Below are 57671 nucleotides of genomic sequence, written 5' to 3'. Positions count from 1 at the left end.
CCAGCAGCGCACGGCCGTCGGTGGTCACCACGCCGGCGATCACGCCTCGCTCCACCAGCAGCTCGGCGGCTTCCGCGCGGACTATCTCGACCCCCGGTTCATGTTCGACGAGGGCCTTGGCTGCGGCCGCGTACCCGTCGCGCTCGTTCTGGACCCGCAGTGACTGCACGGCGGCGCCCTTGGACGCGTTCAGCGTGCGGGTGTGAATGGCGGTCCGGTCGGCCAGGCGGCCCATGACGCCACCGAGGGCGTGCAACTCGTAGACCAACTGCGACTTACCGGGGCCCCCGATGGCCGGATTGCAGGGCATGACCCCGATCTTGTCGGGATTGGGGAGAACCATGGCCGTGCGCGCACCGAGACGAGCGGCGGCTATGGTGGCCTCGATCCCCGCGTGGCCCCCACCGATGACTATCACGTCGAATTGCTGCTTCATCGGCACCTCCTCTGCCTGGGTGGTCGCAGTACTGCGGCCTCCGCGCCATGGCCGCCTCCTGAGCGGTGAACCCATGCGAGGCGAGCGCCCCAGAGTATAGCGGCAGCCACCCCGTGCTCCCGGTAGCTCAGCCGCATTGCGCGCTTACCGCCCCGGTGCCCGCGTGACTCAGGCGGCGTTGGCCCTGCTCCTGGGCTCGCGTCACTCAGGCGGCGTTGGCCCCGCCCCTGGGCCCGCGTCACTCAGGCGGCGTTGGCCCTGCCCCTGTGTCCGCGTGACTCAGGCGGCGTTGGCCCTGCTCCTGGGCTCGCGTGACTCAGGCGGGGTTGGCCCTGCTCCTGGGCTCGCGTCACTCAGGCGGCGTTGGCCCCGCACCTGACCGGCGCGCAACCGCCGCTCCCGCCCCGAGGGACTCCGCTTGCCGCCGCGACGCCCGGGTAGCAGCCGCCCCCATCTGTTAGACTGCCCCCGGCCGTAGCGAATGCCGTCGCCGTCGTCACCCGCGCGTAACCGGACCCAGTCCAAGACGCGGCGTCGCCCAACCAACTCGGAGCAACTACCGCCTCGGTGCAGCAACTCGGCAAGGAAGACCGGCCGGTTGTGGTTCAGCACCAGCGGCTGACGACACTGGTAATCTCCGCTAGCTCCAACGGAGCGAGTGGTGGCAGAATCGGCTTCTCGCGGAACCGCCTTCGGAGGCTGAGGGCGGACAAGGGCGCGCCTCGGCGCACCGAGCAAGGTGTCGGCTCTGCGTTGAGGTCGGTACGACGAGCGGCGAAGGAGGGGTCAGGCGATGGCGGGCAAGGCTCAGGGGATGTGGGACGACGTCATCTCGCGCGTGCGCGCCGAGATCCCTGAGGTCGAGTTCCGCACCTGGTTCGCGCAGGTAAGCCCGCAAGGCATCGTCGACGGCGCCTTCGTCCTTGGCGTGCCGCACGGTTTCGCTCGGGACTGGTTGCGCAGCAACTACACGGGGGTGCTCGAGGAGGCACTGCGCGACCTCGGGATGGACGCGCCCAGGGTGGCCTTCCAGGTGATCGGCACCCAGATAACCGAGCAGCAGGACATGTTCAGCACGCCCGCCGCCGAGTCGGCGCCGTCCGAGAGGCCGGTGGCGCGCAAGCCGACCCTGAACCCCAAGTACGTGTTCGAGAACTTCGTGGTCGGCCCCAACAACAACCTGGCGAACGCGGCCGCCCGCGCCGTGGTGGAGGCGCCGGGGCGCGCCTACAACCCGCTCTTCCTCTACGGCGAAGCGGGCCTGGGAAAGACGCACCTCATGCACGCCGTCGGGCACGCGGTGTTCGAACGACACCCGCAACTGCAGGTCGAGTACGTGACTACCGAGGCCTTCACGAACGACCTCATCACCGCCATCCGTGAGGACCGGATGACGCAGTTCCGCGACCGCTACCGCACCATCGACGTCCTGCTGATCGACGACATCCAGTTCATCGCCGGCAAGGAGCGCACGCAGGAGGAGTTCTTCCACACGTTCAACGCCCTCTACGAATCCGGGAAGCAACTGATCGTCTCCTCCGACCGGCCCCCGAAGGACATCCCCACCCTCGAGAAGCGCCTTCGCAGCCGCTTCGAGTGGGGGCTGATCACCGACATCCAGGCTCCCGACCTCGAGACCCGCATAGCCATCCTCGCGATGAACGCCGAGTACCGCGGCGTCAAGGTGCCGTCCGAGGTCATGGATTACATCGCCCGGCACGTGACCTCGAACATCCGCGAGCTCGAGGGCGCGCTCGTCAGGGCCATCGTCTACGCGTCGATGAACCAGTCGCCGCTGAACCGTCAGATCGTCGCCGAGGCGCTCTCCGACGTGTTCGCGCCCGGCAACATCAGCCTGACGATGCCCACCATCCTCGAGCGCACTGCCGACCATTTCGGCGTCGATTCTGACGAAGTGCGCGGCAAGAGCCGGCGCCAGGAACTCGTGATCCCGCGCCAGATAGCCATGTTCCTCATCCGCGAGTTGACCACGCACTCGTACCCGGAGATAGGCGCCTACTTCTCGGGGCGCGACCACTCGACGGTCATGTACGCCGTCCAGAAGATCGAGAACTCGAACAAGACGGAGGGCGAGCTCACGCGCGCCGTCCGCTCGATCCGCGAGTCTCTCGTCTGAACCCGTCCACAACTGACTCCTTGCAGGCGGCGCGTCGGAAACAAGCCTCGAAACGCCGGATTGTGGGAAACTCTGTGGACAACCTGTCAAGAACCTGTGGACTACCCTGTGGATTATTCTCGCCCAGAACGGCCTGTGGACAGGTGTGGAAGCTGAACCGGATTATCCACAGGGAAGGCCCATTTATCCACAATCAGTCGACAGGCCGCTTCCCGTGTCCGGCGGTCGAAAGACGGCTTTCCACACATTCCACACCCCCTACTACTAAGGGGTTTGGTTCTTCGAGATACAGAGATTCCAGTCAACCGCCCCGTCGCTCTGGGCAACTGCCTAGTAGGTCGAGGAGCCCGAGAACGAGAAACGTATCGTCGAGGCGGGATCGGAGCGCGGTCATCACCGGGTGGAAGGCCACCCAGAGCATGAACAGGGCGTTCCAGGCGAGGGTGTCGCCACGCAGAGCGCGCTCCTGACGATGTATGCTCTACCCCGGGCACCCGAAACGGGCCCCGCGGCGGCGCATAGCCGTGTACCTGTCGTGCCCAGGCAGCCGTGCTCGGGCCTTGGGTGCTTAACCGATGGACCCCAGGAGAGTCGCATGAAGGTGCTCGTCCCAAAGAAGAGCCTCGCCGAAACGCTCGCACGCGTCGAACGTATCGTTCCCAGCCGGTCCAGTAACCCTGGCCTGAGCTTGTTGCGCATAGACGTGAACGATTCCGGCATGGAACTCAGCGGGTCGAACATGGACGTCGACATTCGCGCGCGCTTTGCGGCGGACGCTCCCGGGCAGGGCAGCTACGCCGTGGTAGGGCACGTCTTCAGCCAGGTCGTAAGGGCACTGCCGGCCGAGGACGTCACCCTCGAGTTCGGCGAAGACGACCTGCAGATCAGCTCCGGCACTTACGCCACCAAGCTGCAGTTGATGTCGCCGGCGTCGGCCCCGGTGCTGAACTTCAGGGCCGAACACGAGGGCGCCCTCGGCGGCGCGGGGTTCGCCCGTGCCCTCACGGCGGTGAAGTACGCGGCCGCAGTGGCAGATTTCCAGGCCGTCTTCCGGGGCGTCAAGCTCGAGATGACCGACGAGCGCACGCGCGCCGTCGCCACCGACGGGTTCAGGCTCGCCTACTACGACCTCGAAGAGGCCTCGGGCATAGCGGCAGACATCATCGTTCCGGCGCGGAGCATCGACGAGCTGCTGCGCGTGCTTGGCGACGGCGAGGTAAAGCTCGCCCTCGAGCCCGGACAACTGAGCGTCGAGCACGGCAACTACGCACTCAACCTCAAACTCATGGAGGCCGCGTTCCCCGATTACGAGCGGGTCATCCCCAAGAACTTCCCCGTGAGCATCACGCTCGACGCCACTTATCTCTCCGAGGCGGTGGCGCGCGTGGCGCTGATGGCCGATAAGACAGCCAACAACCGCGTCGACCTGTTCATCAAGGACGGGGAATTGCAGATCACGGCCGAAGGAAGTTTCGGCCGCAGCCAGGAGGCCATCTCCGTCATGCAGGAGGGAACCGACTCCGAGATCGGCCTGGCCTACAACAGCAAGTACTTGGTCGATGCGCTGACCCCGGTCGGCGGAGACATGCGCCTGAGCTTCTCGGGTTCCAACTCCGCACCGAGCGTGGTCACCGACCTCGGTGACCCGAGTTACCTAGCCATGGTGGTACCGCTCAGGACTTCGTAGTCCTGAGCATCAGGAGGACCGATGACAACCATCGAAGACGTGCGCGCGCTCGAACTACTCGATTCGCGCGGCAACCCGACCGTCGGCGCAGTCGTCACGCTAGCCGGCGGCGCGAGGGGTATGGCCGCCGTGCCCTCGGGCGCAAGCACCGGGGCCCACGAGGCGGTCGAGTTGCGCGACGGGGGCGGCCGCTACCTGGGCAAGGGCGTTACGAAAGCCGTCCAGAACGTGAACGAGCGCATCGCTCCTGAGATGATCGGCCTGGACGCGCTCGAGCAGGCCAACGTCGACCGCACCATGTGCGAGCTCGACGGCACGCCCAACAAGGGCGAGCTCGGCGCCAACGCCATCCTCGCCGTGTCACTCGCGACGGCCAGGGCGGCCGCTTCCGCCCTCGAACTGCCGCTCTACCGCTACCTCGGTGGCCCCAACGGGCGCGTGCTGCCCGTGCCCATGCTGAACGTCATCAACGGCGGGGAGCACGCAGACAACGCCGTCGACATGCAGGAGTTCATGCTCGTGCCGCTGGGTCTCCCCACCTTCGGCAGCGCCCTTCGCGCCGGCGTCGAGACCTTCCATCACCTGAAGAAGGTGCTCGAAAAGCGCGGCTACAACACGAACGTAGGCGACGAGGGTGGTTTCGCCCCCGACCTGAAGAGCAACCGCGAGGCCATCGAGGTGATGCTCGAGGCCATCGAGAAGGCGGGTTACACACCCGGCGACGAGATCGGCATCGCGCTCGACCCGGCCTCCACGGAGTTCTACGAGGGTGGCCTCTACAAGCTCCGGGCCGAGGACAAGGAACTCGATTCCGACGGCATGATCGCCTACTGGCAGGACTGGGTCGACCGCTACCCGATCGTGTCCATCGAGGACGGCCTCGCGGAGGACGATTGGGTCGGCTGGGCCAAGCTCACCAAGGCCATCGGCCACCGAGTTCAGCTCGTTGGGGACGACCTTTTCGTCACCAACACCGCAAGGCTGCAGCGGGGCATCGACGAGCACGTCGGCAACTCGATCCTCATCAAGGTGAACCAGATCGGCACCCTCACCGAGTCGATGGACGCCATGGAGCTCGCCAAGACCTACGGCTACCGCAACGTCGTGAGCCACCGGTCCGGCGAGACCGAGGACACGTTCATCGCCGACCTGGCCGTCGCCGTCAACGCCGGGCAGATCAAGACCGGCTCCGCGAGCCGCTCCGACAGGGTGGCCAAGTACAACCGCCTACTGGCCATCGAACAAGAACTCGGGGACGCTGCGCGTTACCTTGGCAAGGCGGCATACAAGCGATGAGGCCCGTTCGCAGCACGAAGATCGTCGCCACCCTGGGGCCGGCAACCGACACACCCGAGATGATCGAGAAGCTCCTCCGGGCCGGCGTGAACGTGTTCCGCCTCAACTTCTCGCACGGCGAGCCGGAGGTGCACCGCGCCACTGTCGAGGCCATCCGCAGCACCGCGGACAAGCTGGAGATGGCGGTCTGCATCCTGCAGGACCTCCAGGGCCCCAAGATCCGCGTCACTCACTTCAAGAACGGCAAGGTCACCCTCGAGGCCGGCGAGCAGTTCACCCTTACGTGCGACGACGACAGCCCCGGTGACGCCACGCGCGTCGGCGTCACCTACACCAACCTGTGCGGCGACCTCAAGGTAGACGACACGTTGCTGCTCGATGATGGGCGGCTCGAGCTGCGCGTCACGTCCGTCGAGGGCCCGAACATCAACACGCTGGTGGTGGTCGGCGGCGAACTGAGCAACAACAAGGGCATAAACATCCCCGGGGCGCACTTGAGCCTTCCGGCGCTCACGGACAAGGACGTTCAGGACCTGCGCTTCGGGGTCGAGCTCGATGTCGACTGGGTCGCCATGAGCTTCGTGCGCACCCGCGACGACCTGCTGCTCGCCCGCCACTACCTGGCCAGGGCCGGCTCGCAGGCGAAGCTCATGGCCAAGATCGAGAAGCCCAGCGCCGTGGACCGCTTCACCGAGATCCTCGAGGAGGTGGACGGGGTGATGGTGGCCCGAGGCGACCTCGGGGTGGAGATGCCCGCCGAGCGCGTGCCCCTGATCCAGAAGCACCTCATCAGCGAGTGCATGCAGGCGGGCAAGCCCGTCATCACCGCCACGCAGATGCTCGAGTCGATGATCACCAACCCCAGCCCCACTCGGGCGGAGGCCTCCGACGTCGCGAACGCCATCTTCGACGGCACCGACGCCGTCATGCTCTCGGCCGAGACGGCAGTGGGCGCCTACCCGGTAGACGCCGTGCGCATGATGGACCGGATCGCGCGGGTCGTCGAGAGCTCGCCCGAATACCGAAACGCGATGCGCCAGCTCGTGCCCACCGCCGACACGTCCACGGCCGACGGTGTGGCGCTGGCAGCGGTCGAGATCGCCTACAACCTGGACGCGCAGCTGATCGTCACCTTCACCTCGAGCGGCAGCACCGCCATGCGCGTCTCGCGCAACCGGCCGCCAACGCCGGTCCTCGCCATCACGCCTAACCCGCGCGCCCTGCGTCAGATGATGGTCGCGTGGAGCGTCGTCCCTTACCTGAGCGAGGACATCCACAACACCGACGAGATGGTGACGGTGGCCAAGGCCGCCATTCAGGCCACGGGCCTCATGGAGCCAGAGTCGCGCTACGTGATAACGGCAGGGGTGCCGTTCGGCATGCGCGGGTCAACCAACCTCATCCGAGTGGAGCGCTACCGCTGAGCTGAGGTTTCGCCGGGCCGGGCGCTCCTCGGGCCAAGGGCCCGTGGAGGCACGGGATCGTTGAAGGGCAGGCTCCACCGGCGACCCAAACGGCTTCTAGGGCAAACAAGCCAAAAGTAACCGCGGCCGGTTGAAGCCGGCCGCGGTTAGCTTGGTTCCTGGCGGCGCGTGGCCGCTGCGGAAGCCCTGGTTCAGGCCTCACCCTCGGCGACGACCAACACCTTTAGGTCGATGGTGACCTCGGGGTGTGGGCGGTAGGGGACGACGAACTCGCCCGTCACCTTGATGGGCTCGTCGAGGACGACCTTGCGGCGGTCGATCTCCACGTCGTAGGCGGCCTTGAGGGCGTCCGCGATGTCGCGGTTGCCGACCGAGCCGTAGATGCGGCCTTCGCCGGCCTTCACGCGGATCTCGATGTGGGCGTCGCCCAGCATCTCGGAAAGGCGCTCCGCGTCGGACTTGCGCTCCGACAGTTGGCGGGCCCTTTGCGCCAGCCGCGCCTGCAACTCGGCCTGGTTCGACTTGGTGGCCGGCAGCGCGAGGCCCTGCGGCACGAGGTAGTTGCGGGCGTACCCGTCCTTCACCCTGACGATACTGCCCGCCTCGCCCAACTTCTCGACGGGCTCGAGGAGGATGACGTTCACTTCCGCACCAGCTTCTCGGTGATCGGGATGATCGCGAGCATGCGCGCACGCTTGATGGTGGTGGCGAGCCGACGCTGATGCCTGGCGCACACGCCGGTGCGGCGACGGGGCAGGATCTTGGCGGTATCGGAGATGAAGCGCCTCAGAACCCGGCCGTCGTGGTAATCCATGATCTCGTACTCACCCGCACAGAACGGGCATACGCGTGGCCTGCGGCCGCGACGGCCGCCCCCACGTCCGCGGCGGCGATCGCCGCCCTTGTCTCTTGCTTCTCTTGCCATCTAGAAGGGTAGGTCCTCTTCTGGTGGAAACTCTTCGTCGATGTCTAACGTCGACGGTCTCGCCTGGGCGCCCGTAGCGTCGCTGCGCTCCGTGCGGGTTCCGGCTCCACCGCTGCCGGGACCGCGAGTGAGGAACTCGACGCGTTGACCTTCTAGCCGCGTCGTGAACCGGCGGTTGCCTTCTTTGTCCGTCCAAGAATCGTTGACGAGCCTGCCGATCACGAACACGCCGTCACCCTTGCGCAGCGACTCGCAGCCTTCCGCGAGTTCGCGCCACACGGTGACTTCCACGAAATGGGTGCGTTCTTGATCGTCGCCGCCCTTGCCGCGGAAGCGCTCGTTGACCGCCACCCCGAAGCGCGTGACCGACGCCCCGGAGGGCGTGGAACGCATCTCGGCGTCGCGCGTGAGGTTGCCCACGATGAGCACCTGGTTGAGCGCGTCCTTCAGCCGGTGTTGGCCGCGAGCGTCGATGACGGTGGCCTCACCGGTGCGGATGCCCAGGGTAAGCAATTCGACGCGTTGCGCGTTGACGTCGAGGGCGGAGCGCTTCTGGCCGTCCTGGGCTTCCCAGGAGCGGTAGTTGAGGCGCCCTTCGACGAACACGGCGCTGCCTTCTTGCAACTGATCGGCCATCATCTCCGCTTGTGCACCGAAGAGGGTGACGCGGTGGTACCAGGCCAATTCGCGAAGGCGGTCGTCATCACCCATGACGTTGTCGTTGCCCGCCACGTTCATCTCCAGGATGGCCAACCCACCGGGGGTATAGCGCAGCTCCGGCTTCTGAACCAGCGTGCCGACCAGGTATACGTTGTTCAAACCACGTGCCATGAGGTGACTCTCCAACCACTCGTCACTAAGTTCTTGGGTTAGGCAGCGGCCTCGGCCTTTGCCTCGACCTTGGGCTCCTTCTTCGTCTTCCACTCCGGGCGTTCCCGGACGACCAGGACTCGCATGACGTTATCGCGCTGGCGTAACGCTGCTTCGATGGTCTTGGGGGTTTCGCCGGTCAAGTGTAGGCGATAGATGAGGTAGTAACCCTCGTTGCCCTTGCGGATCGGGTACGCCAGACGGCGCATGCCCCACTCGTCGACTTCGAGGATCTCACCCCCCGCGCGCTCCACCTGGAGCGTCACGGCGTCCTTCTCCGACTGGACCTGCTGCTCGCTCAGGCTCGGGTCGAGGATGACGTTGAGATCGTACTTGGTGTTGTTCGGCATGTGCACCTCCTTCCAGGCTGGTGGCCCCTGGCCCCTCGCGGGGACGCGGCGCGGCCGCATCGGTCGCGGCACGACGCGCCGGGCCGAGGTTCGGCCCGCGCTAGCCCTTCCCAGCATCAGCTCGCCACCACGCACTTCCGGGCGGGCCCGGAATGACGCGCGGCAAATGACAACTGTAGCACAGGGGCTTGCTAAACGCCCCGACTCAACGCCCCGACCAGCCCGCCATCAACTCGTCGCGCACGACCAGCCCGCCCGGCTCGAGAGCGTCCGTGACGTACTCGACGAGCGGGTAGAAGAGTTGCGGCAGTGCCGGGCGGGTCTCGTGGAAGGAGGCGGTCGTGACGGCGATGATGGCGTACTCGTTCGGGGCGACGTCGAGCGCGAGGTCGTGGGTGGGCCTCGGGAGCAGGTTGCGGGGGTCGTCCTCGGCCCTGTAGGCGGCGTCCCAGGGGGACAGGTGGTCAGTGGCGACCGCGGCCGGCGGGGCGGTGAGCGCTACGGCGCCCGTCGCCCCAGTGACTGGCGCTGCTGCCCCAGTCGCTCCGGTGCCTGCGGCTCGAGGGCCGGCTGCCACGGCGCCCGCCCCCGTCAGCGCGCCCGTGGCGATGCCGGCGCGCCACCGGGCCACGAGTTCCAAGCTGCCGGCACCGGCGAGGACCCTGCCCGAGGAGGCGGCCCTTGGCCCGATGTGGGCGGCCTCGAGGCGCACCGCGCCGGGCCCGGGGTTGAAGAGCACGAGCTCGGCCGGCAGGCCCGCGTGGCCTAGCGAACTGGCGGAGCGGAGCTCGAGCCCCGCCGGGTTGCCTGGCGCCTCGAGCACTTGGGCGGCGCCCAGCGCGTGCCGGGCCTCGCGGCCGGAGCGGCACCTCGCGGTGGCGGTGGGTGCGTAGTCGCCGGCCGGCAACGGGGCCTCGATCAGGGTTACGGGGAGAGTGTACCCCGCACCGTTTGCGACCTCGGTGAGGCTCAGGTGACGTAGGCCCACGGGCACCTCGCCTGCGCCAAGGTTCAACGTAAGCGCTACGAGCGGGTCTTCGGCAGTGCAGGGGTGGCCGTGAAGCGCCAGCCGGCCGTCATGGCCGTCGGTCCAGCCCTGGTAGCCGCCCGGGCTGAGACCGGTCAGGGCGCGGACCTGAAGCGCCGTCCAAGGCGGGAGGGCGACGGCCGGTCGTGGCCAGCGGGCCGATAGCCGCAGCCACTTCATGGGCAGCGTCTCGATACCGTCGCCGGGCAGCAGTGTGAGCGCCCGGCCCAACCAGTAGGGCGGGCTCGGCGCCCACGGCGGCAGGCTTCGCGCCCCGGTCCAGGCTTCCGCCCCCAAGGCCAGGCCGAGTGACGTAAGCGCCACCCCTCCGAGGGCGAGGAGCCACACCGCCGCTCGCCTGAGGCAACGCCTCACCTCAGAGCCCACCCGCGGCCTGACTGCCAAGGTCAGCGGCCCGACTGCCATGTCCAGCTGCAAGACCGCTGAGCCCCGCGGCCCAACTGCCGTCACCCGTGCCGCAGAGGACCTGCAGGTCGAGCGCCGTGCGTGCGAGAGCCAACTGCGCGAAGGCGACGTCGGCCCGGTGGGAAACGGCGTACAGGTCGACGACCGGGTCCGGGAACCGCGCCCAGGCCGCGGCTCGGGCCGAGGCCAGGCTGGAGCCGTCGGGATGGTGGTCACGCGCGAGCCACAGCAGCCGCGCTTCGGCCTCGTTCACGCCCGCGAGTGCCTCGTCGTGGGCGCGCAGCGAGGCGGCTACTTGCCCCTCGAGGTACTCGAGTGCGTCGGCCAGGTCGAGGTCCGCGCGTGCCGTTGCCGCGTCGGCGTTCGGGCCGGAGGGAGCGGGTGGCCACTCGACCCGTAGGCTCTGGTCTGCCCCGTCGAGGCCCATGCGGGCGCCGACGTCGGCCACGACGGGCCAGTCGTCCGGCAGGTAGATGCGCGCCTCGAGGCCCAGTTGGGCGCGCGTCGAGTTGGAGCCCGCCGGCGCGGCGAGGCCGAGCGTGTCGTCATAGGCGACGGACCCCACGAGGTTGACCTGAACGTCGAGGGTTCGGTCCACGGCAAGGTCGAGGAGCCGCTGCCGGTGCCGGCTGATGGCGGCGCGACCGTCTGGCGACGCCTCGACGCAGGACTGTCGTGGTGGTGGCTCCAAGTCGATGGCAGCGAGGAGCTCGTCGAAACCGGGCCAGGTCTCGCGGTCCACGGGGCCGCCGGTGGCCTGCGATAGGCGCTCCTTCAGCTCGGACACGTGCTGGCGGGAGAACGCATGGAGCCCTTGGACGCTGTGGAAGAGCTCGAGCAACTCCCGGTCCGGTGGCGCGAGGGCGAAGAGCTGGTCCGCGGAGGTGGGTGGGGACCAGACCTCGAGCCGGAAGCGCTCCAAGGCGCTGCCCGAGTCGGCCTCCAGGCGCAGCACGAGCGCCAGCGCGAGAGCATCGGCGAGGAACTCGGCGTGCGCCGCGGCCTTGTCGGCGGCGGCCCTCGCCGCGTGGTCTCGCTGGCGCTCGGCCTGGAGCTCGGCGATGGGCGCGGTTCTGGCGCGGAACAGCGGAACGCTCGCGTCGAGCCCGAGGTGGAGGTCGAACGCCTCGTAGCCGCGCCAGCGCAACGACTGCTCGAAGCCCACCCGAGGCAGAACCGCGTGCGCCTGGATGAGCGCGGCCGAGGCGAGGTCGGAGGCCTCCAGTTGCAGGTGGCGGGGCGGGGAGTAGTGGGCCTGCGCCGCGGCGAGCAGCGTTTCGAGGTCGGTGGACGCGGCCTGCGCGGCCGCCAAGCTCGCGAGGCCGAGGACGCCGAGCGCGCCGAGGGCAACCAGCGATCGCCGCCCTCGCCCGTTACCCCTTGCGGTCCCGGGTGGCGCCTGCGGTTCCGGACTGGTCACCGCACTGGTCACCTGCCTGGCGGCCCGAACTCGAAGGTGTAAACGGACTGCGGGGTCAGGCGGTAGCGTTGGCCGCCGATGTCGATCATCGGCAGCGTTCCGAGGGTCACGGCCACGTTGCCGGTCACGAGCCGTCCTCCGAGGTCGATGGGGATGCCGAAGGTCAGCGCTTCGCCTGGGGCGAGGGTGCCGAGGGCGTCGCCCGCGGGCACCTCCACGTACTCGACCAGGCCACTCTCGACCCGCGCCACGAAGGTGGGCCCCATGACCTGGTCGAGTAGCGGGTACGTGCTGAAGCCCAGGGCGGTGAGCGGCTCGCTGCCGGCGTTGGTCAGAGCCGCCTCGATGAGAGGCACTTCGGTGCCGAGCGGGGCCCCCACCATCGTGCCGGGGCCGGACCTGCCCGCGTAGCTCATGGAGGCGGTGCGGCCGTCGATCGAGGGGACGTCGGAATCCACCCACTGGACGCCGACCAGAATGGCGGCGGCCCACTTCTCCTCACCCTTGGCTACCGACAGCGTGACGGTTGCCTGGCAGGATTCCGAGTCGGCGACCTGGGCGGGTAGCCGCCACGACTCGCCGGCGTTCTCGAGCCTCGAAAGGTCCGGCGACAGGCAGGGGTCGTCCGACTGGACGGCGAGGCTGTCCCAGTGAGAGAGAGCGGGCTTGGGAACGGTGATGACGATCTCGGCGTCTTGCCCCGAGAGCAGTTCCTGATAGTGGAGGCCGACTACGGGCGGCGGGGTAGGTTGACCGGCGCCTTGGGCGAAGGCGGTGCCAAGGACCGCGAGCGAGAGCGCCGCGAGAACGCGGCCGGGGGCGCCGCGGCCTTGGGAGCTGCGGTCCGGGGAGCTGCGGTCCGGGGAGCCGCGCACCGTCTCTCGTTTCGTGGATGACGGCCGGTTGGCGGTTCGTTGATCGTTCACTGTTTCCCCTCCCAGATCAGGTCGTGTAGGTCGTGGCCGGCGGACCTTCGCGGGTCCGCCGGCCAGCGTTCTCTTACAGCGGGTTCTCGACTGGATGATAAATGCTGTAGCGGTTCTCTTCCTTGCCAGTGTCGGTGCGGCCGGTGGGCGTGGAACTGCCGTCGCTCCACGATTGCATCTCCCTGACCACGTAGGTCTTGTAGTAGCGCATGTCGCCCTTGTAGAGCTTCACGCGTTTACCCGGGGAGACCACGAAGCTGACCGTGAGGGTCCGCGCGCAGAAGTACGTGGTGCCGATGCTCACGTTCAGGCCCTTGGATATGCCTATGCCGCCGCTGGTCATGACGTGGCGGCACTCGTTGGAGTGCGACTCGCTGACCGGCATGGGCTTGCTGGTCGAGTTGCGGACCTCGTAGAGGAGCGTGTAACCGACCTGGGTGGCCGGTGTGCTGCTGACGCTCACGAGCTCCCAGGTCTTCCCCGTCTTCTTGGGCGGCGGGGGTGGCGTGTCGCCCGGGTCGGTGGCACAGGTGGTGCAGACGCCGGCGGTTATGCCGGCCAGTTCGGACGCGCCGAGGAGAGTGGCTCCTGCTTGTGCGCGGAGGCCGGGCCCGACGAGCAGCATCATGAGGAGCGTGCTCACGGACCAGAGGGTGAGGCGTTTCATGGTTCCTCCAGTTAGGTGGCGAGGGGCGTCAGGTGGGACGCGGTCGTCTGTATGCACCCCCCTCGAGCCCCGCGAAGCACGCCAAGCCCACACAGAGCAGGCAGGCGAGCGCCCCAGCCCAGTCCCCGAACCGCAGGTACGGGGTCGAGCCGGTCCCTAGCCTCGTCGTCGCGCTGATGACCGCTTGCTCTCCCGCTTGGGAGAGCGCGGCTATCCGCCCGGCAGGGTCGATCAGGGCGCTGGGTCCGCCGTTGGAGGCGAACACCAGCCACAGCCCCGTCTCGACCGCGCGCAGGAGCGCGACGCGTAGGTGTTGAAGTGGAACGTCGCTGCCGGCGGCGAAGGTGTCGTCCGTGAGCACGGCGAGCAGCTCCGCGCCGCCGCGCGCTGCCTCGCGCACGGTGGCCGGGAAGGCGACGTCGTAACAGATGAGCGGAGAGACCCTGAGGCCGCCGAGGAGGGCGACCACGGGCGCGTGGGAGCGCGCCAGGCCGTCCTCGGCGAGCGGGACGGGGTGCCGCTTGTCGAAGACGTGGGTGAGGCGGGTGCCGGTCCAGGCGAGCGCGGCGTTGCTCGTGGCACCCGTCGCGGTATCGATGCTGGCTGCTCCCAGCAGCAACGGGGGTTGGCCGATGAACGGAGGTTGGCTACCAAGTGATAGGTGCGCCGGGGGTAGAACTTCTGCGCCCGTGCGGTGGGCCCAACCGGGCCATGCGGCCTCAGGCCAGACCACCAGGTCGGCCGCTTGGGCCTCCGGCGCGCTCGTGAGCTGCAGCAACCGTTCGAGGAGCTCGGCCGCCACGAGTGGTTCGAGCTGAGCAGCGGCTCTTACGGAGGTGGGGAGGTTGGGTTGCACGACGGCAACCGTCGTGAGTGCGTCGCCGTGCCCGAGGGCCACGGCGGGCGGCGCCGAACGCCACGCGAGCCAGACGACCAAGGCGACCAGCGCCAGGCCCCCGGAGGCGGCTACTCGCGAAGCCGGGCCCCGGCCCGAGACGAGTTCAAGCAGGAGCCCGCTCGTTAGCAGCACGGCAAAGCTGACCGCGGTGACGGAACTGAAACGTGCGAGGTGGACGGCGGCGGCTTCGGCCTGCGTGTAGCCGATGGCCGACACCGGCAAGGTCCACCTGCCCAGCAGCCACTCCTGGCGCGCGACCACCTCGGCGCCGCACCAGAAGGCCGGAAGGGCGAGCCACGCAACGCGGCGCCCCAGCCGGCGGATCGTCCAAGCCGCCGCGGACGTAGCGAGCCCGTAAGGCAGGGCGGCAACGGGGGCGATGACGAGGTAGGCGATGAGCGAGAGGCCGAGGGTGGCCTCGTACGCCACCGAGGTGAAGCCGAGGGCCGCCAAGGAGCCGCAGAGGCCGGCTGCTAGGTAGCGCCCGCGCACGGCGAGGGCGGCGACCGCCAGGAATGCCGGGAGCAGCGCCGGCCAGGCCAGTGCCGCCGCGCCCCAAGGTCGAGTGGCGGCCGCGAGGAGCGCGGCGCTGAGGAGGGAGGCGGCGAGGTAGTGGCTCATGCCGACCAGGGAGGGGGCGAGGTAGCGGCTCACACTGAACCCTCGAGCGTGTAGACCCTGCCCGTGAAGCGGCGGGCAAGCTCGGGTAGCGGCACGGTGTAGGCGCCCACGGCCGGATCGGTAACGAGGGCCGCGCCGCGGCCGGCCGCCCAGACGACGACGAGGTGACCGAGGGCGGGGCCGGTGGGTGTGGCCGCCCTCACGTGAGCCACGAAAGGCCCGCCGAGGGTGTCCAGGTCGGACGCCTCGACGCGGTACCAGGCGCCCGTGAAGCCGAACGAGTGCGCCAGGCGCGCGAAATCGCCGAGACTCAGGCCGTCGGGGCCGAGCTGGGCCGCCGCCGATACCGTCGCCAGGTCCGTGGGCCGCCCGGCCCACTCGAGGAGGGTGGCCACGACGGCCGGGCCGCAGTCGTTGAACTGCTGCTGGAGCACGGCGGGCGCGGCCGCCTCGAGGGCGAACGGGGCGGCGTTCCACGCCTGGCCGGCGCGGGCGCCGAGGTAGGCGGGTGCGGCACCGAGGACGCCGACCAGCACCGTGGTGACGAGCAGGGGCAGGAGGCGACGGCGTGACCGCTTGCTGCTGGAACCGAACTCTGCGGGCGCTCTACGCATGCCTCTTCCCTCCTGGGAACGAGGTTATGCGTGAGGGGTTGCGGGAGGGTTACCGCGCTGGGCAGGCGCCTAGTGGGAGTGGGTCGGGGTCGGTGGAGGCGGCGAGGAGGTCAGAGGGCGAACGGTTCGCGCGGGTCGAGCCCCGGCGGCCGGGATGCCCGCGCCCGCTCTACCGGCGTGCTCGAGCCGACGCGGACCAACGTGCTCCAGCCCCCGGCGTCAAACGTGCGACCCCCGGCCGCCAACGCGGCCGCCACTCAAGCGTCCGACAACTGCGGTGCGGGGGCCCCGACCACCTGGGGCCGCGGCCGACGCGGCGAGTAGCCCAACAGCCGCAGGCCGTTGCTGACCACCAGGATGGTGCCACCCTCGTGTCCGAGCACGCCCAGCGGCAGGGGGAGGTTCCCGAAGAGCGTGATGCCCACCATGACGAGCATGATGCCGAGCGCGAAGATCAGGTTCTGCCTTATCACGCCGTTCGCCTTGCGGGCCAGGTCGTGCGCCTGGGGCAGCTTGGAGAGGTCGTCCGAGAGCAGGGCCACGTCGGCGGCCTCTAGTGCCACGTCGCTGCCGGCGACGCCCATCGCCACGCCCAGCGAGGCGCTCACCAGCGCGGCGGCGTCGTTGACGCCGTCGCCCACGAACGCCACCTTGCCGCTCTTGCTCATCTCCTCGACAAGGGCTACCTTCTCCTCCGGCATCAGGTCGGCGTAAACGTCGGCCTCGGCTATCCCAAGCTCGCGCGCCACGTTGCGCGCCACCTCCGGGTGGTCGCCCGTGAGCATGGCGATGCGCTTTACGCCGTGCGCGCGCAGCTCGGCGATGGCGTCGGCGGCGGTGGAACGGATCGTGTCGGCCACCGCCACCAGCCCCAGGACCTTGCGCTCGTCGCCGAGGATTATGGAGGTCTGGCCGCGGCTCTCTAGGAGCGCCAGGGCGCGTTCGGTGTCGGCGGTGAGTTGCACGCCCAGCTCGGCCGCCAGCTTGCGGTTGCCGGCCCAGTGCGGCTTGCCGTCCACGGTGGCGCGGATGCCCATGCCGGGCACGGCCGTCGCGTCTCTCACCGAGCGCTCCGGGGCCGGCTCGCCGCCGCCAGCCGCCGTGGCCGCCGCGCCACCCGCACCCGCCCCCGCGCCCTCCGCCTCCGCCGCAGCGGCCGCCACCACGATCGCCTCGGCAACGGGGTGCTCCGAGGAGGCCTCTATGGCGGCGGCCAGGCTGAGGACCTCGGCGGCGCTGGTGGCCAGCGGCACGACCTCGGTGACGCGCATGCGGCCCTCGGTGAGGGTGCCGGTCTTGTCGAACGCGACTATGTTTACGGCGCCGAACTCCTCCAGCGCGCCGCCGCCCTTGAAGAGCACACCCATGCGCGCCGCGCGCGCCAACGCCGCCAGGACGGCGGCGGGCACGCTGATCACGATGGCGCAGGGGCTCGCGACCACGAGCAGGGTGGCCGCCTTGTAGAAGGCCGCGTGCTGCTCCGTGCCGGTGAGGAGGAAGACCCCCAGGGCCACGGCCGTGCCGAGCAGCACGAGCACCGTGTAGCGCTCGCCGAACCAGTCGCTGAAGCGCTGGCTGGGCGAGCGGCCCGCTTGCGCCTCGGTGACGAGGTCGATCATGCGGGCCAGCGTCGACTCGGAGGCGGCCTTGGTGACGCGCAGCTCGATGGCGCCGTAGCCATTGACGCTGCCCGCGAAGAGCGTGTCGCCGGCCACCTTGTCCACCGGCACGGACTCGCCCGTGATGGGCGACTGGTCGAGGCTCGACGTGCCCTTCACGAGCACGCCGTCGAGCGGAACCCTCTCGCCGGGGCGGACCAGCACCAACGAACCGATCGCCACGCCGTCGGCGGGCACCTCGCGCAGGCCGTCCTCCTCCACCAGCGTGGCCGTGTCCGGCTTGAGCTCCATTAGGGCCGCCACGGCGCGCTTGGTGGTGGAGAAGGCGTAGTCCTCGAGGGTGTTGGCGAGGCTGAAGAGGAAGAGGAGGATGGCGCCGTCGCGCGCCTCGCCCACCAGGGCCGCTGCGACCGCGGCGAGGACCATCAGCAGGTCGATGTCGAGCTTGCGTTCCTCAACGAGGACGCTGACCGCCTTCATGGAGGCGGGGATGCCGCCCGCGAGGAAAGCCAGCAACAGGCCCCCGATGGCCAGTGCCCCCGCCGTTCCCCCGACGCCCACGTAGTCGGCGAGCCAGCCCGTGTCCACGCCGTTCGCGGAACGGCCGATGAGCACGGCCAGGATGCCCACGGCAAGACCCACCGCGGTGAGGCCGGTGAAGAGGGCGGCCCGCCTGATCTGGCGGCGCTCTTCGACCAGCTCGGCCTTCAACCGCTCGGCAGGTGTTGGGGCCCGGGCTGTAGTGGGGTCGCTCATTGGCCCATCCTAACTAAGAATCGTTCCGACTAGCAAGTACCAACGCCTCCCCCACCACCGCCTCACGGGGGCCGCGACAGGCGAGCACACCTCAAGTATGCCCCCTCGCCTCGGGGCGAAAGCCCCTAAGTGGAACCGGAACCACATTCGTGACCGGACAGGAAGCGATGACACACCGTGCATCACGCGGCCGCGCTACGCGCGAGCACCGGGACTTCCCGGGCGCGGACGCCGGCCCGTGCCCCACGCGGCCGCGCTACGCCCACCACCACCGGCGCCATTCCACTTTCGCGGCGCCCACACCCCGCCCCCACACGCCCGCGTTACGCTGCGGCGATGCCACGAAACATCGCCCGTAGCGTCGGGGGCGCCCTCTTCACGGGTCTGCTGGCGCTAGCCGCCATGGTGCCGACGGCGTGGTTCGCCCTCTACCTCGCCTTCGCGGACTGCTGGTGGTGGCTGTTCGTCGCCAACTCCCTGGCGCCCGTGCTGTTCATGCCGCTGCCCGTGGCCCTCGTCCTCGCCTGGTTCAGCCGCAAACGGCGCGTGTTCCTCGCCCTGCTGGTGCCAAGCGGCGTCGCCGCCTTCTTGTGGCTGGGCACCTTCCTGCCCGCGCGCGCGATGGGCCCCGCCATCCCCGACCGCGGCTCGACCATCACGGTCATGACCTTCAACGTCGAGGCCGGGAACCGCGACCTGGACGACCTAGAGGCCGCCATCCTGGGGTCGGGCGCGCAGCTCGTGGCGTTGCAGGAACTGAACGAGGACGTCGGCGTCGCCCTCGCCGAGAGGTTGAAGGCCACCCACCCGTACGCCGACCTCGCCCCCTGCCCCCCGTGCGGCGACTGGGGGAGCCTCGGGGTCCTCTCCGCCTTCCCGCTGGAGCCGCTGGCAGCCGACCTCGGCGGGCCGTCGGAGCGCAACCCGCAGCTCACCCTCGTGCACCACCCGAGGGGAGACGTGTTGCTGGTCAACGTCCACAACCTCTCCACGCCCCGCTTCCCGCAGATCTGGCCGGCGGAGATAACCAGGTCCATCGGCTCTCGAGAGGCCGTGGCCGAGGCGCTTGCCGAGCTGGCGCGCAACACCAGCACGCCCCTCCTTGCGGTGGGCGACTTCAACACCACCGAGCGCAGCGGCGCCTACCGCACCATCACGCGGGAGCTGGAGGACAGTTGGCGGGCCCTGGGCTTCGGCTTCGGCAGCACCTTCCACGGCGGGGCCCCCGAGGGTTCGCCGGCGCGCTTCTCCTTACCGAGCTGGCTGCTGCGGATCGACTACGTCTTCCACTCGCGCGACCTGACCACCCTGTCGGTGAAGGTGGCGCCCTGGCGTCACGCCTCGGACCACCGGCCGGTGACGGCCGTCGTCTCGTTCAGCGACTGATCGGTGCGCCAGTGGCGCGTGTCGCCCGAGCGCCAGAGCTTCGCAACCTCGGCGGCGGGCACGGGTTTCGAGAGCAGGAAGCCTTGGATGTAGTCGCAACCTACCTCCGCGACGGCGGCAGCCTGCTCCGGGCGCTCGATCCCCTCGGCCACGACGCGGGCGCCGAGCCCGTGGGCGAGTTGCACGGCGGCGCCGACGACCATCGCCGACCGGTTGTCCGTAAGGCCCATGTCGGCCACGAACGAGCGGTCGAGCTTGACGAAGTCGATGGGGAGGTCGTGCAGGCGGCCCAAGGAGGAGTAGCCGGCGCCGAAGTCGTCGATCGCCACGCGCACGCCCAGGCGCCGGATCCGCTCCATGCGCTCGGCGACCACGGGCTGATCGGCGCTCGTCTCGGTGATCTCGATGACCAGGTGGTGCGGGTCCAGGCCCGACTCCCTCAGGGCGCCTTCGATGGTGGGCAGGAGGCCCGGGTGGCCGAAGTGGTGCGGCGAGACGTTGACGCTCACGGCGAAGGGCCCTACGCCCTCGTCCTGCCAGGCGCGGGCCTGCCTGCACGCCTCGTGCAGCACCCACTCGCCTAGCGGCACGATCAGGCCGGTGCGCTCGGCCAGCGGGATGAACTCGAGCGGCGGAAGCAGCCCGAAGGTGGGGTGCCGCCAGCGCAGCAGGGCCTCGAAGCTCTTCACCTCCACGCCGACCACGTAGCCCAGGGCGCGCTCTTCGCTGCTTTGGGCCCTGACGGCGCCTATGGGCTGGTACTCGAGCTCCAACTCGCCGCGGCCCACGGCCTCCCGCAGGTCGCGGGCCAGGGCGAGCAGCTTCGCCTCGCGAGCGTCGGCCACCGCCAACCGGTGCGCCTCGCCCGTGCGTTTCGCGCTCGCGACGGCGGCCTCGGCCTGCGTTATCTGATCGGCGAGGGTGGCCGCGTCGGCCGGGAAGCGGCTGATGCCAGTGGTGCAGGTCACCTGGAGAGGACCGCCGCCGGCGGTGAACGGCGGCTTGCACGCCCGCCCGATCAGGGTGGCGGCGGCGGCCGCCTGCACCTCGTCGAGCTCCCCCTCGATGATGACGCCGAACTCGTCGGCCCCGAGACGGGCGACGATCCGGGCGTCGTGGCCCAGGGTGTTGTTGAGCCTCAGCGCCATCTCGCGGAGGACGTCGTCGCCGACGGCGGTTCCGAAGCGCTCGTTGATGCTCCTGAAGTCGTCTATGTCGATGAGGAACAGGGCGAACGGCTTGGCGTCGGGGTTGCGGACGTAAGTCTGGTGGAGTTGGTGGAACGCCGCGCGGTTCGCCGTGCCCGTGAGCGGGTCGAGCAGCATTATCTTGGCGGCCGTCTCCTCCGCCGCCAGTGCCGCGCTCCGGCGCTCCAGGGAGTGAGTGAGCAAGTAGAGCATCAGGAGGTAGCCCACGCCTATGAGGGCCAAGTCCACCGTGGCCTCGGTCTCGACCGCCCTGGTGGGCAGCGGGCCGATGGTCGCGACGTGCCACACCGACACCGCCGTGCCGGCAGCGAGCATGCCGGCGCTCACCGCCAGCGCGAGGCGGCTGCCCAGGGCGAGGAACGCCCACACGAAGAAGAGCGTCAGCCAGGTGCTGTACGTCCTGATGGCCTCGGCGTGGAACTCTATCTCGCCGTTGAGGGTGAGCCAGAGTAGGCCGATCGTCGCCAGCCCCCCGAGGCTGAACCCCGCCAACTCGACCACGCGGGCCAGGCGCGGCACGAACCAGATGAGCAGCGCGCCGAGGAGGGTGAGGCCGGCGACCCCGAGCCTGATCGTCTCGTTCGCGGTGTTGCCCGCGAACCACAACTGGCCCATGCTGTCGAAGGCGATGAGCACGAGGATGACCCCGTAAACGACCCGCTTGCGGCGCGCCAGTTGTTTCTGGATGGCACCCAAGGCGGTGCCGAGTGGTTCGATCACGTTCGTAACCCCTTGCACGCACGCGCCCCCAAGCTCGACAGCGTACGGCCTGCACTGGGCACTATCCCCCACCAGCGGAGCCATCCGGCCCTCTCGTAGAGGAAGTCTACTCATAAACGGGGCCCGAATCAGTGCACATTTCGGCAAGTGCCGATGTTGGGCGGGGCCCCCGCAACTTGATGCGCGTCAAGGAACGCTTCGGGGCCACGGCGTACCTTCGAGTCACAACCGCCCGGCGATTCATGCCGGGCGACAAGGAGGAACACCATGCAAGACGTCAAGACCCGCACTGTGCTCCGCGCCGAGGGCTTCTCATGCCCCTCCTGCGTGGCGAAGATCGAGAAGCAGCTCTCCCGCGTGGAAGGCGTGGAGACCGTAAAGGTGCACTTCGCCAGCTCCCGCGTGGAGGTCGTTCACGACGAGTCGAAGGTGAACCCCGAAGGCCTCGTCGACGCCCTGGCCAAGGCCGGTTACCGTTCCAAGCCGGCGGCTTTCTAGGAGCCTTGGTGCCCACTCGTAACCACTGGTTCGTACCGGTAGTCTCCGGCGCCCTGATCGTGGCGGCGTTCGCGGCCGGGCTGCTCGACGCCCCGGTAGTGGGCGCCGTCCTCATGGTGAGCGCCGCGGTGGTGGCCGGCGCCCCGATCCTCCGGAACGCCGTCAGCGCACTGGCCGTCCGCGTGGTCGGCATCGACCTGCTCGTCTCCGTGGCCGCCATCGGCGCCCTCTTCATCGGCGAGTACTGGGAGGCCGCGGCCGTCACGTTCCTCTTCGCCATCGGCCACGCCCTGGAGACCGCCACCCTCGCCAAGACGCGCTCCGCGCTAGCCGCCCTCGTAGAGGTGGCGCCGGACGTGGCCGTGGTGCTGCGAGACGGCGAGCAGGTCGAGATAAGCGCCATGCAGGTGAGGGTCGGCGAGACCGTGCTCGTCAAGAACGGCGCCAAGGTGCCCGTGGACGGCGTGGTGGTGGCCGGCACGGGGGCGCTGGACGAGGCCTCGATAACGGGCGAGTCGCTGCCGGTCGACAAGGCGGAGGGCAGCAAGGTGTTCGCGGGTACCGTCTCCAAGGGCGGCTTCCTGCAGGTGCGCGCCGAGGGCGTGGGCGAGGACACGACGCTGGCCCGCATCATCCACCGCGTGGAGGAGGCGCAAGACGCCAAGGCGGCCACGCAGAAGTTCATGGACCGCTTCTCGGCCTGGTACACGCCGGCCATCATCGTGCTGGCGCTGGCCGCCGGCCTCCTGACCCAGAACCTCGAGCTGGGCCTCACCCTCCTCGTCATCGGCTGCCCCGGCGCGCTCGTCATCTCGATCCCCGTGGCCATCGTGGCGGGCATCGGGCGCTCGGCCAGGGACGGCGTGCTCATCAAGGGCGGCGAGTTCCTCGAGACGGCCGCGCGCGTGAACGCCGTGGCGCTCGACAAGACGGGCACCCTCACGCAGGGCGCGCCGCGCCTGACGGACGTGATCGTCCTGGGCGAGGGGCACACGCGCGGCAGCGTCCTGGGCTGGGCCGCCATTGCCGAGGCCGGGTCGGAGCACCCGCTGGCGGCGCCCGTGTTGAAGGCCGCCACCGCGGAAGGGGTGTACTCGGGCGGCCTGCCGGAGAACGCCGAGTCGGTGCCGGGCAAGGGCATCACCGCCAGCGTTGGCGGGCGCCGCGTGCTGGTGGGCAACCTGGCGTTGCTCGAGGCCGAGGGCGTGCGGGGTCGAGAGGCCGCGGCCGCCCGCGCCCATGACGTGGCCGCCGCCGGTCGCACACCCATGCTGGTGGCGCTGGACGGCGAGGCCATCGGCCTGGTGGCCGTGGCAGACACGCTGCGGCCCGAGGCCAGGACACTGGTGGCGGACCTGCGGCGCGTGGGCGTGCGGCACGTGACCATGCTGACGGGCGACGCCCCGGCCGTGGCACACGCCGTCGCCGCCGAAACCGGCATCACCGACGTGCGCGCCGCGCTGCTCCCGGAGGACAAGCTGGAGGCCATCGCCAAGCTCCGCCGGAGCGGCTACGTGGTGGCCATGGTGGGCGACGGCGTCAACGACGCGCCCGCCCTCGCCACCGCCCACGTTGGCGTCGCCATGGGCGCGGCCGGCTCGGCCGTCGCCGTGGAGACCGCCGACATCGCCCTCATGGCCGACGACCTCAACAAGCTGCCCCACGCCATCGGCCTGGCCAAGCGCACGGTGGCCGTCATGCGCCAGAACATCTTCATCGCCCTCGTCACGGTGGCGCTGCTGTTGGCGGGCGTCCTCTGGGGCCGTGTGAACATGGCGCTGGGCATGCTCGTGCACGAGGGCTCGGTGCTGCTGGTGATAGCCAACGCCATGCGCCTGCTGCGGTCGCCGGGGGCGGCCCGGGAGCGTAAGCGCCGGACGGTCGTTCCCAGTGCCCGGGGCGCAGTGAACGTTCGTTGAGACTGGACGTCGCAGTGCGATGAACGTTCGTTGACGTCGGACCTCGCGGCGCCATGAAAGTTGCCTGAGGCCGAGCTTCGCGGCGCCATGAACGTTCGCTGAACCAGAGGTACCTGCGCGCCTCACCTGCGCTGGCTAGCCTGGAAGCATGTGGCCTTGGGCCCCGCGAGAACCGCGGGGCCCGTTGGCCCGTCAGGAGGCAACCATGCGCCATGCGCTTCGTACGTTGATCGTGCTAGCCCTCGCCCTCACGGGCCTGGCCGCGGCCCAGGGCGTGAACATCGTGCTCCCCGACGGCTCGACCTGCAAGGCCGTCGGCCCCGAAGTGAACGTCAGCGTGGCCGGCGGCAGGGTGAGCCACTTCTGCAACGAGGGCGTGGCCCTCGTGGGCGACCTGCTCCTCGAAGACGAGACCGGGCTAGTAACCCGAATCACCTACGATCCCGCCGACGCCCGGAACATCCTCGACGACTCGCTGGTGGCCCTCGAGGTCCGCGGCGTGACCCTGGCCGACGGCACCGAGTGCCTGCACGCGGGCTTCGGAGCCACGCTGGCCATTGACGGCGCCCGCGCCAACTACACGTGCGGTGAAGACACCGTGATCCTCGGCTACTTCGAGAACACCGACCAGGGCGTTTACGCCGAGAAGGCCACCATCGGCCACGGCCCGGGCGGCTTCACGCTCGCCGGCAAGGAGCGCGTCCTCGTGAGCACCCTCGACGCCAGCAGCCCCATCACGAACGTGGAATGGCACCTCGTGTCTTTCGGCACTAACGGCACGCCCGCACTGGCCGACTCACCCGCCACCCTCGAGATCGTCGACGGCCAGGCGGTGGGCACCACCGGCTGCAACCGCTACTTCGCCGCCGTGGAGTTCGGCCTCGACGGCCTGGTCGGCTTCGGCCCGGCCGGGTCGACCATGATGTACTGCGAGGGCGCCATGGACCAGGAACAGCGGTTCCTCGCCACCCTGGCCGGCGTCACCTCGTTCCACATGACGGCCGACGACCTGTTGGTGCTTAGCGGTAGCGACGGCGACCTGCTGTTCTCGCGCTGAGCGTGGCCTAGCGCAGCAACTCGGGCGTGGCATGATGGTGCCGACATGAGGCCCTTCCCCCAAGGCACCTCCAGCCCACAGGCCCGCAAAGAGGGTGGAAAACCGGACGCAGCGTCCAAACCCGGCGACAGCAACGGCCTCGACCCGCGCCACCGCGCCGCCACGCCCTCCGAGTTGGCCACGGCCATCCACGCCACGCCGCACAAGATGGTGATGGCGTTCGCCGGCGCCGGCGCGCAGGCCCTCGCGTGGCTGCACGGCGTTGGGGGGTCGAGCCGCACGGTGCTCAGCGCCGTGGACATCTACAACGAGGCGAGCATGCACGACTGGGTGGGCTTCATGCCCGCCCGCTTCACTTCGCGCCGCGTGGCGCGCGCGATGGCGAAGCGCGCGTACGACCAGGCCCGGCAGTACGCCGACGCCCCCGACGCCGTGTTCGGGCTGGGCAGCTCCGCCACCATCGCCACCGACCGCGCCAAGCGCGGCGACCACCGCGTGGCCGCCGCCGTGCACGACGCCTTCGGAATCACCACCTACTCCCTCACCATCGAGAAGGACGCGCGCGACCGTGCCGGTGAGGAGGAGATCGTCTCCTTGCTGCTCCTGCGCGCCGTGGCGGACGCCTGCGGGGTGCTGGCGCCGCCCGACCTTCCGCTCACCGGCGCCGAACAAGTGGAGATCGAGCTGTTCCCCAGCGAGCTGATAGCCGAGGTGGAACGCGGGGAGCGCCAGTTCGCCGTGGTGCGTTCCGACGGCGCCGTGGTGTCGTCGCCGGCACTGAACTCAGGCCAGCGCTGGGTGATCCTCTCGGGCGCCTACAACCCGGCGCACGAGGGCCACCTCGACCTGGCGCAGGCCGCCGCCGATCACATGGGCCTGCCGCCGCTCTTCGAGCTGCCGCTCATCAACGCCGAGAAGGCGCCCATCGGCCTCTTCGAGGCGCGCTTGCGGGCGCAGCAGTTCGCCGGCCGCGGCGCGCTGGCGCTCACCAGGGCGCCGCTGTTCATGGAGAAGGCCGCCCTGTTCCCGGGCAGCGTGTTCGTGGTCGGCCTCGATACCGCCGAGAGGATCTTGGAGCCGCGCTTCTACGGCGGTTCGGAGGAGCGGCTGAAGGCGGCCCTCAGGGAGTTCGGGGCGCACGGTTGCACGTTCTTGGTGGCCGGCAGGCTCGACAAGGCGGACGGCTACAAGACGCTTAAAGACCTGCCGGTGCCCGAGGGCTTCGGCGGGCTGTTCGAGGAACTGCCGGAGGGCAGCTTCCGGCGCGACGTGAGCAGCACCGAGATAAGGGCGGGGTGGGGTGAGAGACGGTGACGTCCAGTGCCTTCGATGGAGGACCGACCATGACCAAGAAAGAACGCGAGCAGATCAGGAAGCGTTTCCTGAAGCTCAATACCGCCATCGTCTGCGACGTTTACGACGAGCTCGAGTGGCCCGTGACGGCGCTGGACAACGACATCCGCCGGCGCACGTTTGAGCGGGTCCGCGTTGCCGGCTGGGCGTACCCGATCGAGGGTCAGCTCTCGGTGGCGAAGGGCGCCGACCGCCTCAAGCTGGAGGTGGTGGACGGCCTACCCGAGGACTCCGTGACGGTCTGGGGCGGCACCAACGCGCACGGCTTCTGCCTCTTCGGCGACCTGATCGCCGCCACCATGGCCAAGCGCGGCTGCCGCGGGGCGATAGTCGACGCCGGCTTCCGTGACGTGGAGGCCATCTCCGAGACGGGTTTCCCCGTCTTCGGTCGTTACGTGAGCCCCGTGCAGTCGGTGGGCCGCTGGCGCGTCACGCGGCATGGCGAGCCAATTCTGATACGCGGGGCTCTTGGCGAGTTAATCACCGTGTCGCTTGACGATTTCGTGCTTGGGGACGAGGACGGGGTGGTCGTCATCGCGCAAGAGCACGTGAGCCAGGTGCTCGAGCGTGCCGAGGCGATAGTCAGGCAGGAAGAGGAAGCGCGCAGGTTGAGCGAAGAGGGCATGAGCGCCAAGGAGATGCTCGAGAAGTACGGGCACGTTTGAGGGGCGCGGGCGGTCGGGTGCGTTAGCTGCAAGTAGCTGTTGCCGTGGTCGCGGCGACGATTCGTGCCAGCGGCGATCATCGATCAACTTTACGAGGCGCTTTCGTCCGCCGGGCACGCGTCTCGTCTCATTCCGCCTTATTCGTGGTCAATTCCGTCTTATTCCTGTCTAATTCCGTCTTATTCGGAGTCGGGAGTGCTCGCCGATAGCGGACCCTACTATCTGTGTAGCCCCGCGGCGTTGGCGCCTTAGCGCTCACCCCACCACCAACCGCCCCGCCGTGTATACGAGCAGTAGCGCGATGACCCCGTCCAGAACGCGCCACGAGCGTGGCGTGCGCAGCCACCTGCCCAGGTAGCGCGCCCCGAACCCGAGGCCCACGAACCAGAGCGCGCTGCCGGCCATGGCTCCCGCCGCGAACCACCACCTGGCGTCGCCGTGGCTGGTTGCCACCGAGCCGATCAGGAAGGCGGTGTCGAGGTACACCGACGGGTTGAGCCACGTCATGGCCAGCGCCATGAGCACCACGGGCCCCAGCGGTGCCGCTGCGCCGCTCATCACCCCGGAGGCCGCGGGCATGAGCCCTTCGCCCGTGGGCCCCAGGGCGCGCCAGGCTGCGAAGAGTGCGTAGGCAAGGAGGAACGCCGCTCCCAGCCAGCGCGTGGCGTCAGCCAGCCACGGCACCAGCTCGAGCACGTAGCCGAGGCCGACCACGCCAACGGCAATGAGGATGGCGTCGGAGAGTGTGCAGATGGCAACGACCCACCCGACGCGCTCGCGCCGCAGACCCTGGCGCAGCACAAAGGCGTTCTGCGCCCCCAGCGCCACGATCAACGACAGGCTGAGGCCGAACCCGGCTAGAGCTGCAGACACCAGGAGAGTCTAGGGCTTTCTTGCGGCAAGCTGCCGGACGCCCCCCTGGCGGGCCTCGAAGGCAGCGGGCCATGCTCGGGAGACGGTATGCACCGAGTTCGGATCGGATCACCAGTTGGACAAGTGCCCAGGGGTGCAGGGCGGGGGCACGCCCACTCTTGACGTGTTAGCTTTTGGTGGTTTAGGCTGCAAACGCACTGAAGCTCACAGGAGGCGCAATGTCCACCGGCCTGACGGTAGATCGCGAGCAACACTTGCTGGCGCTACTCCAAGACAACGGGAACGTCAGCACCAGCCAGGTCGCATCCGAACTCGGCGTCTCGGAGATGACCATCCGAAGGGATCTCACGCGCCTCGAGCACAAGGGGATGGTGCGGCGCGTGCATGGTGGCGCGGTCCTCGCCTCCGACAACGATCCTGGCTACTGGCTGCGCCACAAGCGCTACCGCGTCGAGAAGGAAGCGATAGGTCGGGCGGCGGCCGCAATGGTCGAATCGGGCCAAACGATCTTCCTCGATACGGGCACGACGGCCATGGAGGTGGCTCGCAACCTGATCCGCCGCTCGCTCCAAGGACCGTTCACGGCTCGGGTCGTCACTCACGCCGTGAACATCGCGGCAGAGATGGTCGCACACGCGAACCTCAACGTTTACCAGATCGGCGGACCAACCGACGCCACCATCTTCGGGGCAACCGGCCTGGCCGCCGTGAAGCAGATAGAGGAACTCAACTTCGACATCCTCTTCATGGGGGTGTCGGGGGTGGACCTGGAAGCGGGCCTCACGAACAGCAACCCGGTCGGTGTGGAGACGAAGAGAGCAGCACTCGGCCGAGCCCGCGAGGTCTTCGCGATCGCCGACAGCTCGAAGTGGGGCCACGTCAGCTTCACGACCATCGCTCCCCTCTCCGCCGTGGGCCACCTGATCACCGACGCTTCGATTCCAAGGAACGCCACCGAAATCGCTGCGAGAGCAGGGGTGGAGGTGATCGTCGCAGACTAGTGGATTCCCGGCGCCTCGCCGACTTCGTAGCGACGCAACTCGCCTCACGCTTGGAAAGGAACTCTAAGTGAGACTGCTCAAGTTCGTGCTTCTCTTGGTTCTACTCGGAACGACCGCGGCCTTCGCCGCCGATTACAACGTCCGCCTCGGCCTGATAGCGGAAGCCGGCCACCCGGTAACGAAAGCCGCGATGAAGTTCAAGGAACTCGTCGAGGAGCGCTCGAATGGCCGCATCAGCGTCCAGGTCTTTCCCGGCGGTCAACTCGGGGGCGAAGTCGAGCTGCAGGATCAGGTCGCCTTGGGAACGATCCAGATGGCGAACATCGGCACGCCCGTCATGGGGGCGAAGCTCCGCAAGCTGGACATCTTCAACATGTACTACCTGTGGAACAGTCGCCAGCACATGGTTGACGTCACTACCGGGCCCATAGGCCAGGAACTCTGGGAAGAGTACCGCAAGGCCACCGGCGCCAGCGTAATCGCCGCGAACTGGCAACAAGGCACCAGGCAGACCATCACCAAGAAGCCCGTCACGACTCCCGCGGAGTTCGCCGGCGTGAAGATCCGCGTGACGGCCGGCGTTCCGCTCTACATCGACCTGTGGCGTGCCATGGGCGCGAGCCCGGTGCCCCTCGGCTTTCCTGACGCCTACTCGGGCATGCAGACCGGCGTCGTCGACGCGGTGGAGCTGCCGCTCGACTGGATGATCAACGGCGGCTTCTACAAGCTGGGCAAGTACATCGACCTGACGCAGCACTACTTCTACACCAACGTGATGCTGGTGAACGATCGCTTCCTCCAGTCCCTTCCCGAGGACCTGCAACAGGTCGTGAGGGACGCGGCCATGGAGGCCGGCGAGTACAACACCGAGCTGGTACTGGGCGGCGAAAGCGAGCTGAGGAGCCAGCTGGAAGCCGAAGGCATCATCTTCGTCGATACCGACGTGGCGGCATTCCAGAAGTCGGTGGAACCGGTGTTCGAGAGCAGCATGGACGTGTGGGGACAAGACCTGTACGAACGAATCCGCGACGCCGGCCAGAACTGATCGTTTCTGAGGGGGAGAGGCTCCGTCCTCTTCCCCTTTGCCCCATGGAGCTGGAATGCAGAAGCCACGGAAGAACCCCCGCCAGCGGGCTGTCCAAGTATTCGAAGCCCTTGCGGGAGTTCTGTTCGCTGCAATCCTCGTGCTTGCCATCGGGCAAGTCTTCACGCGCTACGTGCTCAACAACCCCACCTCGTGGACGGAGGAGGTGGCCCGTTTGCTGCTCGTCTGGGCGACCTTCATCGCCATCGGCGCGGCCGCCCTGAAGGAGGAGTTCATGGCGGTAGACATCGTGCTCGAACGTCTCCCTTTCCGCATGCATGCGGCCGCGAAGGTGGTAATCAACGCTTTGCTGGCGGCCGTGGGCATCGTCTTGGTCGTTTACGGTTGGAAGCTGTTCCAGTTCACGGCGGGCGACACGTCCACGAGCCTCGGCTATCCGCGGAACCTCATCTATCTTCCCGTTCCCGTCGGAGGCCTGTTGTTGACCGTGTTCTCGCTCTTGAACGCCGTGACCCATGCTCGCACGGCCTTGCAGCCAAGGCCACGGGAATAGGGCGCTAACCATGCTTCTTCTAACCGTAGGCGCCGTCATCACGCTCATGCTGTTGGGCGTCCCCGTCGCAATAGCGTTGGCGGCAACCACCATCGGCTTCTTCGCCATCGAGCAGATCCCTATCGAAACGTTCATCCAGATGGTCGCGAAGGGCGTAGATTCGTTCACGCTCCTCGCGCTGCCGTTCTTTATCCTTACCGGCAAACTTATGAACTTAGGTGGAGCAACCGAGCGGATCTTCCGCCTCGGCAACGCATCGGTGGGCCACATCCGGGGAGGGATGGCGCACGCGAACGTCGCGGCGTCGTTCCTGTTCGCGGGCATCTCCGGATCCGCTGTCGCCGATGCAGGCGGGCTCGGCGCCGTGGAGATCGAGACGATGCGCAAGGCCGGTTACACGGAGGACTTCTCGGTCGGGGTGACCGCGGCATCGGCCACCATCGGCCCGATCATTCCCCCGAGCGTCATCATGATCGTGTACGGCATAGCGGCGGGCGTGCCCATCGGCGCCCTCTTCATCGGCGGCATCATCCCCGGGACGCTCATGGCGCTCGCGCTCATGGGCACCGTCGCGGTCATCTCGCGCGTTAGCCCAGTTCCGGAAAGCACCGCCTTCTCGGCCCGCGCCCTACTCCTTGCGATAGTTAGGGCCGGCTTCGCGCTGCTCACCCCGGCCATCATCGTGCTCGGCATCCTTTCCGGGGCGTTCACCGTCACCGAATCCGGGGCCGTGGCCGCCGCCTATAGCATCGTCCTGGGGCTGTTCATCTACCGCGAGCTCAACCTCCGGTCGTTGTGGCAGGCCATCACGGAGTCGATGGTCGAGTCGGCCGGCATCTTGCTCATCATCGGCGTTGCCTCGGGCTTCGCCTGGATGATGTCGTTCCAGCAAGCGCCCCAGGCAACCATCGAGGGTCTGCTGGGCCTTACCCAGAACCCCGTGGTGATCCTGCTTCTACTGGGGTTCTTGTACCTGGTGCTCGGCCTATTCATCGAGGCCATCGCGATCGTCACGATGACCATCCCCGTCGTGATGCCCGCTCTCAAGTTGGTCGGAATCGACCCGATCCATTTCGGCGTCATCCTGGCCGTGCTCATGTCGATCGGCACCATCACGCCGCCGCTGGGGATAGTGATGTTCACGCTGTGCCGCATCCGGAACATCTCCATCGCAAGATTTTCACGGATCATCTGGCCGTGGCTGGCCGTGCTCATCGGGGTGACGGTCCTGTTGATCCTGATTCCCGGGCTCGTGACCTGGCTTCCCCGCATCGCTGGCCTGTCCTAGGAGGACTCAATGCAAGGTGCAGTAGCAAGACTCCGGGCGACCGTACCCGACGTTCAAATCTCAACGGATCAGGCCGACCTCGTTGCGCATGCGAGAGACTCATGGCCGCTGACTGCCAAGTGGACGGCGGAAGAACTCGAGCGGCACGTGCCTGCATGCGTCGTTCGGCCGCAGTCGACCGACGCCGTGGTCAGGATCGTGCGCGCCGTCCAAGACCTCGACTGCTCCTTGGTTCCTTATGGCGCCGGGTCCGGGGTCACTGGCGCAGCGGTCCCCACCAACGAGGCCGTCGTAGTCGACCTCAAGGCCATGTCGAAGATCCTGCACTTCGACCCGGACAACGGGACGGTCAGAGTCGAGGCGGGCGTGAAGGCCGGCGACCTCGAGGCGTGGTTGGGCGAGCGTGGTCACACCCTCGGGCATTACCCTCAGTCGCTCTACCTGGCGTCGATGGGCGGACTGGTAGCCACCCGCTCGACGGGCACCTTCTCCAGCAAGTACGGCGGCATCGAAGACTTGCTCGTCGCCTTGAACGTGGTCCTCCCGACCGGAGACCTGGTCACGTTCCGGCCCCACCCGCGGACCGCGACCGGACCCAAACTCATCGACCTGTTCGTCGGGGCCGAGGGGACCCTCGGCGTAATCACGACGGTGACCGTCAAGGTCTTCGCGTGCCCGGAAACGCGCACGTTACTGGGGTACTCGGTTCCTTCGCTCGCTGCAGGGCTGGGGGCCGTACGAGACGCCTTCAAGAAGCAAGTAGTGCCGGCGGTACTGCGGCTCTATGACCCGGTCGAAGCGCAAGGGTTGTACGACAGGGTGAACGTGCAGAGCGCGCTGCCGCTCTTGATCGTGGGTCACGAAGGCACGACCGTCATGGCAGAGGCCGAGCAGCGGGTCTTCGCAGACCTCGTTGGCCACTGGGGCGGGGAGCTCCTCGGGACGGAGATCGGCGAAGCGTGGGAGCAACACCGCTTCAACGCCGAGTGGCTAGATGCCGGCAACGCCGACGACAACCGCATGGCCGATGCCATAGAGGTCGCTGCGCCGTGGACCGACCTCATCCCGCTCTTCGAGGGCGTCACCGAAGCGATGCAGCCGCTCACCGCGAAGGTGATGAGCCACTTCTCGCACTTCTACTCGACTGGGGGGTCCATCTACTTCATCTTCTTCATCGAGGGTGAAGATCCGGAAGCGACGCGGCTTGCATACTCCCGCGCCTGGGACACCGCCCTGCGCGAAACGCTAAGGCTCAACGGGACGATCAGCCACCACCACGGGGTAGGGCTCGTACGCAACGAGTTCATAAAGGAAGAGATGGGGAGCACCTTCCTCCTGTTCAATAGAATCAAGGAGGCACTCGATCCTATGAACAAGATGAACCCCGGGAAGCTAGGCACCTCGAAAGCGCACCGGCGTGGCTAAACCACGAGTCGTGATCACGCAAGGCGATCCTGCCGGGGTCGGTCCGGAGATCATCGCCAAGACCTTCATGGACGCGGAGGTGAGGGCAAGGGCGACGCCGATCGTCATCGGCGACGCCTCGACCATGCGCCGGGCCGTCGGTCTTCTGGGCCTAGCGGTCCAGGTCGTAGAGATCAGCGCCCCAGAGGAAGCCGACGCCTTGGCAGACTCGGCCTTGCCCGTGATCGACCTGGGGTTGGGGCTCGACGAGGCGGTGATGGACGCTGGAGCGCCAACGGCGGCCGCGGGGCAACTGAGCGCGCAGGCGATCCACCGCTCCATCGAGATCGTGATGGCCGGGCGGGCCGACGCCATCGCCTCCGCGCCCGTGAACAAGGTGGCCTTGCACGCGGCCGGCTATCTGTACCCGGGCCAAACGGAGATGTTCGCCGAGGGTGTCGGCACCCCGAAGGGCCAGTACCACACCATGCTCATCGGCGGAGACATGCGCGTTTCGCTCGTCACGAGCCACATGTCGCTTCGAAACGCCATCGACAACATCACCAAGGAACGCGTGAGACGCATCGCTCACCAGGCGGTGGCAACGCTCCACGACCGCTTCGGCATCGATGCTCCCTCCGTAGGCGTTGCGGGGCTCAATCCTCACGCCGGTGACGGCGGCCTGTTCGGCGACGAGGAGATCAGGGAGATACAACCGGCCATCGAAGAACTCCGCCAAACGGGCGTGAAGATCACGGACCCTCGCCCAGCGGACACGCTCTTCTGGGAGGCGGAGAAAGGGCAGTACGACGTGGTGCTCGGCATGTACCACGACCAGGGCGTGATTCCCCTGAAGAGGTACGGCTACGTCACACTCATCGCCGGCATCCCCATCATCCGCACGACTTGTGGGCACGGAACCGCTTACGACATAGCTTGGAAGGGCGCCGCAAACCACGACCTGTTCCGGCGGGCGTTCCTCCTGGCTGCCGAGCTCGCCGCAAAGGGTGGAAGTAGAAGCAAGGCGGAATGACGTATCGGGTAGGCATTCTCGCTGATGACCTGACCGGGGCCGCGATGATGGCGGGTGAGTTCGCGCGCTTCGGGGCGCCCGTTACGATCACCGATCTCGAGTCCAACCAACCTGACGCTGGCTGTGCCGTCTGGGCCCTGAACCTCGCCTCCCGCAACCTGGGTTCGGCTCTCAACGAGCAACGGGTCCGACAGGGCCTGCGCCGGTTGGCGCATTGGGCGCCGGATCACATCATCTTGAAGATCGACTCTCGCCTGAGGGGCTCTCCGGATGCGTTCCTGGCGCCAGCCCTAGAGACCCAGGGCGGCCTGCTCATCCTCCAAGGCTTCGCCGCCGACGAGTACCAGCGCTGGCCCGGAGTCCTCGGCGCGCCCGAGAACCACGTTTCACAACCGCAGGCCCTTGGGTCCGCGGATTGGAAGGCGTTGGTGGAAGCCAGAAGGCTAGTGACGACGGTCTCCGCTTTCCCAAGCCCCGGCGACCTCATCGTGCGAGATGCGGCGGAAGCGGGGATGCGGCTGTGGATCGGCAGCTATGGCTTGGCCGATGCGCTGGCCGGCTACCTCTCGAGCCTGGAGTCGGGGCCGGTCCTGGTGGTTGCGGGCTCCTATAACTCCGTGACCGTCGAACAGGTCCGCCATCTCAAGGACAACGGTGTGGCGCACTTGTTCGTCGACACCATGGGTGGCCGCAGCGCGAGGGAAAGCCGCTTCGATTACTACCGGGACCGGCTTGCCGATGCGTTGGCGCTGTCGCCGGCGGTCGTGATCTCGACCATCCCGACGCATGCCGACAGCGGTCTGGATGCCGCGCCGAAGTTCGTGGAGAGGCGCCCAGGGCGAAGGGCCTCAAAGAAGGTTGCGGAGTACGTCGCTGGGCTGGTAGTTGCAGCGGTTCCCCCGAACTTGGCGGGCCTGGTGTTGACGGGCGGAAGTACGGCAGAGGCGGTGCTGAGAGGGTTGGCCTGCGGGGCCTTGCGCACGTCTGGTAGTGAGGCGATCTCCGGCGTGCCGCTGCTCGAAACCGAGTGCCCCAAGTATCCGCGCCTTGTCGTCGCTACGAAGCCGGGCGGCCTTGGCGGCGCGCCCGATCTACTGCGCATTCTGCGTGTCGTGGCGGGGCATTCTTCATTCCGCAGTGACCCTGGCCGTGATGGTCATCCCGCTAACGCAGCGTCCTTCCGCTGACTGGGGCGCAAGGCGGCCCCGGTATCACCGCGAGAACTTGAACATCTTGGCCTCGCACCGCGCGGTCATATCCCGTCCACCCCACGCCGTCTAACCGCCGTCTCCTCGAGCGGACCCAGGATGAGGTCCTGGTAGATCTCACCCATCCTCTCCGGCGAGTAAGGCTGGTCGTTGTCCAGCCACCACGCCAGCAAGCGCATGAGCGACCCGACGAGGTGTTGCGCGGCCACCTCCAGGGACACACGGCTGCCGGGCTTGGCCTCGAACGTCTCGTACACGCCGCTCACTCCCACGCGCTCGGCTTCTTGCAGCAGGTTGCTCGAGTGGCCGCCGCGGAACAGCAGGCGGTAGAGGTTTGCGTGGCGCGCGGCGTGGTGGAACAGCTGGGTCCCGGCGTCGCGCGGGGCAACGCTGGCTGCTGGCCCGAGCAGGTCGAGGAGCTCGGCGAGCACGTCTTGCAGCATGCTCCTCAGCAGCTCGTCCTTGCTCTTGTAGTGGCGGAAGAAGGTGGCGTAACCGACGGCGGCGCGGTCGGTGAGCTCGCGGATGGTGATCTCCTCGAACGGGCGTTCGAGCGTCAAGGCTACGAGGGCGTCGGCGAGCAGGCGGCGCGTGCGCCTTACCCTCAGGTCCTCGCCCTCGTCAGGTGGTGGTGTCGGTTGTGTTCGCGTTACCACTCCGCGCCTCCCTGGAGGTTATGAGCCTCACAATCTCTTATGAGCCACACTGTATCATTAGGGCATAGCAGGTCTGCGCCTGGCGTCTCGTACCCGCGGCGCGGCGAGAGGAACACCATGATCGAGCACCCCACGTTAGGCACCGCGCCGGCCCGCGCGCCAAGGGCACCACAAGAGAACGGTCCAGCTGCCGGCCGTTGCCCCTACCCGCACGGCACCGACCACCGCAAGAGCGGCCGCGGCGAGGACCCGAACGCGCCGGCCATAGAACAAGACGGCGATGTCTGGCACGTCCGCTCCTACGGCGCCGTGCGCCAGGTGCTGCGCAACTCCGAGGCCACCCGCCAAGCCGGCTTCAACTCAGACATGGTGGCCAGCACCGGCCTCAGGCAGCCGGTGCTGTTCCAGGACGGCGCCGAGCACAAGGAGCAGCGCGTTGCCATCGCCCGCTTCTTCACGCCCACGATCGTCAGCGACGAGTACCGGGACCTGATGGAGGAGTACAGCGACGAGGTCATCGCCAAGCTAGTAGAAGATGGGCACGGCGACCTGGGTGAGTTGACGCTGCGGCTCGCCGTCAACGTGGCGGCGCGCGTAGTTGGCCTCACCGACTCCCGCCGACCCGGCATGGACCGCCGCCTCGAGGCGCTCCTGTCGATGGACCGCCTTGAAGGTGCGTCGCGGGTGCGGCGCATTGTGGCGGGGCTGAAGAGCCAGGCGAACCTGCTCAACTTCTATCTGAGCGACGTGCGCCCCGCCATCGCCGCTCGCCGCCGCGCGCCGCAGGGTGACGTCATCAGCCACCTGCTGGAGGGTGGCCGCAAGAACGTGGAGATCCTCATCGAGTGCGTTACCTACGGCGCCGCCGGCATGGTCACCACCCGCGAGTACATCTCGATGGCCGCTTGGCACCTGCTCGAGCGCGAGGAGCTGCGCAGCGAGTACCTGGCCGGGGATGAGAAGGAACGCTACGGCATACTCCACGAGATCCTCAGGCTCGAGCCGGTGGTGGGGCGGCTCTACCGCCGCGCCACTGCCGACATGGTGATCGAGGACGCCGGCGTTACCCACCACGTTCCCGCGGGCGCGCTGCTGAACCTGGACATCCGCGCCGCCAACGCCGACGCAGACGTGATGGGGGAGGCGCCGCTGGCGCTGTGCCCGCAGCGCGATCTGCCGCGCGGCGTGCAGGCGTCGGGGCTCAGCTTCGGCGACGGTGGTCACCGTTGCCCCGGGTCGTTCATCGCCATGCAGGAGAGCGACATCTTCTTGCAGAAGCTGTTGAGGTTGCCGCTCGAGGTGCGGAGTGCGCCGCGGTTGGGGTGGAATGATCTGGTGGAGGGGTATGAGTTGAGGGGGTTCGAAGTCGCCGTGGAACCCTCAGCGTCGACACCCGTCAGTTCGCGAGCTTAGAGAATTAGTTGAGTGGCCGGAGATTCAACGTGCTGCGAAGATGCTGCGGAGCTCAAGAGGACTCGGACACCTGGACGTTGGCAGCTCCTCGGTTCAGCAGGATGCTGTCGCTGCTTTGATATTAGGCTAACGCCGCCAAGCTCAGTGGAGGCCTTGGACTAGTCGTCGGCCGCTGCCCTGTTGGGGAGACGCCGGGTGCGCACCGGTTCGTTTCTATTAGCTTGCGGCACCTCGACGGGCCCATAGCCATAACCGTAGCCGTAGCCATAACCCCGGGTGCCGCCGAGTGAACGACTGGGTTCGACGTTGGTGAGGGCCATGCCGAGAATGCGCACGTTGATTCGCTCGAGGAGGTCGAGTGTAGCCTTAACCGCTCGCCTGTCAGCCGTTGGCAGGCTTACGGCAAGGACGACCCCAGTGGCGTGGGGAGCGATGGTCATGGCGTCGGCCACCGGCAGCGCAGGAGGAGAGTCGATGACGATCACGTCGTAGTCGTCCTTCAGCCTGTGCAGCACCGAAGCGAACGAGCGCGACAGTAACTCCGTGGGCGAGGGCGCCGGCTCGAAGGTGGGGATAACCTCGAGAAGCAGGCCGTCCACCACGGTACTGGTAGGCGTCTCGGCCAGGCTCGGTTTCTCCAGGTACGCCCTCAGGGTGGCGTTCGGGCTAGTGGTTATGCGTGTTAGCCCGAGCCGCTCAGATGCTGCCGGCCTGCGCATGTCGGCATCTATCAAGACGGTTCGGTAATCGTTCCGGGCGAAACTCTCCGCCAGGCCGATGGCCACGGAAGTCTTGCCCTCGGTGGGTTGGGCGCTCGTCACGAGGATCACCTTAGGAAGGTTCTGTGCGGTAGCGAACATGATGTTAGTTCGCAGGTAGCCGGTGGCCTCGTGCGGCAAGTGGACGGAGCCGGGTGGTAGACGAGGGAACTCGCCTAGGACGGGGAAGCCGGTGGAACTGAGCACGTCGTCCGCCCCACGGAACCGCATGTCGAGGGAGTCGCGCAGCAAGAGCAGCGCGTAAACGAGAAAGAGCCCGAGCGCGAAGGCAAGTGCGGCGTTACGCATCGGCCGCGGCCTCGACGGCTCTAGCGCTGGCCGAGCGGGTTCGAGTACTTCCAGCAGTCCGACCGCAGACGCACTCAGGGCGCGCACTGCGTTGAGTTGCATTGCTCGGTCAGCGCGCAAAGTCCGCAAGCCTTCCAACTGGCTGGTTGCGGCCGTACCACCGTCGGGCGCACTCTCGAGTCCGGCAATCTCCGTGTCGAACGCCTGTACTTGCGTTTCCAGAGTGTGCACGATCACCTGCAGATTCTGCTTGGCCCGCGTGGTGTCCCAATGTAATAGTCCAGCGGCAAGAGCGTTAGCAGCCCTTGCGGCCCACTGTGGGTCGGCGTCTCGCACGGTCAATCGGATCAGGCTTGACTGTTGAGCCGCCTCCAGCCTCACGCTTACTAGCTTCGCGAAAGCCGCAACTGTCTTGGCGTCGGGATCGTTCTCCCCCAGTACATTCAGGGCCTCGACAAGCACGGGGTAGCTCTTTGCCGCAGCCTGGTAGGCACTCGTGTCTACGACCGGGGCCGTGACCAGGGAAACTCCGAAGTTGGACTGAGCGTTGCTGCTGGGCCGGCTGGCAAGCAGCGTGGTAGTCGAGTTGTACTCGGGCGTCATGCGCTTACTCAGGAAGTAGGTGAGGAGGCCGGCTCCTGCGGCTACCGCTAGGGCGAAAACCAACCCACGACGCAGCAGCTGGAAAAGATCATTCAGATTGAGTTCTACCTGGTCATCCATCCCCGACAGGGCTCCGCATTCATTGCGCAGCCCACTCCCCTTCTCCTCCGCACGCTCCCGTAACCCTGAAGCATGTTGACTACTCGTAGACCATACCTCTTCCGGTCTAAGAGCGATTAGGAACTCGTGACGCTCCCGTTGGGCGGGCTCGTCTAGACGCCTCGGCACTTTACAACTTTGTTATAACATTATAATCTACTTCCCGGACAGCTAGTAACAGGAGGAGGACGCATCATGAGAAGCAAGCTCTCGTCCCTCGCACGCGTTGTGGTTAGCGCCGCGGTACTGGCGCTGGGCGCCGCCTACGCGCAGGTCACCATCAGCTACCTCACGCACTGGCCACCGGAGACCGTCGACCTCCTCAGCGCCGCCATCGACAAGTACGAGGCGGCCAACCCGGGCGTGAAGATCGAGGTTCGCGCCGTGCCGTTCGGCAACCTCCTGAGTACGTTGCGCTCGCAGGCCACCAGCCCCAACGGCCCGACCATCACGGGCATCTACGAACTGTGGCTGCCGGAACTCGTCAAGAGCGGGATTGCCGACGCCGCACCAGACGCCTACTCGGCGGACGTGCTCGCCAACTGGCCCGCCGGTCTCGTGGGGAGCGTCTCGTCGGACGGCACGGTGTACGGCTACCCGAACGAGGTGAACCTCTACGCGCTCAACTACAACAAGCGCCTCTTCGCCGAGGCGGGGATCGACGGGCCGCCCACCACCTGGGAAGAGCTGATCGCCGACGCCAAGAAGCTCACCAAGCGCCAGGGCAACACCATCGTGCAGCAGGGCTTCGGCCTCATCAACTCGTGGCCGGCCGGCGTCGTGCACCCGTGGCTGTCGTTCGTTTACTCCAACGGCGGCAAGTTCTTGGACGGCACCACCGCCACGCTCGACGCGCCCGCCACCGAGGCCGTCACCGAGCTGTACCACCAGCTGATCTTCGACGACAAGGTCACCGACCCCGCCATGGGCACCGCCAACGCCAGCACCACCGGCCCCTACCTGCAGAACTTCGCCAACGGCCAGACCGCCATGATCGTCATGGCCAACTGGTGGCAGAGCGCGCTGCGCGATTCGATGGGCGACGCCTTCGACGACATCGCCACCGCCCCCATCCCCGTCGGCCCCAACGGCACCGAGCCGCACCCCGTGTCTTACGCCTGGCTGACGATGGTCAACAGCCACGCCAGCGCCGAGCAGCGCGCCGCTGCCTGGGCGTTCCTCGAGTGGCTCGACGGCCCCACGAGCGGCGAGAACGGCTCCTCGGCAATGGGCGACATCCTCTCGAGCATGGGCATCATCCCCAGCCGCAACAGCGACGTCGTTGCCCATAGCGACGAGCTCAGCTCGCCGTTCCTCCAGGGTTACGTCTCGCAACTCGGCAACGCCATCCCGTTCCCCACCATCCTGGGCGGGGAAGAGATCTCCAACGCCCTCCAGCAGTGGCTCGAGCGCGTGGAGTTCGGCCAGTCGAGCGTGGCCGACATGACCAAGAACGCGAACAAGGAGATCGACGAGATCCTCGAACGCAACTACTGACCGCAGTTTCAGCGCCCAGCCAGGCCCCGCGCCCGGCTGGGCGCTCGACCTCTCGAGAGGCACACGTTGACCCGCCGCCGCACCACCCCATGGCCCCTCATCCTCCTCAGCCCGGGAGTGGGACTGTTGGTGCTGTTCGTGCTCTTACCTATCTTGCTCACGGCCTGGATCAGCCTGCACACCTGGTCAATGTACACGCCGCTATCTCAGATGGATTACGTCGGCCTCGCCAACTACCGCGGCCTCCTGGACGACCGCACCTTCATCCGCGGCCTGTGGAACACGCTCGCCTATTCCGGCCTTTCCATCGCCCTTATCTTGCCGCTGGCGTTCTTCGTCGGGCAGCTTCTCTACCGCGGGTTGATTAGGGGCAAGTCGACGCTCCGCGCCGTCGTGTTCCTGCCGTACATGATCCCCACCATCGCCGTGGCCATCATCTGGGGTTACCTCTACGCGCCCCTGTACGGCCCCCTCAACCAGGTCCTCGGCTGGTTCGGCATCCCGCCCAGGGCCTGGCTCGGCTCGGTGGACCAGGCCATGATCTCGCTCGTCATATTCAACGTCTGGCAGACCCTCGGCTACTACACGGTGCTCATGGTGGCCGGCCTCACGCAGATCCCGGCCGTCTACTTCGAGGCCGCCGTCATCGACGGCGCGAACGGCTGGCAGCAGACGTGGCGCATCACCCTGCCGCTGCTGCGGCGCACGCTGCTGTTCGTCGTGATCATCGCGATGATCAACAGCGTGCAGGTCTTCGACCCCGTCTACGTCCTCACCCAGGGCGGCCCCGCCAGCGCCACCACCGTCCTCTCGTACCAGGTGTACAAGAACGCCTTCGAGTTCGGCCTGGCCGGCAAGGCCAGCAGCATGGCCTTCGTCTTGTTCCTGGTCCTGGTCGTGGCCGTCGCGGCCGTCATGCGGCTGCTGCGCGACCCCACCGGGGAGTCCTGAGTGGCAGCCCGGCCGCTAGCCGCTGGTCGCCCGCGAGGACCCGGCCCGTCGCCGGCGAGCAGGCGCATGCAGCGCCGGCTGCTGATGGCGGTGCAGTACCTCGTGTACGCGCTGATAGTCGTCCTCATGCTCTTCCCGCTCTTCTGGATGGTGGCGTCGAGCTTCAAGACCCCGCAAGAACTCCAGGCGCTGCCGCCCGTGTGGTTGCCGAGCAGCATCGACTTCTCCGCTTACGCCCGCGCCTTCAGCACGGTCCCGTTCGCGCGCTCTTTCCTTAACTCGTTCGTGATCGCCGGAGGCTCCACCCTGGGCATCCTGATCACGAGCATCATGGCCGGCTACGTCTTCGCCAAGCTCCGCTTCCGCGGCCGCAACGAACTGTTCGCGCTCGTCCTCTCGACCATGTTCCTGCCGCCCATCGTCATGCTCGTGCCGCTCTACAAGATCGTGCAGTCGCTCGGGTTGGTCGATACCCTCGCCGGCGTCATGCTCCCCAACATCGCCAACGCCTTCGGGATCTTCCTCATGCGCCAGTTCATAGCCGGGATCCCGGACGAGCTGCTCGAGTCGGCGCGACTAGACGGCGCTTCTGAGTGGACGAACCTCTGGCGCATCGTGTTCCCGCTCCTTGGTCCGGCCATAGCCGCGCTGGTGGTGTTCGCGTTCACGTTCCACTGGAACTCGTTCCTCTGGCCCCTCACGGTGCTTCAGAGCCCCGACCAGCAGACGGTCGTGCTGGCCCTCAACCGGCTCGTGTCTTACACGTCCGCCATCAAGTTCCAGAACGTGGTCATGGCCGGTGCCGTCATCAGCGTGCTGCCCAACGTCTTGCTGTTCGTGTTCTTGCAGCGCTACTTCATAGCCGGCATCGCGCACACGGGGTCCAAGGGATGAACACCTACCTGGGGCTCGACGTCGGCGGCACCAACATACGTTTGGCCGTCTGGGACGAGGCCGAGCCCAAGGTCGTGGCCCGTGCCGACACCCCGCAGGGCTTCGCGAAGTTCGTCGAGACGATAGCGGGGCTCGTGGCCCCGTACACCGCCGTGGGGGTCGGCGTCGGCTTCCCGGGCGTGGCGTTCGACCAGCACGTCGGCTGGGTGCCCAAGCTGCCCTTCCTCACGGACGAGGACGTGGCGGCCGAACTCTCCGCCGTCTGCCGCGCCCCCGTCTTCTTCTCCAACGACGCCCACGCCGCACTCCTGGGCGAGGCGCGCTTCGGGGCGGCCAAGGAGGCCAAGGTCGCGCTCCTCGTCAGCCTCGGCACCGGGATCGGCGGGGGCCTGCTGATAGGCGGCCGCGTCTTCCGCGGCGCCAGCGGTTCGGCCGGGTCGTTCGGTTGGGTGAACATGTCGCTGGACGATCCCACGCACCCAGAGCACGGCCAGCTAGAGCTCCAAGCATCGGGCTCGGCGCTGGACGCGGCCGCCGGCGATTTGGGCCTGGACACGCGCGCGCTGGTTGCGGCAGCCCGCGAGGGCGACGAGCGGGCGCTGGGCGTCGTTCTTGGCATGGGTAGGCGCTTGGGCGTCGGGCTGGCCACCCTCGTTTCAGTGTTCGACCCCGAGGTCGTCTTGGTAAGCGGCGGGTTGAGCGCCGAGTTCGACCTCTTCGAGGGCGCAGTTAACGAGGCGTTGCAGCAGCGCGCCTCGCCCTCGGGCAGGCGCGTGCCCATCAGGCCGGCCGCGCTCGGGTGGCAGGCGGGCGCCGTGGGCGCCGCAGTCTTGGGGCGCGAGGGCAGGGGGGCGTTCGTATGACGCGAGCAGACAGTGAGGCGAGGGGCCCTCGAATGACGTGCATGGGCCGTGAGGCGGAGGCCTCCGGATGAGGCGCAACTTCCATGAGGCGAGGGGGGCGTTGGCATGACCCGCATCGACCGCGAGCGGCCGGAGCCGCTCTATCACCAGCTCGAGGTGCTGCTGAGGGCGAGGATCCTCTCCGGCGAGTGGCCGGCGGAGTCGCGCATCCCCACCGAGCAGGAGCTCTGCGACGCCTACCAGGTGAGCCGCGTGACCGCGCGGCAGGCCATCAGGAACCTGGTCGAGGGCGGCTACCTCGTGCGCCGCGCCGGGCTGGGCACGTTCGTGACGGCGCCGTTGCTCACCGCCGGGGAGAGGGGCCTGAAGTCTTTCAGCGAGGAGATGCGCGCGCTGAGTCTTCGTCCTGGCGCCACCCTGCTCGAGTTGAAGGTGGCCGAGGCCGACCAGACCGAGCGGGACCGCCTCGAGCTACCGGTAGGCTCGCGGGTCGTGCGCATCAAACGCCTCCGCACGGGCGACGGTCGCCCGATCGGCCTGCAGCACACGCGGCTGCCGGCCGCGCGGTTCCCCGACCTCGCCGCGGTCGACCTCGCCGACAGGTCGCTCTACGAACTCCTCGAGCAACGCTTCGGCGTGGTGGTGGCGGAGGCGCGCGAGACGTTCTGGGTGAGCAAGGTGCCCGCCGAGGACGCCGGCATCTTGCAGGTCGACAAGGGCGTCTGCGCCTTCCGCGTGGAGCGCGTCGCCATGGACACGGCCGGGGTCCCCATCGAGTTCACGACGTCGCTCATGCGCGGCGACAGGTACAAGATCCACTGGGTTCTGAAGGGCGGGACCGTCACGCGGTCTACGCAGGAAGGAAGAATCACATGAGCAGCAAGTTCCTGGCAGGACTCGTCAAGATGATCGAGCAGGTAGAGGCGTCGCAAGACGGCGCGCTCGACGCGGCCGCAGCGGCAATGGCCGACGCCCTCGAGAAGCGGCAGTTGGTCCACCTCTTCGGCAGCGGCCACTCCGTCATTCCGACGCTGGATGCCTTCCCGCGCTACGGCAGCTTCGTGGGCCTCCACCCCCTCAACGACCCGCGCTTGATGTGGCACAACGTCATGGGCCCTGGCGGCGTGCGCGAGCTCTTGTGGCTCGAGCGCGAGGAGGGCTACGTCCAGCAGTACCTCTCGCACGAGGCCCTGCGTAAGGGCGACGTGCTGGTCGTGTTCTCTCACGGTGGCCGCAACGCCGCCCCGGTGGAGGCAGCCCTCTACGCCAAGGAGCGTGGGCTCTTCGTGATTGCCGTGACCTCGAAGGTGAACCTGGACCGGCCCGCCAGCCACAGCAGCGGTCTGCGCATTGGCGAGATCGCGCACGTGACCGTGGACACCTGCTCGCCGGTGGAGGACGCCATCGTGAAGGTGGACGGCTGGGACCGCCCGGTGGGCGGCAGTTCGACCATCGTGGCCACCGCCGTCATGCAGGAGCTCATCGCCCGTACCGCGCAGAAGCTGGCTGACCGCGGGGTGAGCCTGCCCACGTTCGTGTCACCCACGGTGCCCGGTGCGTCTCTTGCCTCCAACGACGAGGTATTCACGGCGCACGAGGAGCTGCTCTCCGAGGCGCAGGACGGCTTCTTGAAGGCGAGGCGGGCGGCGAAGGGCTAGGTAGGGCCGGGCTGGTTGCGCGGCCCGGCGCCCCTCGCCCCCAGGCCGCCGGCCCCCGGAGGCTCTAACGCTATACTCACCAACACCGAACGCGCTCGGCCGCCTTCCGGGAGGAATGTGGTGCCGATCCTGGCGCCGCATGGTGCCGGTGCGTTGGTTTTCTCGAAGGGGAAGGGTGAGATGCAAAGGATAGTGCGTCTAGTCTCGTCGATAACTCTCGTCTTGCTGGTGCTGGCAGCGTGCACCACGCCGGACACCACGGCGCCGACGGTCACCATCGTGACGCCAACGGACGGCGCCACCGTCGCCGCCGGCACCAGCGTGGAAGTAAGCGGCAAGGCCACCGACGCGGGCGGCATCGCCAACGTCGCGGTGCTGGTGGACGGCACCGAAGTCGTCAAGGTGGTGCCTGGCGCAACCGGCACCTGGACGTTCCCATGGACCCCCACCACGGAGGGCACCTACGAGCTGAGCGCGAAGGCGACCGACAAGGCCGGCAACAGCGCTACCAGCCTCGCCGTCACCGTGACCGTCACCCCCGCTCTCGGCGCCACGGGCTCCATCTCCGGCATCATCACGCGCACGCCGCCGGCCGGCCCGGCCGGCCTGTCGGCCGCGGCAGCGCCGGCCCCCGCGCCGATAGTCCCCGGGGATGCCTTCGTCGTGTTCAAGCCCGGCGCCCGCGACGTGACCCTCGGCACCACCGCAGCGGGCCCGGCCGGCGCCCTCTCGTTCACGGCCGACGGCGGCTTCGCCTTCGCCGGCAACGGCTTCGCCAAGGTGACTTCCTTCGCGCACACGGGCGGCCTCGCCCTCTACCGCAGCAGCGGCCTGGACGAGGCCGCGACGCGCGCGCTGGTGGACGACTTGCGCGCCTCCGACCTCGTCGCCGAAGCGTTCCCCAACTGGATCCTCTCGGCCAATGCCACTCCCAACGATCCGCTTTACGGCCAACAGTGGCATTACGCGCAGTTGAACCTGCCTGCGGCCTGGGACGTCGAGACCGGGGCCACCAACAAGGTGACCGTGGCGGTGCTCGACACGGGCCGCTTCGGCCACACGGACGTTCAGTGGGCCGTCGGCGGTGCCAACTTCGCAAACTGGAACGGAACCACGCCCGGCGCGGGCGAGGGTTCGATCGACGACCCACGTACGAACCCGGGCGGCAGCACGCACGGCACGCACGTGGCCGGCACCATCGGCGCCATAACCAACAACGGCGCCGGGGTTGCGGGTGTCAACTGGAACGTCGACGTGCTGCCCGTCAAGGTCTTGGGAGCCGACGGCAGCGGCAACTTCGCGGGCATCCTTGAAGGCATCGCGTGGGCGGCCGGTGAGACCAAGACGGCTTATGGCACTCACATCAACGACAACCCGGCAGCCGTCATCAACATGAGCCTTGGTGGGCTGCTGTTCGACGCCTGCCCCGCCTCCATCGATGGTTACTTCGAGACCCTGGCCGGCCAACGTACCTACATCGTCGTGTCCGCCGGTAACGACGGCTCGCCTGCCGACATCGCCTTCCCCGCCAACTGCCCGCACGCCATCACCGTTGGCGCTACCGGCCCCACCGGCGCGCGCGCCTACTACTCCAACTACGGTCCCTTCATCGACGTCATGGCGCCCGGTGGCGACTTCGACTATGGATCGAGCTTCGGCGTGCTTAGCACCTACTGGAATGGCACCTCCACCTACGGCTACATGGAAGGCACCAGCATGGCAGCGCCCCACGTTTCCGGCGTGGTGTCGCTCATGCTTGCGCACGACCCGGATCTCACCTTCGACGAGGTGGTGGAGGGACTGCACAACGCCTCGGCGCCCCTGACACAGGCAGAGTGCAACGTGCCCGCCCTCGGCTTCGACGGCCTCAACCTTTGCGGCGCTGGCCTGCTGGACGCCGAGGCGGCCGTCTTGGGTAACACCCTCACCACGCCCACGGCTTACGCCTACGCCCTGCCTTACGAAGGCGGTGTTGCTCCCTGGATCGGCTACGGCGACCTGGGTTCCCTCGAGGCGCTCGCGCCGTACAAGGTCGAGGCCACGGCGCTGGCCGGTGGCGATTTCAGCTACTCGCTCGCCGGGCTCGAGCCTGGCACCTACGAGGTCATCGGCCTCGAGCTGCGTGACGCCGCCACCGGCATCTCGACCATCGACCGCTACGGGGTCGTTACCGGCGTCGAGGTCGTGGCCGACGAGGACGCCGACGCCACCGTGGTCGTCGTTCCCATGTACACGATGCTGCCGGTGGCAGACTGAGATCGAGCAGCTCGCCTCACTGGGCGACAAGCTAATGACGTGCGCGGCGCCGACGTAGAAATCGGCGCCGCGCGCTCGTCTTTATTTACCCCCGCCTACTCCCCCGCCACCGCCGTGAGCCCGGCCACGAAGTGGTCGATGAAGAACGTGTAGAGCACGGCCACGGGCACGCTGGCGATCAGCGCCCCCGCCAGCAGCGGACCCCAGCGGAACACGTCGCCCCTAACCAGTTCGGTGGGAACGCCGATGCTGACGGTCTTCTGCGCCGAGTCCTGCACGAACGTGAGGGCGTAGACGAACTCGCTCATCGAGAGCGTGAACGCGAACACGACCACCGTGAGGATGCCCGGCACCGCCAGGGGCAGCACCGCCCGCACGAACGCGCCGAAGCGCGTGTAGCCGTCGACCATGGCCTGCTCCTCGATGTCGGTGGGTATCCCTTTGAAGAACCCCATGAGGAGCCAAGTACAGAACGGCACCGTGAAGGTCGGGTACGCCACCACCAAGGCCCACAGCGAGTTCTGGAGGCCTAAGAACGCGATCACCTTGGCGAACGGTAGGAAGAGGAGCGTAGGAGGGATCAGGTAGGTGAGGAAGATGCCGATCGCCAGCGCCTCGCCCCAACTGCCCGCCAGGCGCGCCAGGCTGTAGGCGGCGGGAATGGCCAGCAGCAGCGTTATGACCACGACCAGCCCACCCACCATGAACGAGTTGAGGAGCCAGCGCACGAACAGCGTGTCCTGGAAGAGGAGCCGGATATGCTCCATGGTGGGCGACTGGTTGAACCAGAACGGGTTGGCGTTCGGGTCGAAGAAGTCGGCGTTGCGCTTGAACGCCGTGATGAGCATGACGTAGAAGGGCAGCGCCGCGAACACCGTGAAGAGCGTGATGACGAGGTAGAACGCCGAGCGCCCGACGAGGCGCCGGCCCTTCGCGCCCGGGCGGCTCGTGCCCGACCGGCGCTGCTTGACCGCTGACGCGGCCATCAGGTGACCTCGCTGCGGCGGATGAGGCTCAACAGCAGGGCGCTCACGCCGGCCAGGGCCGGGAAGAGGAAGAGGGCAACGGCCGCGCCCTTGCCGAGGTTGCCGCCCAAAATGCCCGTGAAGAACGCCATGGAGGCGAGCACCTGGGTGCTGTTGGCGGGCCCGCCGCGCGTGAGGATGAAGATCGAGATCATGTCGGCGAACGTGAAGACGAACGTGAACAAGATGGCGATGAGCAGGATGGGCGAGAGCATGGGCAGCGTGATGTCGAAGAGCCGCCGCATGTACCCGGCGCGGTCGATGCGCGCCTGCTCGATCACGTCGCTGGGGATGGAGTTGAGGCCCGCCAGCACGATGACCGTGGCCAGCGGCAGGAGCCGCCACACGTTCACGATCACCACCGCCGGCATGGCCAGGTGCTTGTCACCCAGCCAGTAGAGGTTGGGTAGCGAGCCGAGGAGGGCGCCCGGGTGGCCGAGGAGGCCGACCTGGCGCAGGAGCCAGTCGATGGGGCTGAAGACCGAGTCGTACATCCATAACCAGCCGATGAGCCCGAGCGCCACGGGCGCGGTCCACGGCAGGAGCAGCAGGAACCTGACCACCCACTTGCCGCGGAACTTGCGCATGAGGAGCTCGGCCTGGACGGTCGCGAGGATCAGGACCGTGATGAGCGTGCCGAACGTGAACACGAGCGTGTTCTTGAGCGCAGTTATGAAGTTGCGGTCGGATAGCAACTCCTGGAAGTTGCCCAGGCCCACCCAGCGCGGCACGGTGCCGCCGGTGGTGACGTCGTGGAGGCTGTAGTAGATGGCCAGCCCGAACGGCACTCCAACGAGGAGCACGATGAACAAGACGGCCGGAGCGATCATGCCCACCGCGAGGTAGACGTCGCGCCGCTGCGGGTTGTGGGCGCTCATGCGGCGGTGGCGGCGTCTACGCGGTGACCGCTGACCGGGTCGAACGACTTGACCAGCCCGGGTTGCACGAAGAAGTCGTGCTGCACGCCCACCTCGATGTGCCCGGCGAGGCGCGCGGGCAGTTTGGCGATCACGTTGGCGCCCCGCGGGCCCTCGGGGAGGGTGACCGGCGCGGGAGCCGCGTGTTCGCCTAGCTCCTGCGGCACCTCCTCCGCGTTGGGCACCAGGCCGTAAAGCAGGATGTCGGCACCTAAGTCCTCCAGCCCCGTGACGTAGAACTTGAAGCGCCTCGCGCCCGCGTCGGCCCCGAACTCCTTGGCGGGCAGGAAGTTCTCGGGGTGAAAGCCGATCACCTCGCTGCCCACGCGTATCAGGTTCATGGCCGGCGAGCCCATGAAGCGCGCCACGAACGTGTTGCCGGGTTCGCGGTAGATGTCGCTCGGGGTGCCGATCTGCTCTATCTTGCCGTGGTTCATGACCGCCACGCGCTCGCCCAGGCCCATGGCCTCGACCTGGTCGTGCGTGACGTAGATGGTGGTTATCCCCACGCGCTGGTGGAGCTTCTTGAGCTCGTGCCTCGCTAAGTGGCGCAGCTTGGCGTCGAGGTTGGAGAGGGGCTCGTCGAGCAGGAAGAGGTTCGGTTCGCGCACGAGGGCGCGGGCGAGTGCCACACGCTGCCGCTCGCCGCCCGAAAGCATGCGGGGCTTGCGCTGCAGCAGGTGGCCGATGCCGAAGAGGCCCGCCGCCCACTCCACCTTCTGTTGGATGGCCGGGCGCTTCATCCCGACCGCCTCGAGCGGGAAGGAGATGTTCTTGCCGACGGTCTTGTGCGGGTAGAGGGCGTAACTCTGGAACACCATGGCGATGTTGCGCGCGTTGGGGGGCAGGTCATTGACGACCTGCCCCCCGATCAGCACGTCGCCCGACGTGAGCTTCTCGAGCCCCGCGATGGTGCGCATGAGGGTCGTCTTTCCCGACCCGGAGGCGCCCAGCAGGACGAGGAACTCGCCGTCTTTCACCGCGAGGTCCACCCCGTCGACGGCGTGCACGCTACCGAAGTGCGTGTGTAGCGCCTTGACCTCGAGGGTCGCCACGTCAGTCCGCCCGGGGGCAGGGACGAGTGTTCAAGGTCAGATCAGCCCCCGAGCGCGCCAGGCGTCGAAGATCTTGCGTGCCTCTCCCGCGGCGGTGCGGATGGAGTCCTCGGTGCTCTGGTCGCCGCGAACGGCGCGCGCGAACATGTTGGGGATGACGAACGTGTTGAACACCTCGGCCACGGCGGGGCTGGTGTAACCGGGCCGGCCCACGTTGGTCGTCCATTCGACGGCGTTCTTGAGCGGCTTGAGCTTGCCCTTGGCCTCGCCCTCGAGGCGGAACGGGTCGTCGTCGAACCACGCCTCGTGCAGATCGGCGAACGTCTTGGCGCCCGCCACCGCCGGGTAGTCGCCGTTGCCCGTGATGGGCGAGTTGAAGAAGCTGGGCGAGTTGTAGAGCTTGCTGGCGTACATGGCCTGGTCGTAGTTCTCGGCGAGGTCGACGATGAACTGCTTGGCGGCGTCGACGTTCTTGGAGTGCTGCGGCACGATGTAGTTGTAGATGACGTGCGCGTTGCTCCAGGCGCTGCCGTTCGGGCCGTGCAGGGCGGGTCCGAAGAAGACGTCCTTGGCGATGTCCGGCACGTCCGCCTGCGCCGAGCGGTAGGCCGAGATGGAGTTCAGGATGTAAGAAGCGCGGCCAGCGATGAGCGCCTGGTTGTTCGAGGCCGCGTTCCACGCGAAGACCTCGGGCGTCATTGCCGCCTCGTACAGCCGTTTCATGTAGTTGACGGCCGCCACGGCGTTCGTGAACACGTCACCCTGGTCGATCACGATGTTGCTGTTCTCGTCTTGCAACATGCTGTCGAACGAGTAGAGGATGGCGCGGTGCGCCATGTTGGAGTCGAGCTCCTGCGCCAAGCCGATCCCGAGCTGCACGCCCTGTTCGTCGCGGATCTTGCCGCCGATCGTCACCAGGTCTTCCCAGGTGGTCGGGCCTGCCGGCATGCCCGCCTTCTCCCACAGGCTGCCGCGGTAGTTCGCGGGGTCGATGGTCCAGCCGATGCAGACCCCGAAGTACTTGTCGGTGACGGGGTTATACGAGTAGTGCTTGGAGAGGTCCAGTTCCCCGCCGAGGCGGCTGCTGGCTTCCTGATTGACGTCGGTGAGGTCGAGGAGGCTCGGTTCGAACTGCCCGGCCTCGGCGCCGACGATCTCGATGAGGTCGTGACCGCTACCGGCCGAGATTTCCGCCGCCACCGTGGTGGAAAGGTCGGCCAGGTTGATGTGGTCGACGACGACGTTGACGCCGTTGGCGGCGCCCCACTCCTTGGCGTAGGCATCGAACCACGTGTCGTAACTCGGCACGAAGTGGCTCCACTGGAGGATGCGCAGCGTTCCCGACTGCCCTTGAGCCCTGAGGATGGAGGGTCCGGCCGCGGCCGCGGCGGCGGCCACGCCCATGAACTTCATGAACGACCTGCGCGAGATGCGCCTCCCGAAAGGATCCAGCTTGTAGAACGGGTTCATCGCCTCCGAATGCTCCTTCCTCCCCGTGGTCGACCCACGGGCCCCGGGCTGACGCACGGGCACAGGACTTGGTCGGGCCGCACCTAGCGCATTTCGTGGGAGGGATCGTGAGGAAGTCGGAACAAGATGCTCTCAAGGCGACGCCGTCTTTGCGCTGGTACCTCGTCGACCTCCTCTTCACGCACCCATGCGGGCGCCTTTGGGCACCTGCGGGTTGCCGGCGCGGCGCGTGCGCGGAGCCTCGCCCGCCGCCTACCTCTTTGGTGCACTGGGGCCAAGATAGGCCGAGGATGAGCGTTCCCGCAACGGCAGATGAGCGGAAGCCCCGTAATTCTCATGTTTTGCCTAGAGCCCGTGGGCCTTTGGCCGATGCGCTGAGCGCCCCGGGCCGCTAACCTGACCTCACTTCGATCCCCCACTCCCCTGCGCCGGAGGCCCCAGAATGCCCACCAAGACCGCTCCACCCACAAGCACGGTGGCCGCTCCACCCAAGGGCACGGCCCTGGCCGAGGATGGCGGCGCCCGTCCCGCCTGGGCAGCGTCCGACCCGCTCATGCGCGCCTACTTCGACTCGGAATGGGGCGTACCCGTGAGGGGTGAGCGCGAGCTCTTCGAAGCCCTCAGCCTCGAAGTCTTCCAGGCGGGCCTGTCGTGGAGCACCGTGCTGCGCAAGCGCGAGGCGTTCAGAGCGGCGTTCGAGGGGTTCGACCCGGAGGCCGTTGCCCGCTTCGGCCCTGCCGAGGTCGAGGTGCTCATGCAAGACGAGGGCATCGTCCGTAACCGCCGCAAGATCGAGTCGACGATCCAGAACGCGCGCGCGACGTTGGAGTTGCGGCCGGCCGGCGGCCTGGCGCGGCTCGTCTGGTCGTTCGAACCCCACGGCCCCGCCGCCATGGCGGCTGCGCGCGCCGGCGGTCCCTCGCCCGAGTCCACGGCCCTCGCCAAGGAGCTGCGTGCCAAGGGCTTCGCGTTCGTGGGGCCGACCACCATGCACGCGTTCATGGAGGCAGTGGGGGTGATAGACGCGCATCCGCTGGGGCGGGTGCGGTGAGCGAACCGGCTGGGGCGGGTGCGGTGAGCGAAGCCGCTGGGGCGACAGTGGTGAATGGAGCCCTGGGGCGGCGGAGTTGGGCGGAGACGCCGCGGCGGGAGGGAGCGTTGAACGGAGCGGGCTCGGGCCACATGCCGCGTGCGAACCACATGCCACTCGCAGCCTTGGGAGGAGGACCCGTGTGAGGGTCGTACGACTCGCGTAGGGGCACCGGCCACACCCGGCGGCCAGGGTCTGTTACCGTCGGAGGATGGAGCAATTGGTTCGTGTGGGGGAGAGCCGTAAGCGCCGGGGATTAGGCCTCGGCCGCAAGCTGATGGCCTCGGTGCTACTGGCGTTCGCTTTCGCAGCCACCGCTCAAGGGGTTACCCCAAGCGAGGCCGAGGCGCCGCTGGTGACCGTGGAGAACGAACTCGGCGGCGAGGGCGCGCCCGCCCTGTTCGCGGTCGGCATCTCGGCGGGCTTCCCGTCATATCAGACCGTCGCCCTCGCGGTGTCATTGCAGGCGCAGTTCGTCGGCGCGCAACTCAAGGGCAGTTGGACGCCGGCCGGCGCCTACGTGGGCGCTCAGCTCCGCGCCTACCCGCCCATCCCGGTGCCCATCCCCCTCTACATCGGCGTGGGCGGCGGCATCTACGGCTCGAACGCCAGTTATCACTTCGCCCTGGGCACCCACGTGCCCCTCGGCAAGGACCTGCGCCTCGACCTCGAGGGGGGCGTGGCGAACGTTCCCCAGCTAGACCAGCGCGCCTGGGTGCCGCACCTCGCCGTCGGGATCAGCTACGTGTTCCCCGTGGAGCTCGCGCCCAGTGAGGCGTCCGCCCGCCTCGACCGCGGCTCCGCGCCGGGCGGCGGGGCCGCCTGCACCACCCCGGATGGTCCGGACCGCGCCCAGATTCCCGCGGTCATCGAGGCGACCGTCAACGACTGGATCCTCAGCGCCCGGGCCACCTACGGCAGCGTCTACACCGACCTCCGCTACAGCTACTCGATAACGCGGGTGCAGCTGAGTGGCAACGTGGCGAACGTCACCGTCAACTACTCCGGCAGCGTGAGGGAGATCCTCACGGGTACGCGCCAGAGCGCTTCGGGCGACGCACGCGTGCGGCTGGTGTGGACCGGGTGTGGTTGGGGTGTGGGGAGCGTGGAGTATTGAGCTGTCCCAGACCCGAGAGCGGCCCGGGTCCGTGCGCCGGGTGCTTGGCGCGTGCTCGAGGACTCAGCCTCGGCCGGGGCCAAATGATGTGTTGGCGCAAGTGGGAGGGGCACCTCAAAGTGGTGTAATGGTGCGATGTCCGCAATGTTGGACGTAGAGGACGCGGGTCAGACGCCGACCTTGAAAGTAACCACGGCCGAGCCGGGAATTCGGCATGACCAACCTAACGGTGCTTTGGTCGTGTCCCTGGATTTCGAGCTAGCGTGGGGCGTTCACGACTCGGCCGGTTCTGAAGGCGCCTATCGCGGGAACCTTCTGGGAGCTCGCGACGTAGTTCCCCGCCTGCTCGATCTCTTCGTGGAGTTCGACGTGCACGCTACCTGGGCGACCGTGGGGTACCTGTTCGCGCATTCACGCGAGGAACTCGAACATTACGCTCCAGAGTCGAAACCCGCCTACCGCAACCCGGCTCTGGACCCCTACCGGATCCAGGTCGGCAGGGGTGAGAAGGACGACCCCCTACACTTCGCGCCCAGCCTCATCCAGCTCATCGCTAGCGCTCCCGGGCAGGAGATCGCCAGCCATACGTTCTCGCACTACTACTGCCTTGCGGAAGGCCAGTCGATCGCCGAGTTCGCGGCCGACCTTCGCGCCGCCCAGGCCATAGGACGGGCGCATGGCTATGCCCTGAAGTCGCTGGTGGTGCCGCGCCGCCAGAACCGCGTCGACTACCTACCTGCCATCGCCGCGGCGGGGTTCACCGCTTACAGATCCAACGAGGCCAACTGGTTGAACAGCCCTCCCTTGGCTGCTACCCGCAACGTCGTGGTGCGCGGCTTAAGGATGCTGGACTCGTACGCTCCGATTTATGGCGCTACCCAAGTTCCATGGGCAACGACCGCACCAGATGCCAACGGCCTTGTCGACGTTCGTGAAAGCCGCTTCCTGCGGCCGGTGTCGTCGCGCCTCGCGCGCTTGGAGGGGCTCCGGTTCAACCGCCTGGCCAACGCAATGCGCAAGGCTGCGCGCACGGGGACGCTCTTTCACCTGTGGTGGCATCCGCACAACTTCGGCGCCAGGCCGGATGAGAACTTGAGCCGCCTGCGCAGTCTGTTGGAGTTACGCGAGGAGCTTCGGTTGACGCACGGATTCGAGGCGTACTCCATGGCCGAGGTCGACTACCTTGCAAGGCAGGCTCACTTCAACGTCGGTGCGCCGGCGCGAGGGGCCGGGCCCAAGTCGGCGGAGCCGCGACCGGCTTACAGAACCGACAAGGACGACCACAAGGCGGCCCTTTGACGCGCTCGAGTGCCAGGACACCAGAAACCAGCGAGACGTCCGGCGACGCGCGCCCGACGTTCGTGATCGTGGGCGCCGGCATCGGCGACCTGGTCTTCTTCCGAGGTGAACTGGTGCGGCGGTTGGTGCAAGCCGGCTACCGCGTGATCGCCGTTTCACCAGACGAGGACGCGGCCTTGATCGGCGCCATCGAAGGGCTGGGCGCGGAACACTACCGCGCCAACCTCAGCCGAACCGGAACGAACCCGCTTCAAGACGCCAAGAGCGTCAGGCAGATGGTCAGGTGGTTCCGGAGCGTCGAGCCCGCGGCAGTCTTCGCTCACGGGGCCAAACCGATCGTCGTTGGAATCACGGCTGCCTGGCTACTTGGCATCAGAAGGCGCTACGCCATGCTTCCTGGCCTCGGGTATGCGTTCGTGGACGATGGTTCGAGGTCGTTCCGGCGCAGCCTCGTGCGTTTCAGCCAGGTGCTCGCGTACCGGATCCTCTTCGCCCGTTGCCGAGCCGTCATCTTCCACAACGAAGACGACATGCGCCACATGCGGAAGCTTTCTGTCGTGAGCGAGCAACAGGCGTGGGTGGTACCGGGCTCAGGTGTCGACCTGGCCATGTTCTCGGCCTCCGAAGCACCGGTCGATCCCGTGAGGTTCCTGTTCGTGGGCAGACTGCTCCGCTCCAAAGGAGTCATGGAACTCGCCGAGGCCGCGAGGCTATTGCGGTTGGAGTACCCGAATGCCGAGGTTCACTTGGCCGGCGCAGTGGACGAGAACCCGGAGCCGGTCGACGAGAACGTCCTGCGCGAGCATGAGGCGAACGGTGACGTGGTGCTTCATGGTCACGTGGCGGATGTACGTCCGCTACTACGTGAAGCGAGCGTCTTCGTCCTGCCGTCGTATCGGGAGGGCTTGCCGCGTGCCGCGCTGGAAGCCCTGGCGAGCGGCCGCACCTTGGTCGTCACGGACGTACCGGGCTGCCGCGAAGTGGTGGAGGAGGGGCGGTTCGGCGAGCTGGTTCCGGCTCGCGACGCCGCTTCGTTGGCCAAGGCCATGATCGGCTACGCCGGCGATCCGGAGCGCATCGTTCGCGAGGGTCGCGAAGCCAGGCGAGCTGCCGAGGAGCGCTTCGACGTCCACCTGGTCAACGCCATCATGCTCGAGGCGCTGGAAGTGACGTAGGTCGAAGGACTCGTGTGCAATGCGCAAGGGGCAAGGGCACCCGGCAGGCCCTAACACCCGTGTTCGACGTAAATGGCCCCGCGCATCGATGAGGCGGGGGCGACGAGGCGGCGGTGAGGCAGGGGCGAGGCGGGGGCGATGACTCGACACCAGAGGTTTGGTGGCGGCTCAGGTATCGAGTCGGTCTACCACCGCGCAAGGCGGTAGGCGCGACGCACGCGACCTCACTCCTTGCCAGCGCTGTCTTCGGTGCCCATGAACTCGGGTGCGGTTGCGTGGCCCTCCGTGCTGATGCCCTCGCGCTTGATTACGGCCCCGACGGTCCACACTAGGATTCGAAGGTCGAGCCAGAAGGACCATTCGTCCACGTAGTCCACGTCGAGCGCGAACCGCTCCTCCCAAGAGAGCGCGTTGCGGCCGCGCACCTGAGCCAGGCCGGTGATGCCGGGCCGCGCAAGGTGTCGGCGGGCCTGTTCCGGCGTGTAGCGGGGCAAGTAGCGCATCACCAGTGGGCGCGGGCCGACCAGGCTCATCTCACCGCGGATGACGTTTATGAGTTCCGGAAGCTCGTCGAGGCTCGTGCTTCTGAGCAGACTTCCGAAACGCGGCAGGCGGTCCTCGTCGGGCAAGAGTTGGCCATAGCCGTCGGTCTCGTTGGTCATGGTCCGGAACTTTAGGATCTCGAAGGGCTTGCCGTTCAGGCCTGGCCGGGTTTGCCGGAACAGGACCGGTGAGCCGATGCGCCGCCGCACGAGCATGGCCACGACCAACAGCACGGGCGAGAACACCACCAGTGCGATGGTCGCCACGACGACATCGAACGCGCGCTTCAAGAAAGAAGTGGCGACCATCGGTTGGCGCCCTGACTTGTCAACCACTCGTAATCTCTCCACCAGGCGCTTGTCGCGCCGGTTCGTGGCCAGTAGGCACTAGGGTCTTTGCAAAGAAGGGGTGGGGTGGCGCCTGCGTGGGCGCCGTACCCCACCTCCTTGATCGCTTGGCCGCCGGTTCAGGCTAGCTGAGTGCGGGACCTAGTGGGTGTGAACGCGGTCACGGTAGTTTTGCAACATCTGTCGTTGCAGGGGGTCGAGGTCTAAGCCTGTGCTCGTTGGGCCGGCGGCGCAGTCTCCCGGTGTGCGTTGGATGTCTGGTGGTGCGCCTTCGACGGTGAGGCCTTTGAGTGTGAGAGCCGCCGT

Annotated in this window: 50 protein-coding genes (1 of these 50 cut by a window edge); 29 read left to right on the top strand and 21 right to left on the bottom strand. The window is 67.7% G+C overall.

The genetic code is table 11. The features are described from left to right. Positions 1-436, bottom strand: partial view of a tRNA uridine-5-carboxymethylaminomethyl(34) synthesis enzyme MnmG gene (gene mnmG / locus ROY82_12580; GenBank protein ID MDT3683296.1) — the 5' end (the start) only. Its footprint begins 1403 nt before the window's first position; 436 of the gene's 1839 nt are visible here — the first part of the coding sequence; it begins with the start codon at positions 434-436; its stop codon lies off the left edge, out of view. A 793-nt stretch (positions 437-1229) separates the two neighbouring features. Between mnmG and dnaA the strand changes: the two genes are divergently transcribed. The 4 genes from dnaA (at position 1230) to pyk (ending at position 6980) form a co-directional block, all read left to right on the top strand. Then, positions 1230-2573 carry a chromosomal replication initiator protein DnaA gene (gene dnaA, locus ROY82_12575; GenBank protein ID MDT3683295.1) on the top strand — a complete coding sequence of 448 codons (1344 nt, stop codon included), beginning with the start codon at positions 1230-1232 and terminating at the stop codon, positions 2571-2573. 595 nt (positions 2574-3168) lie between these two features. Beyond that, positions 3169-4260, top strand: a complete 1092-nt coding sequence (gene dnaN / locus ROY82_12570) for a DNA polymerase III subunit beta (protein ID MDT3683294.1) — start codon at positions 3169-3171, stop codon at positions 4258-4260. Positions 4261-4281: 21 nt separating this feature from the next. Beyond that, the gene (eno, locus tag ROY82_12565) at positions 4282-5556 is read left to right on the top strand and encodes a phosphopyruvate hydratase (GenBank protein ID MDT3683293.1); all 1275 of its coding nucleotides are present in this window, start codon (positions 4282-4284) and stop codon (positions 5554-5556) included. After that, positions 5553-6980: a pyruvate kinase gene (gene pyk, locus ROY82_12560; GenBank protein ID MDT3683292.1), complete on the top strand. Its 1428-nt coding sequence runs from the start codon at positions 5553-5555 to the stop codon at positions 6978-6980. Before eno ends, pyk begins: the two co-directional genes overlap by 4 nt. 191 nt (positions 6981-7171) lie before the next feature. Here the strand turns inward: pyk and rplI are convergent, their stop codons facing one another. From rplI to ROY82_12505, 11 genes are all read right to left on the bottom strand, one after another. Beyond that, complete coding sequence (gene rplI, locus ROY82_12555; GenBank protein ID MDT3683291.1) at positions 7172-7624, bottom strand: 50S ribosomal protein L9; 453 nt, start codon at positions 7622-7624, stop codon at positions 7172-7174. Beyond that, a complete protein-coding gene (rpsR, locus tag ROY82_12550; protein MDT3683290.1) occupies positions 7621-7905 on the bottom strand; it encodes a 30S ribosomal protein S18 in 285 nt (94 codons plus the stop codon). The genes rplI and rpsR overlap by 4 nt, the downstream gene beginning before the upstream one ends. Then, on the bottom strand, positions 7906-8736 hold the full coding sequence (locus ROY82_12545; protein ID MDT3683289.1) for a single-stranded DNA-binding protein: 831 nt from the start codon (positions 8734-8736) through the stop codon (positions 7906-7908). A 38-nt stretch (positions 8737-8774) separates the two neighbouring features. After that, entirely contained in the window at positions 8775-9125 is a 351-nt protein-coding gene (rpsF, locus tag ROY82_12540; protein MDT3683288.1) for a 30S ribosomal protein S6, read from the bottom strand. A gap of 205 nt (positions 9126-9330) precedes the next feature. Beyond that, entirely contained in the window at positions 9331-10527 is a 1197-nt protein-coding gene (locus ROY82_12535; protein MDT3683287.1) for a hypothetical protein, read from the bottom strand. Position 10528: 1 nt separating this feature from the next. Continuing rightward, complete coding sequence (locus ROY82_12530) at positions 10529-11998, bottom strand: hypothetical protein (GenBank protein ID MDT3683286.1); 1470 nt, start codon at positions 11996-11998, stop codon at positions 10529-10531. Between the two features lie 8 nt (positions 11999-12006). Beyond that, positions 12007-12924 carry a hypothetical protein gene (locus tag ROY82_12525; GenBank protein MDT3683285.1) on the bottom strand — a complete coding sequence of 306 codons (918 nt, stop codon included), beginning with the start codon at positions 12922-12924 and terminating at the stop codon, positions 12007-12009. A gap of 73 nt (positions 12925-12997) precedes the next feature. After that, positions 12998-13591 carry a hypothetical protein gene (locus tag ROY82_12520; GenBank protein ID MDT3683284.1) on the bottom strand — a complete coding sequence of 198 codons (594 nt, stop codon included), beginning with the start codon at positions 13589-13591 and terminating at the stop codon, positions 12998-13000. Between the two features lie 28 nt (positions 13592-13619). Next, positions 13620-15143, bottom strand: a complete 1524-nt coding sequence (locus ROY82_12515) for an apolipoprotein N-acyltransferase (GenBank protein MDT3683283.1) — start codon at positions 15141-15143, stop codon at positions 13620-13622. Beyond that, a complete protein-coding gene (locus ROY82_12510; protein MDT3683282.1) occupies positions 15140-15724 on the bottom strand; it encodes a cysteine peptidase family C39 domain-containing protein in 585 nt (194 codons plus the stop codon). The genes ROY82_12515 and ROY82_12510 overlap by 4 nt, the downstream gene beginning before the upstream one ends. Before the next feature lie 257 nt (positions 15725-15981). Beyond that, positions 15982-18099 carry a cation-translocating P-type ATPase gene (locus ROY82_12505; GenBank protein MDT3683281.1) on the bottom strand — a complete coding sequence of 706 codons (2118 nt, stop codon included), beginning with the start codon at positions 18097-18099 and terminating at the stop codon, positions 15982-15984. Between the two features lie 336 nt (positions 18100-18435). On the opposite strand from ROY82_12505, the gene ROY82_12500 reads away from it, so the two are divergent. Then, the gene (locus tag ROY82_12500; protein MDT3683280.1) at positions 18436-19485 is read left to right on the top strand and encodes an endonuclease/exonuclease/phosphatase family protein; all 1050 of its coding nucleotides are present in this window, start codon (positions 18436-18438) and stop codon (positions 19483-19485) included. Here the strand turns inward: ROY82_12500 and ROY82_12495 are convergent. After that, positions 19434-21413, bottom strand: coding sequence for a bifunctional diguanylate cyclase/phosphodiesterase (locus ROY82_12495; GenBank protein MDT3683279.1), 1980 nt, complete (start codon positions 21411-21413; stop codon positions 19434-19436). The two genes, ROY82_12500 and ROY82_12495, sit on opposite strands and share 52 nt — an antisense overlap. A 267-nt stretch (positions 21414-21680) precedes the next feature. On the opposite strand from ROY82_12495, the gene ROY82_12490 reads away from it, so the two are divergent. From ROY82_12490 to ROY82_12470, 5 genes are all read left to right on the top strand, one after another. Further along, positions 21681-21911 carry a heavy-metal-associated domain-containing protein gene (locus ROY82_12490; protein ID MDT3683278.1) on the top strand — a complete coding sequence of 77 codons (231 nt, stop codon included), beginning with the start codon at positions 21681-21683 and terminating at the stop codon, positions 21909-21911. A gap of 8 nt (positions 21912-21919) precedes the next feature. Continuing rightward, positions 21920-23830: a cation-translocating P-type ATPase gene (locus ROY82_12485; GenBank protein MDT3683277.1), complete on the top strand. Its 1911-nt coding sequence runs from the start codon at positions 21920-21922 to the stop codon at positions 23828-23830. A 205-nt stretch (positions 23831-24035) separates the two neighbouring features. Then, a complete protein-coding gene (locus ROY82_12480) occupies positions 24036-24887 on the top strand; it encodes an META domain-containing protein (GenBank protein ID MDT3683276.1) in 852 nt (283 codons plus the stop codon). A gap of 45 nt (positions 24888-24932) precedes the next feature. After that, a complete protein-coding gene (locus ROY82_12475) occupies positions 24933-26201 on the top strand; it encodes a hypothetical protein (GenBank protein MDT3683275.1) in 1269 nt (422 codons plus the stop codon). Between the two features lie 29 nt (positions 26202-26230). Beyond that, the gene (locus ROY82_12470; GenBank protein ID MDT3683274.1) at positions 26231-26905 is read left to right on the top strand and encodes an RraA family protein; all 675 of its coding nucleotides are present in this window, start codon (positions 26231-26233) and stop codon (positions 26903-26905) included. A 255-nt stretch (positions 26906-27160) separates the two neighbouring features. Here ROY82_12470 and ROY82_12465 read toward each other — a convergent pair whose 3' ends face one another. Continuing rightward, the gene (locus tag ROY82_12465; protein ID MDT3683273.1) at positions 27161-27778 is read right to left on the bottom strand and encodes a LysE/ArgO family amino acid transporter; all 618 of its coding nucleotides are present in this window, start codon (positions 27776-27778) and stop codon (positions 27161-27163) included. Between the two features lie 218 nt (positions 27779-27996). Here ROY82_12465 and ROY82_12460 point away from each other — a divergent pair, with 218 nt between their 5' ends. The 7 genes from ROY82_12460 (at position 27997) to ROY82_12430 (ending at position 35289) form a co-directional block, all read left to right on the top strand. Continuing rightward, on the top strand, positions 27997-28779 hold the full coding sequence (locus ROY82_12460) for a DeoR/GlpR family DNA-binding transcription regulator (protein MDT3683272.1): 783 nt from the start codon (positions 27997-27999) through the stop codon (positions 28777-28779). A 67-nt stretch (positions 28780-28846) separates the two neighbouring features. Next, a complete protein-coding gene (locus ROY82_12455; protein ID MDT3683271.1) occupies positions 28847-29824 on the top strand; it encodes a TRAP transporter substrate-binding protein in 978 nt (325 codons plus the stop codon). A gap of 55 nt (positions 29825-29879) precedes the next feature. Continuing rightward, positions 29880-30377 carry a TRAP transporter small permease gene (locus ROY82_12450; GenBank protein ID MDT3683270.1) on the top strand — a complete coding sequence of 166 codons (498 nt, stop codon included), beginning with the start codon at positions 29880-29882 and terminating at the stop codon, positions 30375-30377. Positions 30378-30387: 10 nt separating this feature from the next. Further along, positions 30388-31665: a TRAP transporter large permease gene (locus ROY82_12445; GenBank protein MDT3683269.1), complete on the top strand. Its 1278-nt coding sequence runs from the start codon at positions 30388-30390 to the stop codon at positions 31663-31665. Between the two features lie 147 nt (positions 31666-31812). Further along, the gene (locus tag ROY82_12440) at positions 31813-33090 is read left to right on the top strand and encodes an FAD-binding oxidoreductase (GenBank protein ID MDT3683268.1); all 1278 of its coding nucleotides are present in this window, start codon (positions 31813-31815) and stop codon (positions 33088-33090) included. Then, positions 33083-34102, top strand: coding sequence for a 4-hydroxythreonine-4-phosphate dehydrogenase PdxA (gene pdxA, locus ROY82_12435; protein ID MDT3683267.1), 1020 nt, complete (start codon positions 33083-33085; stop codon positions 34100-34102). The genes ROY82_12440 and pdxA overlap by 8 nt, the downstream gene beginning before the upstream one ends. Beyond that, positions 34099-35289, top strand: a complete 1191-nt coding sequence (locus ROY82_12430) for a nucleotide-binding domain containing protein (GenBank protein MDT3683266.1) — start codon at positions 34099-34101, stop codon at positions 35287-35289. The genes pdxA and ROY82_12430 overlap by 4 nt, the downstream gene beginning before the upstream one ends. 65 nt (positions 35290-35354) lie before the next feature. Here ROY82_12430 and ROY82_12425 read toward each other — a convergent pair whose 3' ends face one another. After that, a complete protein-coding gene (locus tag ROY82_12425) occupies positions 35355-35966 on the bottom strand; it encodes a TetR/AcrR family transcriptional regulator (GenBank protein MDT3683265.1) in 612 nt (203 codons plus the stop codon). A 117-nt stretch (positions 35967-36083) separates the two neighbouring features. Here ROY82_12425 and ROY82_12420 point away from each other — a divergent pair, with 117 nt between their 5' ends. Then, entirely contained in the window at positions 36084-37379 is a 1296-nt protein-coding gene (locus ROY82_12420; protein MDT3683264.1) for a cytochrome P450, read from the top strand. Positions 37380-37537: 158 nt separating this feature from the next. Here the strand turns inward: ROY82_12420 and ROY82_12415 are convergent, their stop codons facing one another. Next, entirely contained in the window at positions 37538-39169 is a 1632-nt protein-coding gene (locus ROY82_12415; GenBank protein ID MDT3683263.1) for a polysaccharide biosynthesis tyrosine autokinase, read from the bottom strand. A gap of 234 nt (positions 39170-39403) precedes the next feature. Here ROY82_12415 and ROY82_12410 point away from each other — a divergent pair, with 234 nt between their 5' ends. From ROY82_12410 to ROY82_12380, 7 genes are all read left to right on the top strand, one after another. After that, entirely contained in the window at positions 39404-40705 is a 1302-nt protein-coding gene (locus ROY82_12410; protein ID MDT3683262.1) for an extracellular solute-binding protein, read from the top strand. Between the two features lie 66 nt (positions 40706-40771). Then, positions 40772-41656: a sugar ABC transporter permease gene (locus tag ROY82_12405; GenBank protein ID MDT3683261.1), complete on the top strand. Its 885-nt coding sequence runs from the start codon at positions 40772-40774 to the stop codon at positions 41654-41656. Positions 41657-41722: 66 nt separating this feature from the next. Next, entirely contained in the window at positions 41723-42550 is an 828-nt protein-coding gene (locus tag ROY82_12400; protein MDT3683260.1) for a carbohydrate ABC transporter permease, read from the top strand. After that, entirely contained in the window at positions 42547-43413 is an 867-nt protein-coding gene (locus tag ROY82_12395; GenBank protein ID MDT3683259.1) for an ROK family protein, read from the top strand. Before ROY82_12400 ends, ROY82_12395 begins: the two co-directional genes overlap by 4 nt. 105 nt (positions 43414-43518) lie before the next feature. Then, positions 43519-44289, top strand: coding sequence for a GntR family transcriptional regulator (locus tag ROY82_12390; GenBank protein ID MDT3683258.1), 771 nt, complete (start codon positions 43519-43521; stop codon positions 44287-44289). Next, the gene (locus ROY82_12385; GenBank protein MDT3683257.1) at positions 44286-45071 is read left to right on the top strand and encodes a sugar isomerase domain-containing protein; all 786 of its coding nucleotides are present in this window, start codon (positions 44286-44288) and stop codon (positions 45069-45071) included. The genes ROY82_12390 and ROY82_12385 overlap by 4 nt, the downstream gene beginning before the upstream one ends. 180 nt (positions 45072-45251) lie before the next feature. After that, positions 45252-47327 (top strand): S8 family serine peptidase, encoded by a 2076-nt coding sequence (locus ROY82_12380; protein MDT3683256.1) that lies wholly within the window; start codon positions 45252-45254, stop codon positions 47325-47327. Between the two features lie 95 nt (positions 47328-47422). Here the strand turns inward: ROY82_12380 and ROY82_12375 are convergent, their stop codons facing one another. From ROY82_12375 to ROY82_12360, 4 genes are read right to left on the bottom strand one after another with little or no spacing between them, the layout of a single operon-like run. Next, positions 47423-48313, bottom strand: coding sequence for a carbohydrate ABC transporter permease (locus ROY82_12375; GenBank protein ID MDT3683255.1), 891 nt, complete (start codon positions 48311-48313; stop codon positions 47423-47425). Next, positions 48313-49230 carry a sugar ABC transporter permease gene (locus ROY82_12370; GenBank protein ID MDT3683254.1) on the bottom strand — a complete coding sequence of 306 codons (918 nt, stop codon included), beginning with the start codon at positions 49228-49230 and terminating at the stop codon, positions 48313-48315. The genes ROY82_12375 and ROY82_12370 overlap by 1 nt, the downstream gene beginning before the upstream one ends. Continuing rightward, entirely contained in the window at positions 49227-50324 is a 1098-nt protein-coding gene (locus tag ROY82_12365) for an ABC transporter ATP-binding protein (GenBank protein ID MDT3683253.1), read from the bottom strand. Before ROY82_12365 ends, ROY82_12370 begins: the two co-directional genes overlap by 4 nt. A gap of 36 nt (positions 50325-50360) precedes the next feature. After that, the gene (locus tag ROY82_12360) at positions 50361-51794 is read right to left on the bottom strand and encodes an ABC transporter substrate-binding protein (protein MDT3683252.1); all 1434 of its coding nucleotides are present in this window, start codon (positions 51792-51794) and stop codon (positions 50361-50363) included. Positions 51795-52236: 442 nt separating this feature from the next. Between ROY82_12360 and ROY82_12355 the strand changes: the two genes are divergently transcribed. From ROY82_12355 to ROY82_12340, 4 genes are all read left to right on the top strand, one after another. Next, on the top strand, positions 52237-52845 hold the full coding sequence (locus ROY82_12355) for a DNA-3-methyladenine glycosylase I (protein MDT3683251.1): 609 nt from the start codon (positions 52237-52239) through the stop codon (positions 52843-52845). 250 nt (positions 52846-53095) lie between these two features. Continuing rightward, on the top strand, positions 53096-54001 hold the full coding sequence (locus ROY82_12350; GenBank protein ID MDT3683250.1) for a hypothetical protein: 906 nt from the start codon (positions 53096-53098) through the stop codon (positions 53999-54001). Positions 54002-54136: 135 nt separating this feature from the next. Next, a complete protein-coding gene (locus tag ROY82_12345; protein ID MDT3683249.1) occupies positions 54137-55300 on the top strand; it encodes a polysaccharide deacetylase family protein in 1164 nt (387 codons plus the stop codon). After that, positions 55297-56475: a glycosyltransferase family 4 protein gene (locus ROY82_12340; protein ID MDT3683248.1), complete on the top strand. Its 1179-nt coding sequence runs from the start codon at positions 55297-55299 to the stop codon at positions 56473-56475. Before ROY82_12345 ends, ROY82_12340 begins: the two co-directional genes overlap by 4 nt. Positions 56476-56699: 224 nt before the next feature. On the opposite strand, the gene ROY82_12335 is transcribed toward ROY82_12340, so the two are convergent. Continuing rightward, positions 56700-57353, bottom strand: coding sequence for a sugar transferase (locus ROY82_12335; GenBank protein ID MDT3683247.1), 654 nt, complete (start codon positions 57351-57353; stop codon positions 56700-56702). Positions 57354-57671: the final 318 nt, after the last annotated feature.

The sequence above is a fragment of the Truepera sp. genome (genome assembly GCA_032027045.1).
In the GTDB taxonomy this organism is placed as follows: Bacteria; Deinococcota; Deinococci; order Deinococcales; family Trueperaceae; genus JAAYYF01.
Note: the sequence above shows the minus strand (reverse complement) of the source record. Positions and strands in the feature narration are given on the sequence as shown.

Coding starts and splice junctions, on each gene's coding strand:
- dnaA (MDT3683295.1), top strand. CDS start 1,230: ATGGCGGGCAAGGCTCAGGGGATGTGGGACGACGTCATCTCGCGCGTG.
- dnaN (MDT3683294.1), top strand. CDS start 3,169: ATGAAGGTGCTCGTCCCAAAGAAGAGCCTCGCCGAAACGCTCGCACGC.
- eno (MDT3683293.1), top strand. CDS start 4,282: ATGACAACCATCGAAGACGTGCGCGCGCTCGAACTACTCGATTCGCGC.
- pyk (MDT3683292.1), top strand. CDS start 5,553: ATGAGGCCCGTTCGCAGCACGAAGATCGTCGCCACCCTGGGGCCGGCA.
- rpsR (MDT3683290.1), bottom strand. CDS start 7,905: ATGGCAAGAGAAGCAAGAGACAAGGGCGGCGATCGCCGCCGCGGACGT.
- ROY82_12545 (MDT3683289.1), bottom strand. CDS start 8,736: ATGGCACGTGGTTTGAACAACGTATACCTGGTCGGCACGCTGGTTCAG.
- rpsF (MDT3683288.1), bottom strand. CDS start 9,125: ATGCCGAACAACACCAAGTACGATCTCAACGTCATCCTCGACCCGAGC.
- ROY82_12520 (MDT3683284.1), bottom strand. CDS start 13,591: ATGAAACGCCTCACCCTCTGGTCCGTGAGCACGCTCCTCATGATGCTG.
- ROY82_12510 (MDT3683282.1), bottom strand. CDS start 15,724: ATGCGTAGAGCGCCCGCAGAGTTCGGTTCCAGCAGCAAGCGGTCACGC.
- ROY82_12505 (MDT3683281.1), bottom strand. CDS start 18,099: ATGAGCGACCCCACTACAGCCCGGGCCCCAACACCTGCCGAGCGGTTG.
- ROY82_12500 (MDT3683280.1), top strand. CDS start 18,436: ATGCCACGAAACATCGCCCGTAGCGTCGGGGGCGCCCTCTTCACGGGT.
- ROY82_12490 (MDT3683278.1), top strand. CDS start 21,681: ATGCAAGACGTCAAGACCCGCACTGTGCTCCGCGCCGAGGGCTTCTCA.
- ROY82_12480 (MDT3683276.1), top strand. CDS start 24,036: ATGCGCCATGCGCTTCGTACGTTGATCGTGCTAGCCCTCGCCCTCACG.
- ROY82_12475 (MDT3683275.1), top strand. CDS start 24,933: ATGAGGCCCTTCCCCCAAGGCACCTCCAGCCCACAGGCCCGCAAAGAG.
- ROY82_12470 (MDT3683274.1), top strand. CDS start 26,231: ATGACCAAGAAAGAACGCGAGCAGATCAGGAAGCGTTTCCTGAAGCTC.
- ROY82_12460 (MDT3683272.1), top strand. CDS start 27,997: ATGTCCACCGGCCTGACGGTAGATCGCGAGCAACACTTGCTGGCGCTA.
- ROY82_12450 (MDT3683270.1), top strand. CDS start 29,880: ATGCAGAAGCCACGGAAGAACCCCCGCCAGCGGGCTGTCCAAGTATTC.
- ROY82_12445 (MDT3683269.1), top strand. CDS start 30,388: ATGCTTCTTCTAACCGTAGGCGCCGTCATCACGCTCATGCTGTTGGGC.
- ROY82_12430 (MDT3683266.1), top strand. CDS start 34,099: ATGACGTATCGGGTAGGCATTCTCGCTGATGACCTGACCGGGGCCGCG.
- ROY82_12420 (MDT3683264.1), top strand. CDS start 36,084: ATGATCGAGCACCCCACGTTAGGCACCGCGCCGGCCCGCGCGCCAAGG.
- ROY82_12415 (MDT3683263.1), bottom strand. CDS start 39,169: ATGGATGACCAGGTAGAACTCAATCTGAATGATCTTTTCCAGCTGCTG.
- ROY82_12410 (MDT3683262.1), top strand. CDS start 39,404: ATGAGAAGCAAGCTCTCGTCCCTCGCACGCGTTGTGGTTAGCGCCGCG.
- ROY82_12400 (MDT3683260.1), top strand. CDS start 41,723: ATGCAGCGCCGGCTGCTGATGGCGGTGCAGTACCTCGTGTACGCGCTG.
- ROY82_12395 (MDT3683259.1), top strand. CDS start 42,547: ATGAACACCTACCTGGGGCTCGACGTCGGCGGCACCAACATACGTTTG.
- ROY82_12390 (MDT3683258.1), top strand. CDS start 43,519: ATGACCCGCATCGACCGCGAGCGGCCGGAGCCGCTCTATCACCAGCTC.
- ROY82_12385 (MDT3683257.1), top strand. CDS start 44,286: ATGAGCAGCAAGTTCCTGGCAGGACTCGTCAAGATGATCGAGCAGGTA.
- ROY82_12380 (MDT3683256.1), top strand. CDS start 45,252: ATGCAAAGGATAGTGCGTCTAGTCTCGTCGATAACTCTCGTCTTGCTG.
- ROY82_12375 (MDT3683255.1), bottom strand. CDS start 48,313: ATGGCCGCGTCAGCGGTCAAGCAGCGCCGGTCGGGCACGAGCCGCCCG.
- ROY82_12370 (MDT3683254.1), bottom strand. CDS start 49,230: ATGAGCGCCCACAACCCGCAGCGGCGCGACGTCTACCTCGCGGTGGGC.
- ROY82_12360 (MDT3683252.1), bottom strand. CDS start 51,794: ATGAACCCGTTCTACAAGCTGGATCCTTTCGGGAGGCGCATCTCGCGC.
- ROY82_12355 (MDT3683251.1), top strand. CDS start 52,237: ATGCCCACCAAGACCGCTCCACCCACAAGCACGGTGGCCGCTCCACCC.
- ROY82_12350 (MDT3683250.1), top strand. CDS start 53,096: ATGGAGCAATTGGTTCGTGTGGGGGAGAGCCGTAAGCGCCGGGGATTA.
- ROY82_12345 (MDT3683249.1), top strand. CDS start 54,137: ATGTCCGCAATGTTGGACGTAGAGGACGCGGGTCAGACGCCGACCTTG.